50 protein-coding genes and 1 riboswitch (2 of these 51 running past the window's edge) are annotated in these 56,645 nt (G+C 75.6%); of the genes, 17 read left to right on the top strand and 33 right to left on the bottom strand.

Annotated elements, in window-relative coordinates; translation table 11 throughout:
- From IE287_RS02375 to IE287_RS02350, 6 genes are all read right to left on the bottom strand, one after another.
- On the bottom strand, positions 1-228 hold the start of the coding sequence (locus tag IE287_RS02375; RefSeq protein ID WP_189847146.1) for a phosphomannomutase/phosphoglucomutase. The gene continues 1,173 nt to the left of window position 1, outside the view; 228 of the gene's 1,401 nt are visible here — the first part of the coding sequence; the start codon lies at positions 226-228; the stop codon falls past the left edge of the window.
- 41 nt (positions 229-269) lie between these two features.
- Positions 270-1,760, bottom strand: coding sequence for a maltokinase N-terminal cap-like domain-containing protein (locus IE287_RS02370; RefSeq protein WP_189847145.1), 1,491 nt, complete (start codon positions 1,758-1,760; stop codon positions 270-272).
- Complete coding sequence (locus tag IE287_RS02365) at positions 1,757-2,965, bottom strand: IS701 family transposase (protein WP_189847144.1); 1,209 nt, start codon at positions 2,963-2,965, stop codon at positions 1,757-1,759. The genes IE287_RS02370 and IE287_RS02365 overlap by 4 nt, the downstream gene beginning before the upstream one ends.
- A 390-nt stretch (positions 2,966-3,355) precedes the next feature.
- Positions 3,356-4,051, bottom strand: a complete 696-nt coding sequence (locus tag IE287_RS02360; RefSeq protein WP_189847143.1) for an SDR family oxidoreductase — start codon at positions 4,049-4,051, stop codon at positions 3,356-3,358.
- Positions 4,052-4,102: 51 nt separating this feature from the next.
- Positions 4,103-5,443 (bottom strand): sugar phosphate nucleotidyltransferase, encoded by a 1,341-nt coding sequence (locus tag IE287_RS02355; RefSeq protein ID WP_229883229.1) that lies wholly within the window; start codon positions 5,441-5,443, stop codon positions 4,103-4,105.
- A gap of 62 nt (positions 5,444-5,505) precedes the next feature.
- A complete protein-coding gene (locus IE287_RS02350) occupies positions 5,506-5,646 on the bottom strand; it encodes a hypothetical protein (protein WP_189847141.1) in 141 nt (46 codons plus the stop codon).
- A gap of 313 nt (positions 5,647-5,959) precedes the next feature.
- On the opposite strand from IE287_RS02350, the gene IE287_RS02345 reads away from it, so the two are divergent.
- On the top strand, positions 5,960-6,835 hold the full coding sequence (locus IE287_RS02345; protein ID WP_189847140.1) for a LuxR C-terminal-related transcriptional regulator: 876 nt from the start codon (positions 5,960-5,962) through the stop codon (positions 6,833-6,835).
- A 77-nt stretch (positions 6,836-6,912) separates the two neighbouring features.
- On the opposite strand, the gene IE287_RS02340 is transcribed toward IE287_RS02345, so the two are convergent.
- Positions 6,913-8,043 carry a transketolase family protein gene (locus tag IE287_RS02340; RefSeq protein ID WP_189847139.1) on the bottom strand — a complete coding sequence of 377 codons (1,131 nt, stop codon included), beginning with the start codon at positions 8,041-8,043 and terminating at the stop codon, positions 6,913-6,915.
- Positions 8,044-9,072: 1,029 nt separating this feature from the next.
- Here IE287_RS02340 and IE287_RS02335 point away from each other — a divergent pair.
- Both IE287_RS02335 and dprE2 read left to right on the top strand, forming a co-directional pair.
- Positions 9,073-10,524: an FAD-binding oxidoreductase gene (locus IE287_RS02335; RefSeq protein WP_189847138.1), complete on the top strand. Its 1,452-nt coding sequence runs from the start codon at positions 9,073-9,075 to the stop codon at positions 10,522-10,524.
- Positions 10,525-10,528: 4 nt separating this feature from the next.
- On the top strand, positions 10,529-11,284 hold the full coding sequence (gene dprE2, locus IE287_RS02330; protein WP_189847137.1) for a decaprenylphospho-beta-D-erythro-pentofuranosid-2-ulose 2-reductase: 756 nt from the start codon (positions 10,529-10,531) through the stop codon (positions 11,282-11,284).
- Between the two features lie 16 nt (positions 11,285-11,300).
- Here dprE2 and IE287_RS02325 read toward each other — a convergent pair whose 3' ends face one another.
- Together IE287_RS02325 and trpS are read right to left on the bottom strand one after the other, a co-directional pair.
- Positions 11,301-11,891 carry a 2'-5' RNA ligase family protein gene (locus tag IE287_RS02325; protein WP_189847136.1) on the bottom strand — a complete coding sequence of 197 codons (591 nt, stop codon included), beginning with the start codon at positions 11,889-11,891 and terminating at the stop codon, positions 11,301-11,303.
- A 104-nt stretch (positions 11,892-11,995) separates the two neighbouring features.
- Complete coding sequence (trpS, locus tag IE287_RS02320; RefSeq protein ID WP_189847135.1) at positions 11,996-13,012, bottom strand: tryptophan--tRNA ligase; 1,017 nt, start codon at positions 13,010-13,012, stop codon at positions 11,996-11,998.
- A 56-nt stretch (positions 13,013-13,068) separates the two neighbouring features.
- On the opposite strand from trpS, the gene IE287_RS02315 reads away from it, so the two are divergent.
- Both IE287_RS02315 and IE287_RS02310 read left to right on the top strand, forming a co-directional pair.
- A complete protein-coding gene (locus IE287_RS02315; protein ID WP_189847134.1) occupies positions 13,069-13,671 on the top strand; it encodes an RNA polymerase sigma factor in 603 nt (200 codons plus the stop codon).
- Positions 13,664-14,452, top strand: coding sequence for a hypothetical protein (locus tag IE287_RS02310; protein ID WP_189847133.1), 789 nt, complete (start codon positions 13,664-13,666; stop codon positions 14,450-14,452). The genes IE287_RS02315 and IE287_RS02310 overlap by 8 nt, the downstream gene beginning before the upstream one ends.
- An 11-nt stretch (positions 14,453-14,463) precedes the next feature.
- On the opposite strand, the gene glyA is transcribed toward IE287_RS02310, so the two are convergent.
- A complete protein-coding gene (gene glyA / locus IE287_RS02305) occupies positions 14,464-15,741 on the bottom strand; it encodes a serine hydroxymethyltransferase (RefSeq protein WP_189847132.1) in 1,278 nt (425 codons plus the stop codon).
- A gap of 63 nt (positions 15,742-15,804) precedes the next feature.
- Positions 15,805-15,895, bottom strand: a riboswitch (ZMP/ZTP riboswitch).
- Between the two features lie 106 nt (positions 15,896-16,001).
- On the opposite strand from glyA, the gene rocD reads away from it, so the two are divergent.
- Entirely contained in the window at positions 16,002-17,207 is a 1,206-nt protein-coding gene (rocD, locus tag IE287_RS02300; protein WP_189847131.1) for an ornithine--oxo-acid transaminase, read from the top strand.
- A 91-nt stretch (positions 17,208-17,298) separates the two neighbouring features.
- Positions 17,299-17,994 carry a polysaccharide deacetylase family protein gene (locus IE287_RS39045; protein WP_189847130.1) on the top strand — a complete coding sequence of 232 codons (696 nt, stop codon included), beginning with the start codon at positions 17,299-17,301 and terminating at the stop codon, positions 17,992-17,994.
- 16 nt (positions 17,995-18,010) lie between these two features.
- Here IE287_RS39045 and IE287_RS02290 read toward each other — a convergent pair whose 3' ends face one another.
- Both IE287_RS02290 and IE287_RS02285 read right to left on the bottom strand, forming a co-directional pair.
- Complete coding sequence (locus IE287_RS02290; RefSeq protein WP_189847129.1) at positions 18,011-19,192, bottom strand: glutathionylspermidine synthase family protein; 1,182 nt, start codon at positions 19,190-19,192, stop codon at positions 18,011-18,013.
- Between the two features lie 18 nt (positions 19,193-19,210).
- Positions 19,211-19,522: a hypothetical protein gene (locus IE287_RS02285; RefSeq protein ID WP_189847128.1), complete on the bottom strand. Its 312-nt coding sequence runs from the start codon at positions 19,520-19,522 to the stop codon at positions 19,211-19,213.
- A 148-nt stretch (positions 19,523-19,670) separates the two neighbouring features.
- Here IE287_RS02285 and IE287_RS02280 point away from each other — a divergent pair, with 148 nt between their 5' ends.
- Positions 19,671-20,483 (top strand): hypothetical protein, encoded by an 813-nt coding sequence (locus tag IE287_RS02280; RefSeq protein WP_189847127.1) that lies wholly within the window; start codon positions 19,671-19,673, stop codon positions 20,481-20,483.
- 31 nt (positions 20,484-20,514) lie between these two features.
- Here the strand turns inward: IE287_RS02280 and IE287_RS02275 are convergent, their stop codons facing one another.
- From IE287_RS02275 to pdxR, 3 genes are all read right to left on the bottom strand, one after another.
- On the bottom strand, positions 20,515-21,261 hold the full coding sequence (locus IE287_RS02275) for an SDR family oxidoreductase (protein ID WP_189847126.1): 747 nt from the start codon (positions 21,259-21,261) through the stop codon (positions 20,515-20,517).
- A gap of 89 nt (positions 21,262-21,350) precedes the next feature.
- Complete coding sequence (gene sigJ, locus IE287_RS02270; RefSeq protein WP_189847125.1) at positions 21,351-22,331, bottom strand: RNA polymerase sigma factor SigJ; 981 nt, start codon at positions 22,329-22,331, stop codon at positions 21,351-21,353.
- A 177-nt stretch (positions 22,332-22,508) separates the two neighbouring features.
- On the bottom strand, positions 22,509-24,053 hold the full coding sequence (gene pdxR / locus IE287_RS02265; RefSeq protein WP_189847124.1) for a MocR-like pyridoxine biosynthesis transcription factor PdxR: 1,545 nt from the start codon (positions 24,051-24,053) through the stop codon (positions 22,509-22,511).
- 46 nt (positions 24,054-24,099) lie between these two features.
- Between pdxR and IE287_RS02260 the strand changes: the two genes are divergently transcribed.
- Positions 24,100-24,603 carry a carboxymuconolactone decarboxylase family protein gene (locus IE287_RS02260; protein ID WP_189847123.1) on the top strand — a complete coding sequence of 168 codons (504 nt, stop codon included), beginning with the start codon at positions 24,100-24,102 and terminating at the stop codon, positions 24,601-24,603.
- 202 nt (positions 24,604-24,805) lie between these two features.
- Here IE287_RS02260 and IE287_RS02255 read toward each other — a convergent pair whose 3' ends face one another.
- The 4 genes from IE287_RS02255 to IE287_RS02240 form a co-directional block, all read right to left on the bottom strand.
- Positions 24,806-25,795: a malate dehydrogenase gene (locus IE287_RS02255; RefSeq protein ID WP_189847122.1), complete on the bottom strand. Its 990-nt coding sequence runs from the start codon at positions 25,793-25,795 to the stop codon at positions 24,806-24,808.
- A 170-nt stretch (positions 25,796-25,965) separates the two neighbouring features.
- On the bottom strand, positions 25,966-27,051 hold the full coding sequence (locus IE287_RS39040) for a DUF2690 domain-containing protein (RefSeq protein ID WP_189847121.1): 1,086 nt from the start codon (positions 27,049-27,051) through the stop codon (positions 25,966-25,968).
- A gap of 225 nt (positions 27,052-27,276) precedes the next feature.
- Positions 27,277-27,762, bottom strand: coding sequence for a DUF3017 domain-containing protein (locus IE287_RS02245; RefSeq protein WP_229883228.1), 486 nt, complete (start codon positions 27,760-27,762; stop codon positions 27,277-27,279).
- 1 nt (position 27,763) lies between these two features.
- Complete coding sequence (locus IE287_RS02240) at positions 27,764-28,624, bottom strand: bifunctional methylenetetrahydrofolate dehydrogenase/methenyltetrahydrofolate cyclohydrolase (protein WP_189847120.1); 861 nt, start codon at positions 28,622-28,624, stop codon at positions 27,764-27,766.
- Positions 28,625-28,896: 272 nt separating this feature from the next.
- Here IE287_RS02240 and IE287_RS02235 point away from each other — a divergent pair, with 272 nt between their 5' ends.
- A complete protein-coding gene (locus IE287_RS02235) occupies positions 28,897-29,526 on the top strand; it encodes a hypothetical protein (protein WP_189847119.1) in 630 nt (209 codons plus the stop codon).
- 62 nt (positions 29,527-29,588) lie between these two features.
- Here IE287_RS02235 and IE287_RS02230 read toward each other — a convergent pair whose 3' ends face one another.
- The 3 genes from IE287_RS02230 to purN form a co-directional block, all read right to left on the bottom strand.
- Entirely contained in the window at positions 29,589-31,028 is a 1,440-nt protein-coding gene (locus IE287_RS02230) for a DUF2079 domain-containing protein (protein WP_189847118.1), read from the bottom strand.
- Positions 31,029-31,127: 99 nt separating this feature from the next.
- Positions 31,128-32,687 (bottom strand): bifunctional phosphoribosylaminoimidazolecarboxamide formyltransferase/IMP cyclohydrolase, encoded by a 1,560-nt coding sequence (gene purH, locus IE287_RS02225; RefSeq protein WP_189847117.1) that lies wholly within the window; start codon positions 32,685-32,687, stop codon positions 31,128-31,130.
- Entirely contained in the window at positions 32,668-33,297 is a 630-nt protein-coding gene (gene purN / locus IE287_RS02220) for a phosphoribosylglycinamide formyltransferase (protein WP_189847116.1), read from the bottom strand. The genes purH and purN overlap by 20 nt, the downstream gene beginning before the upstream one ends.
- A gap of 218 nt (positions 33,298-33,515) precedes the next feature.
- Between purN and IE287_RS02215 the strand changes: the two genes are divergently transcribed.
- A complete protein-coding gene (locus tag IE287_RS02215; protein ID WP_189847115.1) occupies positions 33,516-34,238 on the top strand; it encodes a hypothetical protein in 723 nt (240 codons plus the stop codon).
- Between the two features lie 23 nt (positions 34,239-34,261).
- Here IE287_RS02215 and IE287_RS39035 read toward each other — a convergent pair whose 3' ends face one another.
- A complete protein-coding gene (locus IE287_RS39035; protein WP_189847114.1) occupies positions 34,262-35,860 on the bottom strand; it encodes a cell division protein PerM in 1,599 nt (532 codons plus the stop codon).
- Between the two features lie 119 nt (positions 35,861-35,979).
- Here IE287_RS39035 and IE287_RS02205 point away from each other — a divergent pair, with 119 nt between their 5' ends.
- The gene (locus tag IE287_RS02205) at positions 35,980-37,431 is read left to right on the top strand and encodes a helix-turn-helix domain-containing protein (protein WP_189847113.1); all 1,452 of its coding nucleotides are present in this window, start codon (positions 35,980-35,982) and stop codon (positions 37,429-37,431) included.
- Between the two features lie 96 nt (positions 37,432-37,527).
- Here the strand turns inward: IE287_RS02205 and sucD are convergent, their stop codons facing one another.
- The 6 genes from sucD to IE287_RS02175 form a co-directional block, all read right to left on the bottom strand.
- Positions 37,528-38,412 carry a succinate--CoA ligase subunit alpha gene (sucD, locus tag IE287_RS02200; RefSeq protein ID WP_189847112.1) on the bottom strand — a complete coding sequence of 295 codons (885 nt, stop codon included), beginning with the start codon at positions 38,410-38,412 and terminating at the stop codon, positions 37,528-37,530.
- A gap of 21 nt (positions 38,413-38,433) precedes the next feature.
- Positions 38,434-39,612, bottom strand: coding sequence for an ADP-forming succinate--CoA ligase subunit beta (gene sucC, locus IE287_RS02195; protein WP_189847111.1), 1,179 nt, complete (start codon positions 39,610-39,612; stop codon positions 38,434-38,436).
- A 406-nt stretch (positions 39,613-40,018) separates the two neighbouring features.
- On the bottom strand, positions 40,019-41,275 hold the full coding sequence (locus IE287_RS02190) for a VWA domain-containing protein (protein ID WP_189847110.1): 1,257 nt from the start codon (positions 41,273-41,275) through the stop codon (positions 40,019-40,021).
- Entirely contained in the window at positions 41,272-43,677 is a 2,406-nt protein-coding gene (locus IE287_RS02185) for a DUF5682 family protein (protein ID WP_189847109.1), read from the bottom strand. The genes IE287_RS02190 and IE287_RS02185 overlap by 4 nt, the downstream gene beginning before the upstream one ends.
- The gene (locus IE287_RS02180) at positions 43,674-44,831 is read right to left on the bottom strand and encodes an ATP-binding protein (protein ID WP_189847108.1); all 1,158 of its coding nucleotides are present in this window, start codon (positions 44,829-44,831) and stop codon (positions 43,674-43,676) included. Before IE287_RS02180 ends, IE287_RS02185 begins: the two co-directional genes overlap by 4 nt.
- A gap of 118 nt (positions 44,832-44,949) precedes the next feature.
- Positions 44,950-45,363: a hypothetical protein gene (locus IE287_RS02175; RefSeq protein WP_189847107.1), complete on the bottom strand. Its 414-nt coding sequence runs from the start codon at positions 45,361-45,363 to the stop codon at positions 44,950-44,952.
- A 170-nt stretch (positions 45,364-45,533) separates the two neighbouring features.
- Between IE287_RS02175 and IE287_RS02170 the strand changes: the two genes are divergently transcribed.
- Together IE287_RS02170 and IE287_RS02165 are read left to right on the top strand one after the other, a co-directional pair.
- The gene (locus IE287_RS02170; protein WP_229883227.1) at positions 45,534-46,664 is read left to right on the top strand and encodes an SWIM zinc finger family protein; all 1,131 of its coding nucleotides are present in this window, start codon (positions 45,534-45,536) and stop codon (positions 46,662-46,664) included.
- Positions 46,665-46,771: 107 nt separating this feature from the next.
- Positions 46,772-48,445, top strand: coding sequence for a DUF5691 domain-containing protein (locus IE287_RS02165; protein ID WP_373307777.1), 1,674 nt, complete (start codon positions 46,772-46,774; stop codon positions 48,443-48,445).
- Between the two features lie 239 nt (positions 48,446-48,684).
- On the opposite strand, the gene icmB is transcribed toward IE287_RS02165, so the two are convergent.
- Positions 48,685-49,092: a coenzyme B12-dependent isobutyryl CoA mutase small subunit gene (icmB, locus tag IE287_RS02160; protein ID WP_189847105.1), complete on the bottom strand. Its 408-nt coding sequence runs from the start codon at positions 49,090-49,092 to the stop codon at positions 48,685-48,687.
- 303 nt (positions 49,093-49,395) lie between these two features.
- Here icmB and IE287_RS02155 point away from each other — a divergent pair, with 303 nt between their 5' ends.
- Positions 49,396-50,199, top strand: coding sequence for an esterase/lipase family protein (locus tag IE287_RS02155; protein ID WP_189847104.1), 804 nt, complete (start codon positions 49,396-49,398; stop codon positions 50,197-50,199).
- A gap of 243 nt (positions 50,200-50,442) precedes the next feature.
- Positions 50,443-52,068 carry a M23 family metallopeptidase gene (locus IE287_RS02150; RefSeq protein WP_189847103.1) on the top strand — a complete coding sequence of 542 codons (1,626 nt, stop codon included), beginning with the start codon at positions 50,443-50,445 and terminating at the stop codon, positions 52,066-52,068.
- Positions 52,069-52,138: 70 nt separating this feature from the next.
- Here the strand turns inward: IE287_RS02150 and pcrA are convergent, their stop codons facing one another.
- The gene (gene pcrA / locus IE287_RS02145; RefSeq protein WP_189847102.1) at positions 52,139-54,649 is read right to left on the bottom strand and encodes a DNA helicase PcrA; all 2,511 of its coding nucleotides are present in this window, start codon (positions 54,647-54,649) and stop codon (positions 52,139-52,141) included.
- Positions 54,650-54,784: 135 nt separating this feature from the next.
- The gene (locus tag IE287_RS02140) at positions 54,785-55,138 is read right to left on the bottom strand and encodes a hypothetical protein (protein WP_189847101.1); all 354 of its coding nucleotides are present in this window, start codon (positions 55,136-55,138) and stop codon (positions 54,785-54,787) included.
- 343 nt (positions 55,139-55,481) lie between these two features.
- Between IE287_RS02140 and IE287_RS02135 the strand changes: the two genes are divergently transcribed.
- Positions 55,482-56,606, top strand: coding sequence for a C40 family peptidase (locus tag IE287_RS02135; RefSeq protein WP_189847100.1), 1,125 nt, complete (start codon positions 55,482-55,484; stop codon positions 56,604-56,606).
- 23 nt (positions 56,607-56,629) lie between these two features.
- Here the strand turns inward: IE287_RS02135 and IE287_RS02130 are convergent, their stop codons facing one another.
- A protein-coding gene (locus tag IE287_RS02130) for a LuxR C-terminal-related transcriptional regulator (RefSeq protein ID WP_189847099.1) crosses the window boundary here: on the bottom strand, positions 56,630-56,645 show its end. The gene runs 716 nt beyond the window's last position; the window shows 16 of its 732 coding nt (coding positions 717-732); the start codon falls outside the window, past its right edge — the gene reads right to left on this strand; it ends in the stop codon at positions 56,630-56,632.

Here is a 56,645-nt window from a genome sequence, read left to right as displayed (position 1 = left end):
GGCGCCCCGGTCGCGGACGCCCTCGGTGAAGGCGGCGGCCAGCGCGGGCGAGGTCTCGCGCATGTCGCGGGCGACGGCGATCCGGGGCGCCCCGGTCAGCGCCACGAAGGCCGCGCCGATCCGGCGGGCGGCCTCCTCGTCGAGCCGGTCGGGGACGACGCCCCGGATGTCGTAGGCCTTGACCAGGCCTTCGTAGCGGTCCGGCAGCGTGCCGGGAGTCGTGCGCATCGCTCCTGCTTCCGTTCGTCGTCGGGTGGTCGGGCGGGCGGTCAGCCGGCCGGGACCCGTTCGTGGGCGATCCGGCGGACGGCCGCGAGCGGGATGGGCAGCCACTCGGGCCGGTTCCGGGCCTCGTAGACCGCCTCGTACACCGCCTTGTCGGCCTCGAAGGCGCGCAGCAGGACGGGGGCGCGCCGCGGGTCCGTGCCGCCCGCCTCGGCGTAGCCGGCGCAGAAGGCGCGCCGGTTGTGCACGGCCCAGGCGGAGGCGCGGCGGGCCAGCCGGGTGCCGCGCAGGTCCTGCGGGGACTGTTCGCCGGGCGGCGCGCCGAGCAGTCCGGCGAGGGCGTGGTGGGCGGCGTAGTCGAAGGACCGCAGCATGGCGGCGACGTCGCGGAGGGCGGGCTGCGGGCGGCGGCGTTCGGCCACCGAGTGCCCGGGTTCGCCCTCGAAGTCGATGAGGACCCAGTCGTCCTCGGCGCGCAGGGCCTGGCCGAGGTGCAGGTCGCCGTGGACGCGCTGGAGGTGCGGGGCGTCGCCGCGCCGCACGGCCTCGCCGAGGCTCCGCTGCACCGACCGCAGCGCCCGTTCGAGCGGAGCCAGTTGCGGCAGCTCGCGCAGGGCCTCGGTGAGCCGGCCGTCGAGCGCGCCGACGAGCGCGGCGGCCTCGGCGGTGCTCGGGGCGCGGCTGCCGAGCTGCGCGGCGAGCGCGGCGTGGACGCGGGCGGTCGCCCGTCCCAGGGCCCGCGCCTCCTCGGCGAAGCCGCCGAGCGGGGCGACCGTCTCGCACTCGCCCGCCACGCACGCGCGTGCCGCCTCGACGGCGAGCTGCCAGCCGTCGCCGCGCGAGGGGACGAACTCCTGGAGGATGGCGAGCGTGGTGCCGCCGTCCGGACCGCCCGGGGCGGACCGGATCCAGCCGAGCGGGGCGGCGGTGCGGACGCCGTCGGCGCGGTCGAGCGCGGCGAGCAGTTCGAGTTCGGGGCTGGGGCCCGGGGTGGGTCTGCGGACCACCTTGAGCAGGGCCCGGTCGCCGTAGAGAACGGAGCTGTTCGACTGTTCGGCGGTGCCGGCGCGGCCGGGCAGCCCGGTGGGCGGCGGGGCGCCGCCGTGCTCGAAGCGCAGGACGCCCGCCCGGCCGCCGAGGGCGATCCGGTCCAGCAGACGGCCCATCAGCACGGCGTCCCCGGTGGCCTCGTAGAGCACCGGGCGCCGTCCGTCGGCCAGTTCGGCGCGGCCGATCCGCACGTCGTGGCCGAGCTCCGCGGGCAGTTCGTCGCGGACGCCGACGAGCAGCTGGTACAGCTCGTCGTGCCCGGCCCGGACCACGGCGAGCAGCAGCGCCGCCGGGCCCTCGACGACCAGCTCGGCGAGGACCGGTTCGACGGGGGCGAGCGGGGTGTCCTTGCCGGCGAACCACCGCCGGGTCCGCAGCCATCCGGGCAGCCGGGCGCAGAGCGCGTCCCGCAGCGCGGGCACGTCGCGGGCGGTGCTCCCGGGGGCGCGGGCGGCGGCGGACGGTGCCGGTTCGGTCGTCGTCATGCGGCGGAGGCTCCCAGGGTGCGGTGGCCCGCCGGCCGGCGGGCCGCGACGGGCGGCAGCCGGAGGGCTGCGGGCGGGGCGGGTTCGGCGGCGGGCGCCGAGAGGACGGTCGCGGCCTGGGCGAGCGACACCATGGTCATGTGGTGGTGCCAGCCCCGGAAGGACCGCCCCTCGAAGTCGCGCAGCCCCAGCGGGTCCGCGATCTCGGCCATGTCCCGCTCGGCCTTCCGGGCGAGCGCGGCGGTGCGGTAGAGGGTGCCGACCCGGGTCCGGGTGAGGTTGGAGAGCCAGTACTCCCCCGGGGTCCGCCGGTTCGGGTGCGTCCAGGCGCCCAGGAGCACCAGGTCGGCCCGGTCGGCGCCGTCGCCGCCCGGCACCTGCGGCACCGGGAGGCGGACGGGCGTGGTGCCGACCGAGGTCGCGCGCAGGGCCTCCGCCGTGTGGTCGTACCACTCGACCGGCAGGCACCGCCGGCTCAGCGCCCGCAGCAGGTCGCCGGAGCCGCGCCGCAGCACGGCGGGGTCCACCCGGACGACGAAGGGCGTCCGGCGGCGCAGCAGTTCGCTGCAGACGCGGATGGCGTCGGACTCGCGCAGGTCCATCACGACGGGCCGGCCGGGCAGTTGCCACTCCTCGGCCATCCGGGCGACCGCGTCGATCGCGCACTGCTCCGGCGGGCAGGAACCGACGTCCTCCGGGATGGAGGCGCGGCGGCGGAGCCCGGGCTCGCCGGCCCAGGAGTCGGGGAGCGCCAGGCGCCAGTCGACGGGGCAGCTCGCCCGGTCGGAGGTGAGCCAGACGCCCATGGCGCGCTGGCAGTTGACGAACTTGCCGATCTGGGAGACCCACTGGCGCTCCACGCCGACCGAGTGGCGTCCGACCTTCTCGATGACGAGCGGCTGGACGACCCAGGCGCGGGGCGCGGTGCGCTGGAGCAGCCGCGCCAGTTCGCGGCGGACCGGCGCGGTGTGCCAGGGCGACTTGGTGATGAACTGGTAGAGGCTCTGCTCCACGCCGCCGCCGGCTCCGGCGGCCAGCGCGCGCATGGTCTTCTTCCCCTCGACGGAGAGGAGGCCGCGCATGTACATCTCGCCCCAGCGGCGCTGGTCGCTGCGGGGGATGGAGGTGAAGGTCCGGGAGACGATCTCGGCGACCGTCTCCTCGGCGACCGCCGCGGGCAGGTCCCGGTGACGCTCGTTGGACATGGCTCGGCCCTCTCCTGAGGTCGTACGGATGCAATCCGGGTGCGGTTCCGGGCGGTGTGCCGTGCCGGAACCGGCGGGCCGCGCGGGGGCGCGGGCACGCCGGACACCGGGGTCGGCGGGCCGCTGCCTGCGCCGATCCCCGGGTCCGGAGCCCGCCGGCCGCAACGGGGGGTACCTGCCGGCGGGCGTCGTGGACGGACCGGGCGGCTGAACCGTCCGGCCTCGTCGTGGGTGGAGGGCGTCCGTGGGGGGAGACGCCCCTGGTGGTCGGTCCGGGCCCGGGGCCCCGGGTCCCGGCCGTACGGCGCGGGGCGGGGCCGTCCGGGGGGCGGCGGGCGCCGCCCCCGGGACCACCGGGCTACCGGGCTACCGGGCTACCGGGCTACCGGGCTACCGGGTGATCAGCGCGCGGTCCGGTGCGAGGCGGCGGAAGAGCGGCGTCCAGTCCGCCGGCGCCGAGCCGGGCTCGTTGTAGATCTCGAAGGTCCGGCCCGCCGCCTCCGGCGTCCGCAGCGCCCGCACGCACGCCTCGGCGACGGCCGACCGGGAGACCCAGCCGCTGCCCCGGTCCTCCTGTTCGAGGCGGACCCGGCTGCCGGCGGCGGTGTCGTCCGTCAGCCAGCTGGGCCGTACGACGGTGTACGGGAGCGCCGAGTCCCGTACCGCCTCCTCACCGCGCAGCCGCCAGTCGAGCAGCCGCCCGTAGGCGTTCATCGGGTGGTCCCGACGGGTCACGAAGATCTGGCTGACCAGCACGAAGTGCGGACGCTCCCCGTGTCTGGTCGCCGCGGCGAGCACATTGCGCACACCGTCGTGCACCGTGCTCTCCGGGCAGTCGGGACCGCTCTCGGCGGTGCCCGGCTCGACGCTGAACACCACACCGGAGCAGCCGTCGAGCGCCCGCTCCAGGGTGTCGGCGTACCGGACGTCCGCCCGGTACGTCTCGACGCCCTCCGGCGGCGGCACGGAGCCGCGGTCGGGCTGCCGGCTGACCACCCTCACCGGGGTGCCGAGCCGGTGCAGGCGTCGGGTCACCAGGCCGCCGACGCGGCCGGCACCTCCGATCACTGCGATCGGACCGTCCATCGTTCTCCCCCTCCCCGGGGCGATACGCCGGTCTCCCGGCGGCACCGGGCCTCACGCCCAGCGCAGGATGTCCTCGGCGCTCCTCAGTTCCGTCTGCGCGGGCACGCCGGCCATGGCCGGGACGCGCAGCCGCGGGTAGACGGTGATCCCGAAGAACTGGGATCCGGGCCACAGCACGGCCCCGTCGCCGATCGCCGAGCGGCCTTCGAGCCGCAGCGGCCGTTCGCGCTCCGACCGCACCTCGGCCATGGGACCCACGTAGCTGTCGGCGACGTGGGCGTACGGGCCGATGACGGCGGAGTCGCCGACGGCGGAGTTGAGCAGCGTCGCGCCTTCCCGGACCTCGGCCCCGTCGCCGACGTCCGCGTGTTCCAGCCGCACCCCCGGGCCGATCTCGACCCCGCGGCCGATCCTGACGCCGGGTCCGACGACGACCGACCCCTCCTCGATCTTCTGCGCGAGGGTGGTCCCGGTGACGTCGTCCTTGGTCCGGAGGCTGGTCTCGTGGATCCAGTGCCGCGGACGGAGGCCGTCCGGGGCGTCCATGAGCCGGTTCATCTGCTCGTACGCGCCGTCGAGCACGAGCCGTACCGTGTCCAGGTAGTCCGGGACGTTGCCGAGGTCCCCGAGGCGGCCGATCGTGTGGGTCGCCACCGGCAGGCCGCGGTCGACGAGCCAGGGCAGCAGGTCGCCGCCCCAGTCGAGCCGCTGGTGGGACTGGCGGAAGAGCCCCGGGTCCCGGGCGAGGACGCGCAGCCGGTCGCAGTCGACCAGGTACATGCCCGCGTTGGTGGGCAGGGTCAGGGCCGGGTCGGCCCCGGTCCCCGGGAACAGTCCGGCGAGCTCGCCGGCTCCGGGCTTCTCCACGAAGCCCTGGACGAGTCCGAGTCCGTCGGTCCTCATGACGCCGTACTTGCCGGCGATCTCGGACGCCGTGCGGGCGACGGAGGCCACCGTGACGACCGCGCCGCGCCGGCGGTGCTCCTCCTCCATCGCCTTCAGGTCGAAGTCGAAGAGCGAGTCGACCGGCAGCACCAGCGCCCTGCCGCGCAGGTCCCACTGTTCGAGGTTGTGGAGGGTGGCGCCGGCGGATCCGACGTTGTAGCGGTCGAAGCGGGAGCGGGAGTACGTGACGTCCACGCCGTAGCGCTCGCCGTGTCCGAGCAGGAGCTTGATCTGGTTCCGGTTCTCCAGGCCGTGGGTCACCACGTAGAAGCGGCGGATCCCCTGGTCGCGGCAGGCGTCGACGACCCATTCGATGAGGCGTCTGCCCACCAGCGGGATGAGGGCCTTGCTCCGGATGTAGTCCGAGGACTTCAGGGTGATGGGCTTCGCCCGCTCCCCCCGGCCGCCGGCGAGGATGATGCCGACCGTCTCCGCGTCCGTGCTCACTGCGTCCCCTTCGAAGTCGACCATGGCGGGCATGACTGACGGTCCGGGTGCCGGAGGGCCGGTCAGCCCCAGCCGTCGTCGGCGGGCTTGGCGATCACGGAGCGGGGGCCGACGCCCCAGCCGTCGTCGGCGGAGACGACACCGGCCGAGTCGCCGGCGGAGGCCGAGGAGAGGCCCGCCTGGACACCCGCGGCGAGGGCCACGACGAGCAGGGCGGCACTGATAGCGCTTACATTTGCGGAATTCAAGAAACTCATTTCTTCCCCCTGTTGATTGGCCGAAATCATTCGCTGCCACCTGGGCGGTAGCGGCGCCTCTCGACATCCGAAATCATGCCGGAGAAAACCCGCCGGCCGAGGTTTCGGTAGCATCGTGATCACGCATTGCGAGAAGCAGAAGGGGGAGCCAATGTGTAGAAACACGGACATATCGAGCCAGACGAACGTAGCGAGGGTCTGCGACCTTGGTCTGGAGACGTATCGAAACGCGCTGCGGACCGGCCCCATTTCCGGAGAAATGCCCGAGTGTCTTCTCGAATTGGGCCTGCTCCGGCCGCTGGCCGAAAATCCGGCGATATTCGCGGCGGTCCCGCCCGACATCGCGGCAAGTGAGCTGTCCCGCCCCATCGAGCGGGCCGTTCTGGTACAGCAGCACACGATCGCCGCCCTGTACGACGCGGTGTCGGCCGCCGACGACGTGTACCGCGCCGAGCAGCGCAACTCCATCTCTCCGACCCGGGCGCTGCACGGCGGGGAGGTCATCGCGGCGGCGCTGCGCCGGGCCGCCGACGGCTGCCGGCACGAGATGCTCGCCGCCCAGCCGGGCGGCAGCCGCAGCCCCGACGTCCTCGCGTCGGTGCTGCCGCGGGACCTGGAGATGTGCGCGCGGGGCGTCAAGCAGCGGACCCTCTACCAGCACACGGTCCGCACCCACGGACCCACGCTCGCCTACATCGAGCGGGTCTCGGCGGCCGGCGCGGAGATCCGCACCCTCGACGAGATCTTCGACCGGCTCATCGTCTACGACCGGACCATCGCGTTCATCCCGGACCCCCGGCTGGAGCGGAACAGCCACGCGCTCGTGATCGAGCACCCCGGCATCGTCCACTACCTCGCCACGGTCTTCGACCACGCGTGGCAGCGCGCGGAGCCGGTGAGCATCACCCAGGAGCGGGTCCGTCCGCCGCTGATGACGAACGAGACCCGGCGAGCCGTACTGCGGCTCATGGTGGAGGGGTACACCGACACGACCATCGGCTCCCGCCTCGGCATCAGCACCCGCACGGTCTCGCACCACATCAAGAAGGCGGCCGACGAGTTCGGCAGCCGCAGCCGCGCGCAACTCGCCTACATGCTGGCGCAGTCGGAGGTCTTCACGGAGAACCAGGACTGAGGCGGGCCGGGTAGGGGCCCCGCGCCACGAACGCCCCGGGGGCCGGGTGCGGGCCCCCGCCCGCACCCGGCCCCCGGTCAGGCTCCGGCGGCACCGGCCTCCAGGCCGGCGAGGACCGCGCGCACCGCGCCGGCGCCCCCGTCGGGCGCACCGGTGTTCACCGGCACCCCGGCCACCGGTCGGCCGGGCAGCAGCCTGCCGAGTTCGGCGGCGAGGTCCGGGACGTCCGCCTCGCCGACGGCCCCGACCAGCACGAACTGACGGTGTCGGCGGTCCGTCAGTGCGGCCGCCGCGGCGGCGAGGTCCTCGTCGCCCAGATAGACGAGGTGGGCGTGCGACCGGCGCGGCCCGGGACTCCCGGCGAGTGAGGACGCCAGCGCCGTCCCCCGTTCGCCGATGGAGACCAGGCAGGTGCCCGTCCCCTCCCCGACACCGTCCGGTCCGCCCCCGCGCCCCGGTCCGTCCGCGCGCCCCGGTCCGCCCCCGCGGCCCGGCCCGTCCGCGCCGACCGCGGAACCGCCGCCGCCCGGGCGGCCCGTACCGCCCGTGCCGCCGATACCTCCTGTACCGCCCGCGTCGGACGGGGCGTCCGTTCCGGAGGAGGTGTCCGCACCGGACGTGCCGGACGTGCCGGACCCGGCGTCCGTGGCGTCCGCGCCCGCGGCGGCGGCGCCGTGCGGGTCCGTTCCCGGCGGGGCCTCGTGGACCAGCGGCGACGGGCGGACGTCGCCCGGCGGTTCCCCGGCCCAGCCGCTCTCCTCCGCACCGACCCGGATGTAGTGGGGGCGACCGGTGCGGGCCGCCTCCCGGATCACCGCCCGGGTCTCCGCCTCGCCGCACGGGACGGCGAAGGAGATGTCCGGCAGTCCGCGCAGGACCGTCTCGGCCTCCCCCCAGTCGGCCGAGGGCGAGACCACGGTGGCCCCGGCGGCCAGGAAGGCCCGGACGGCCCGGAGTTGCTCCATCGGCCGGAAGCCTCCCCCCTGGCTGAGACAGACGAACTGCCGGAAGCCGGCGACCGCCAGCCCCCTCGCCATGCTGGCCATGGCCGCCTCGACGCCGTTGAGGTCGAAGAAGCGGTCCGCGTGGGCCAGTTCGAAGGGGTGTCCGCGCCCGTCGGCCTTCCGGGCCAGGCACACCACCCGCCGGTCCTCCGCGGCGATCCTGGTCAGCTCGTCCATGTACGCCTCACAGCCCGAAAGGCTCATGAGGCGCTCACACGTCTTGGTTTCAGGGGATGGCAGACGCGGGGGCGGGGGACGGCGCCCCGCGCCGCGGACGTGCCCGCGGCGCCGCGGCCGGCGCGGGGGCGGCTCGGTTCTAACCTCACCCCGCCCCCTCCTCCGGCCGGAGCCGGGGCGTGGGCGGTGTTCATGGCGAAGCGGTGCATGTGAACCTCTTTCGTGGTTCGACTGGCGCCGGGATTCCGCCGGAGGGTCCCGACGGGCCATGACGCTGTGGAGTTCGGAGGACAGGGGGTACGGCGGACGCCGGCCACGACCGGAAGACCACCCGGAGACCACCCGGAGACCGCCGGAGGACCACCCGGAGACCGCCGGAAGACCACCCGGAGACCGCCGGAGGACCACCGGTGCCGACGGGCGGCACCGACGGGCCGCCCGGCGGGCGTCCGGGGAACCGCCGGAACCCCGGTCGGCCGGATGCCCGGAACCGGGTACGGGAACGGGCCCGCGGACTCTGTCAGGTCGCCCCGCCCGCACGTCCTCCCCGCGCCGGACGCGGGATCGGGAGAGCGCCCCGGAGCGGCGCCGTCCGCTGACGGGCGGGGGTGACGGGGTCCCGCCCGGCGGGCGGGTCATCGGGTCGGACGGGAGGAGCGGTGACGGACGGTGACGGCACGGGCGGTGTCCGTGCGGTCCGGTCAGGGCTCGGGGTTCCCGCAGGTGACGGGAGGAAGAGCGGCGGGGACGCCGGTGCGTCCCGGGCCGGCCCCGTCGGGGCGGGGACTCTCGTGACCGTTCGCTCGCGCCATGTGACTACCCCCGTGTCGGTTCCGCGGCAGATCAGTCCTGTGCCGCGGATGCCACCGTCCCGGACAAGTGCGGAGAAGCCGCCCGGACGGCTGCGCAGATCATAGCCAACCCGCCTCAGGTCGGGCCGATTTGTCACCATCGTGAGACGACCGGGGGCGGGCGGCGGCAGGGCTTCCGCGACGCACCGACACAACAGGCCCCATTAACGACATAAGCGACAGAACGGGCGCTACCGTCACTCCCATGGCTGTCGAGAGCTTCGTCCAGGACGACGACTGCGTTCCCCTCACCGGCGCGGGCGGCACCGCCCCCTCCCTGGCACTGCTCGTCCGCCCGCGCTCCGCGCCGGAGGCCGCCCGCGCGGTGCTCGGCCGGGGTGCGCGCGGCGTCGTCGCGCGCGGCCACGGCGGCACGTGCGGGGACGCGGCGCAGAACGCGGGCGGGACGGTCCTCGACCTCACCGGGCTCGACCGGATCCAGGGCCTCGACGCGACGGCGGGCGTGGTGGTGTGCGAGGCCGGCACCGGGCTCGACCGGCTGGCCCGGGCACTGCTGCCGCACGGCTGGCAGCCCCCGCTCGACCTCGCCGGCGGCCTCCGCCCGGCCGGACGCCGGGGCCCGGGCACCGTCGGCGGCGCGCTCGCCTCCGGAGGCCTCGCCGGGCGGCTCCGCTCGCTCGAACTCCTCACCGCCGACGGCTCCGTCCGCACCGTGCGACCCGGCGATCCGCTCTGCGACGCGACCACCGGCGGGCTCGGCCTCACCGGCGTGATCCTCTCCGCCACCCTCGCGCTGCGGCCCGTCGAGACCGCCTACCTCCGGGACCGCGCCACCGGCTTCCGCGACGCCGACGCGCTCCTCGCCCACTGGACCGGCGACGCCCCCGGGGAACGGCACGCGCGCGCGTGGGTCGAGCTGTCCGGACGGGGCCGCGCCGTCCTGACGACCGCCGAGCCCGTCCCGTACGACGGACTCCCCCGGGGCCACCGGGCCCGCCGCGACCCGCTCGCGCCGCCCCGCTCCGGCGGGGCGGGCGGACTGCGGCCGCTGCCGGGCCTCGCCCGCGCGCACGCGCTCCTCCCGTCCGGCCTCCGGGCCCTCTCCGCCCTCCCCGCACCCGCCGGAACGGCCACCGGTCCGGGATCAGGTCCGGGTCACGTGACCGGCACGTCCGCCGGCCGGTCCCGCCCCACCGGCCCCCTCGCCGCCCTCGGCGGCTTCGGACTCCCCCTCCCGGGCCTCCCCGGACTTCCCGGCGCGCCCGGTCCCGTCGGGCCGTTCGTGCGCTACCGGTGCGCGGTCCCCGAGGGGCGCGAGGAGGCGCTGCGCGGGATCCTCGCGCTCCTCGCCCACCGGCGCTCCCCCGCCCGCGCCGCCCGGCACGCGCGCGTGGAGCGGGTCCACGCGGACGGGACGGGCCCGCTGGCGTTCCCGGTGCGCGGCTGGTGCCTCGCGCTCGACGTGCCCGCCGGCGCGCGCGGGCTCGGCCCGTTCCTCGACCTCGTCGACGAGCGGGTGGCGGCGGCCGGCGGGCGGGTCTGCCTCGCCGAGGACGCCCGGCTGCGGCCCGCGCTGCTCCCCGTCATGTACCCGCGGCTCGACGCCTTCCGCGAGCTGCGGGCCGCACACGATCCCCGGTCCGTCTTCCGCTCGGACCTCGCCCGCCGCCTCGGCGTCTGGAAGTCATGGGAGTGATGTCGTGAAGGACGCCTTCGGTGCCCCTCAGTCCCTGCTGCTGCTCGGCGGCACGTCCGCCATCGGCCTCGCCACCGCGCGGCGGCTGATCGCCCGCCGCACCCGCACGGTCTGGCTGGCCGGCCGCCCCTCCCCCGAACTGGCCGCGGCCGCCGGGTCGCTGCGCGCGCTGGGGGCGGAGGTCCGCGTCGTGCCCTTCGACGCGCTCGACACCGACGCGCACGCGGAGCGGCTCGGGCGGGTCTTCGCGGAGGGCGACGTCGATCTGGTGCTGCTCGCCTTCGGGATCCCCGGCGACCAGACGCGCGACGAGGCCGATCCGGCGGCGGCGGTCCGGGTCGCGCAGACCAACTACACGGGCGCCGTCTCGGCGGCGCTGGTGTGCGCTGCGGCGCTCCAGGCGCAGGGGCACGGCTCGCTGGTGGTGCTCTCCTCGGTGGCGGGCGAGCGGGGGCGGCGGGCCGACTTCATCTACGGCTCGTCCAAGGCGGGGCTCGACGTCTTCGCGCAGGGACTGGGGGACGCGCTGTACGGCACGGGGGTGCACGTGATGGTGGTGCGGCCGGGTGCCGTGCGCCGGCCGGGGACGGCGGGGCGGCCCGGGGGGCCGACGGCGACGACCCCGGAGGCGGTGGCGGGCGCGATCGAGCTGGGGCTGCGGCGCCGCTCGGAGACGGTGTGGGTGCCGGGTCCGCTGCGGCTCGTGGCCTCGGCGCTGCGGCACGTGCCCCGGCCCCTGCACCGGCGGCTGCCGGTGTGAGCCGTACGGGCTCCGCTCAGGAGGCGGAGCCCACCGGGCTGCCGCCCTGGGCCGGGACGGCCGGGACGGCGGAGACGGGCCGGCCGCTGCCGAACTCGTAGTCGTACAGCTTCCGCCACACGCCGTCCGCGCCCTGCTCGTAGAGGGCGAAGGAGGAGCAGGTCCAGGCGGCCTCGTAGCCGGCGAGCTCGGCGAGGGCCCGGTCCATGGCCTCCTCGTCGATGCCGTGGGCGACGGTGACGTGCGGGTGGTAGGGGAACTGGAGCTCGCGGACCAGCGGCCCGGCCTCCTCGCGGAGGCGGGCCTGGAGGAGGTCGCACCCGGCGACGCCCTCGGCGAGGGTGACGAAGACCACCGGGGAGAGCGGCCGGAAGGTGCCGGTGCCGCTCAGCCGGATCGCGAAGGGGAGCCAGTCGGCGGCGACGGCGGCGAGGTGCGCCTGGATCTCCGGCAGCCGGTCCCGGTCGACCTCGGTCGGCGGGACGAGGGTGACGTGGGTGGGGATGGCGTGCGCGGCGGGGTCGCCGAAGCCCGCGCGCCGCTCCTGGAGCAGGCTGCCGTGAGGCTCCGGGACCGCGATCGAAACGCCGAGCGTTACGGTCCCCACGTCGTTCTCCTCCGTCGTCTCGGTCGGTCGGTGTGTGGTGGTGCAGCCGCCAGTGTGCGGCCTGCACCACCCTGATGGCCAGGGTCCTCGGACCCCGTGCCGGCTCAGTGCTTCGCGGGCAGGAAGCCGATCTTCTCGTAGGTCTGCGCCAGGGTCTCGGCGGCGACCGCGCGGGCCTTCTCCGCGCCCTTGGCCAGGACCGAGTCCAGCGTCTCCGGGTCGTCCAGGTATTCCTGGGTGCGGGTCCGGAAGGGGGTGACGAAGTCCACCATGACCTCGGCGAGGTCGGTCTTGAGGGCGCCGTACATCTTGCCCTCGTAGCTCTTCTCCAGCTCCGCGATGCCGGTGCCCGTGAGGGTGGACATGATCGTGAGCAGGTTGGAGACGCCGGCCTTGTTCTCCGGGTCGAAGCGGATCACCGTGTCGGTGTCGGTGACGGCGCTCTTGACCTTCTTGGCGGTGACCTTCGGGTCGTCCAGGAGGTTGATGAGGCCCTTCGGCGTGGACGCCGACTTGCTCATCTTGATCGTCGGGTCCTGGAGGTCGTAGATCTTCCCGGTCTCCTTGACGATGTACGGCGCCGGGACGGTGAAGGTGTCGCCGAAGCGGCCGTTGAAGCGCTCCGCGAGGTCGCGGGTCAGCTCGATGTGCTGGCGCTGGTCCTCGCCGACCGGGACGTGCGTGGCCTGGTAGAGCAGGATGTCCGCGACCTGGAGGATCGGGTAGGTGAAGAGGCCGACCGTGGCGCGGTCGGCGCCCTGCTTGGCGGACTTGTCCTTGAACTGGGTCATGCGGGAGGCCTCGCCGAAGCCGGTGAGGCAGTTCATGACCCAGCCGAGCTGCGCGTGCTCGGGGACGTGGCTCTGGATGAAGAGGGTGCAGCGCTCCGGGTCGAGGCCGGCGGCGAGGAGCTGCGCGGCGGCGAGACGGGTGTTGGCACGGAGCTCGGCCGGGTCCTGGGGGACCGTGATGGCGTGCAGGTCGACGACCATGTAGAAGGCGTCGTGGGTCTCCTGGAGCGCGACGTACTGCCGGATCGCACCGAGGTAGTTGCCGAGGTGGAACGAGCCCGCGGTGGGCTGGATTCCGGAGAGCGCGCGGGGACGTGCATCAGAGGCCATGCACATCATTCTCTCAGGTGTGGGAACCGATCCCCGACTGCCGGTGTACCAAGAGTGTGAGGACACGGGAGGGGGGCTCGGCCGTCGTCGACGAGAGCGCCGTGATCGCCCGGGTGCGCGCCGGAGAGCCGGAGGCGTACGCGGAGCTGGTCCGCGCGCACACGGCGGTGGCGCTGCGGGCGGCGGTGGCGTGCGGGGCGGGTGCGGAGGCCGAGGACGTGGTGCAGGCGGCGTTCTTCAAGGCGTACCGCTCGCTGGGGAGTTTCCGGGAGGGGGCGTCCTTCCGGCCGTGGCTGCTGAGCATCGTGGCCAATGAGACGAGGAACACACTGCGTTCGGCGGGCCGGCAGCGGGCGGTGGCGGGCCGGGAGGCGGAGCTGCTCGCGGGCGAGCCGCTGATACCGGAGTCGGCGGACCCGGCGGTGGCGGTGGTGGACGGCGAGCGGCGCCGGCGGCTGTGGGCGGCGCTGGACGGGCTGCCGGAGGAGCACCGGCGGGTGGTGGTGCACCGCTATCTGCTGGAGCTGGACGAGGCGGAGACGGCCGAGGCCCTGGGGTGGCCGCGGGGGACGGTGAAGTCGCGGCTGAGCCGGGCGCTGAGGAAGCTGGGGCTGGCGATGGGGGCGCGGGAGGCGAAGGGAGGTGGGGAGCGTGCGTGAGGACGAGGGGCCGGCGGGGTCCGGGGGGCTGCCGGAGGAGCTGCGGGAGCTGGGGCGGTCGCTGCGGGTGCCGGAGGTGGACGGCGAGTCGATGGCCGAGCGGGTGCTCGCCCGGATCCTGGCCGAGCACGTGCCGGCGCCGGTGGTCGAGGAGGAGCCGGAGCCGTGGGGGTGGCTGCGGCGGAGGTGGCGGGCCCTGCTCGCGGCGCTGTCGGGGGTGCTGGTGGTGGCGGTGCTGACGCCGCCGGTGCGGGCCGCGGTGGTGGAGTGGCTGGGCGTCGGCGGGGTCGTGGTGGAGTACGCGCCGGGGGCGCCGCCGGTGGCGGCGGCGGAGGTTCCGGGGTGCCCGGACGCGGTGCCGGTGGCGGAGGCGGCCCGGCGGGCGGGGTTCGCGCCGCCGCTGCCGGAGGGGGTGGCCGGGGCGGTCGCGTCGGTGACGGGGCGGGCGCCGACGGCGGTGGCCGGCGTCTGCTGGCGGTCGGCGGCCGGGGCGGCGGTCCGGCTGGACGTGTTCCCCGGCACGCTGGACCCGGGCTTCGTGAAGGAGGTCCGGGTGCAGCCGGAGCCGGTGGCGCTGGCGGACGGGACGGCGGCGTACTGGTTCGCCGAGCCCCACCGGCTGGCCTTCCCGCTCTCCTCGGTCGAGGGCCGGTGGCGGCAGGAGGTGCGGACGGCGGGGCCGACGCTGCTGTGGGTCCGCCCGTCGGCGGGGCTGACGCTCCGGCTGGAGGGGATACCGGACCGGGCGGAGGCGCTGCGGGTGGCGGCCTCCGTCCGGTAGCCGGCCGGGGGTCAGGCGGGCAGGCCCGGGGCCGGGTGGGCGGCCATCAGCTCGGCGACCTCGCCGCGGACCTTGGTGAGGGTGTCCTCGTCCGCGGACGCGGCGGCGGTGACGGCGAGGTCGATCCAGTCGGCGACCTGCTCCATGTGGGCGGGGGTGAGGCCGCGGGAGGTGAGGGAGGGGGTGCCGATGCGGATGCCCGAGGGGTCGAAGGGCTTCCGGGTGTCGTAGGGGACGGTGTTGTGGTTGACGACGATGCCGGCGCGGTCGAGGGCCTTGGCCGCGGTCTTGCCGGGGACCTGCTTGGGGGTGAGGTCCATGAGGATCAGGTGGTTGTCGGTGCCGCCGGAGACCAGGTCGAAGCCGCGGGCGAGGAGGGCTTCGGCGAGGGCCGCGGCGTTGGCGACGACGGTGTGGGCGTACTCCCGGAAGGAGGGCTGGGAGGCCTCGTGGAGGGCGACGGCGATGGCGGCGGTGGTCTGGTTGTGCGGGCCGCCCTGGAGGCCGGGGAAGACCGCCTTGTCGAGGGCCTTGGCGTGCTCCTCGGTGGACATGAGCATGGCGCCGCGCGGGCCGCGGAGGGTCTTGTGGGTGGTGGTCGAGACGACGTCCACGTGCCCCACCGGGGAGGGGTGGGCGCCGCCGGCGATCAGACCGGCGATGTGGGCGACGTCGGCGACGAGGACGGCGCCGGCCTCGCGGGCGATCTCCCCGAAGGCGGCGAAGTCGATGGTGCGGGGCAGCGCGGTGCCGCCGCAGAAGAGCACCTTGGGGCGTTCGGCGAGGGCGAGCTCGCGGACCTGGTCGTAGTCGATGAGGCCGGTGTCCCGGCGGACGCCGTACTGGACGCCGCGGAACCAGGTGCCGGTGGCGGAGACGCCCCAGCCGTGGGTGAGGTGGCCGCCCATGGGCAGCGCCATGCCCATCACGGTGTCGCCGGGCTGCGCGAAGGCGAGGTGGACGGCGAGGTTGGCCGGGGAGCCGGAGTAGGGCTGGACGTTGGCGTGGGCGACGCCGAAGAGGGCCTTGGCGCGCTCGACGGCGAGGGTCTCGACCTGGTCGACGACCTGCTGGCCCTCGTAGTAGCGGCGGCCGGGGTAGCCCTCGCTGTACTTGTTCTGGAGGACGGTGCCGGAGGCTTCGAGGACGGCGGCGGAGACGTAGTTCTCGCTCGGGATGAGGCGGAGGGTGTCGGCCTGGAGCCGTTCCTCGGCGGAGACGAGGGCGGCGAGGGCGGGGTCGGCGGCGGCGAGCGCGGGGTGGCCGGCGGTCTGCTGCGGGGTGGTCACGTGTTCCTCCGGGAGTACGTCGGAGCGTCCCGGGGCGGGTGCCGCACGGGACGCGGGGCGGTCCCGTGATGCCCAGGCGAGCGGCACCTCGTGTGGTGGAGCGCGCGCGGCTCCCCCGGGGTCGGTTCCCCGTACGCCAGTCGCCGTGCGTGGGGACAGGGTAACGGGCGCGTCGTCGCGCGAGGTTTCCCCGTCCGGGATGCGAGCGACGATAAGAAGGGGCCACCACACACCCCGGCCGCAGGACGATCGGAGATCCCGTGTCGAGAACGCAAGACGAGATCGCTGCCTCGGACGCGCACAGCGCCCACAACTACCACCCCCTGCCCGTCGTCGTCGCCTCCGCGGAGGGGGCCTGGATGACCGATGTCGAGGGGCGCCGCTTCCTCGACATGCTCGCCGGCTATTCGGCGCTGAACTTCGGGCACGGCAACCGCCGGCTGATCGAGGCGGCGAAGGCCCAGCTGGACCGGGTGACGCTCACCTCGCGGGCGTTCCACCACGACCGTTTCGCCGAGTTCTGCACCCGGCTGGCGGAGCTGTGCGGCAAGGAGGCGGTGCTGCCGATGAACACCGGGGCGGAGGCGGTCGAGACGGCCGTGAAGACCGCCCGGAAGTGGGGGTACGAGGTGAAGGGCGTGCCGGACGGGCACGCGAAGATCGTGGTCGCGGGGAACAACTTCCACGGGCGGACGACGACGATCGTCTCCTTCTCGACCGACCACGACGCCCGGGACCACTTCGGTCCGTACACCCCGGGCTTCGAGATCGTGCCGTACGGCGACCTGACGGCGCTGGAGGCGGCGGTCACCGAGAACACGGTGGCGGTGCTGCTGGAGCCGATCCAGGGCGAGGCGGGCGTGCTCGTGCCGCCTGCCGGTTATCTGCGCGGGGCCCGGGAGCTGACGTCCCGGCGGAACGTGCTGTTCATGGCGGACGAGATCCAGTCGGGCCTGGGCCGGACGGGCCGGACCTTCGCCTGCGAGCACGACGGCGTGGTCCCGGACGTGTACATCCTGGGCAAGGCGCTGGGCGGCGGGGTCGTGCCGGTGTCCGCGGTGGTCGCGGACACGGACGTGCTGGGCGTGTTCCGGCCGGGCGAGCACGGTTCGACCTTCGGCGGGAACCCGCTGGCCTGCGCGGTGGCGCTGGAGGTGATCGCGATGCTGCGGACCGGGGAGTACCAGCAGCGGGCGGCGGAGCTCGGCGAGCACCTGCACGCGGAGCTGGGGCTGCTCGTGGGCGGCGGCGCGGTGGAGGCGGTGCGGGGCCGCGGCCTGTGGGCGGGCGTGGACGTCGCGCCGGCGCGGGGCACGGGCCGGCGGATCTCGGAGCGGCTGATGGAGCGGGGGGTGCTGGTGAAGGACACCCACGGTTCGACGATCCGGATCGCGCCGCCGCTGGTGATCTCGAAGGAGGACCTGGACTGGGGCCTGGAGCAGCTGCGGGCGGTCCTCTCGGACTGACCGGGTCCGCTTCCGGGGCGGCGGCGGGTCCGCCGCCCCGGGGCAACTCCGGCCATTGACACCGGAGTTGGTCTAGGCCAATGATGCCGCCATGCCGAGACTCCGTCTGCGTCACGCCGTGCGGGGCGCGCTCGCCGCCCTCGTCCCGCTCACCCTCCTGGGGGCCGTCGGCGGTCCCGCGCACGCCGCCCCGCGGGCGGCCTGGCCCGAGCCCGCACCCGTGGTCTCCCGGGTCGAGACCACCGACCCGGTCGTCTTCCTCACCATCGACGACGGCTGGTTCCACGACCCGGCCGCGGCGCGGCTGCTGCTCGACCGCCGGGTGCCCGCCTCGCTCTTCCTGCTCCCGGGGGCGTACTCGTACGACTCCGGCTACTTCCACCGGCTGCTCGACCACGGGCGGGTGCGGATCGAGAACCACACGGTCGGCCATCCGGACCTCACCACGCTCGACGCGGCCGGCCAGAAGGCCGAGGTCTGCGGGGCCCGGGACGCGCACCTCGCGGAGTTCGGCGACGGGCCGCGGCTGCTGCGCCCGCCCTACGGGGCGTACGACGCCACCACCCGGACCGCCGCCCGCGCCTGCGGGGCGAAGGCCGTGGTGACGTGGACGCACGACCTGACCACCTGGGGCCAGTGGACCCCGCCGACGCCGTCCCTGAAGGCCGGCGACATCATCCTGCTGCACTTCAACGAGACGCTGGAGCAGGACCTGGAGCGGGCCCTGGCGCTCGCCGAGGCGGCCGGCCTGAGGCCGGCGCCGCTGCGGGAGTACGTCCCGGAGTAGGCGCCGGGACCGGAGGTCAGAGGATGACGTGCGGGAGGAAGCGGGCGTACTCGTCGGTGACGGGGCCCGCCGACTCACGGATCCCGAGCCCCGCCGCCTCGTCCTCGACCACCCAGGCGCCCAGCAGGGTGCGGTTGCCGTCGAAGTCGGGCAGCGGCGCCAGGCCCTGGTAGCAGCAGGGCTCGTCGCGGACGACGGGCTCGCCGCCGGGCTCGTGCAGGGTGACGCCGGCGCCCTCCCGGCCGAGCAGCGGCTTGGCCGCCCAGCCGGTGGTCGTCGCCAGCTCGCGCGGCCCGTCGAGGTAGGCGGGCAGCAGGTTGGGGTGGCCGGGGTAGAGCTCCCAGAGGATCGCGAGCAGCGCCTTGTTGGAGAGCAGCATCTTCCAGGCGGGCTCGATCCAGCAGGTGGTGCCGGAGCCGCCGCCGTTGTCCAGGGTGGACAGGACGTGCTTCCCGAAGCGGTCGGTGACCAGCCACTCCCACGGGTAGAGCTTGAAGCAGCTGCGGATGAAGCGCAGCTTCTCGTCGACGAAGCGGCGGGAGAGCCGGTCCCAGCCGATCCGCTCCACGGAGAGCGCCTCGGTGGCGAGCCCGGCCTGCTCGGCGGTCTCCCGGAGGTACGCGACCGTCATCAGGTCCTCGCCGAGCTCGTCCGTCTCGGAGTGGGCGAAGTGGACCGGGCCGGGCGGCAGCAGCGGCGCCTGCCGCCTCCAGGCGTCGACCAGGCGCTCGTGGAGCGAGTTCCACTGGTCGGCTCCGGGGAAGCGCTCCTCCATCCAGAACCACTGCGGGCTCGCCGCCTCCACCAGGGAGGTCGGGGTGTCCGCGTTGTACTCCAGCATCTTCGCCGGGCCGGTGCCGTCGTAGACGAGGTCGAAGCGGGCGTAGAGGGAGGGCAGTTCGGCACGCCGCCGCCAGGACTCGGCGACCCGTCCGGCGATCCTCGGATCGGTGATCCCGAGGTCGGCGAAACGATCCCGCTCGACGATGTGCGCGGCCGCCGCGAGGCACATGGCGTGCAGCTCCTCGACGACCTCCTCCAGCGCCTCGACCTCGGGCAGCGTGAAGGAGTAGTACGCGCTCTCGTCCCAGTACGGGCGCAGCGACCCGTCCGGGTAGCGGGTCAGCGGATAGACGAGCCCCTGCTCCTCGACCGTCTCCTGCCAGCCCGGACGGGGCTCGATGGTGTGCCGTTCCACGGTGCCGGTCCGCCCGCCTCAGCCGCCGCTCGACCCGGAGGACGAGCAGCCGAAGCCGCCGGTGTCGACGGCCTTCCGGTCGAAGCTGCCGCCGGACACCCGCGCGTTGCTGACGGAGCCGCCGTAGTAGTAGGCGCCGCGGGTGGTCGAGCCGTTGTCGTCATCGTCGTCGTCGCCCGAACCGCCGGTCTCGCACCGGTAGCCCGGCAGCTCCTCCAGCGTCACCGGGTCCGCGCACCGGCGGTCGGGTTCGGCGCCGCAGGCGGTGATCGTCGCCGCGAGCACGCCCATACCGCCGAGCACCACCGTGCTCGACCTGAGCCTCCGCATGTCTCGCCCTCCCCTTCGCGTGGCCGCGCACCCTCGTGTGCGACGGCGCCTGCGCGCGGCCGTTCGTATGACCGCGGGCCTCGCGACCGCACAGTGTAGGCCGCCGCTTTCCGGCCTCGGCGCCTAGAGTCCCTATGTGCTCTTCGGTATGGTTTGCGCGCTCGGATCGGCCCTCTGCTTCGGCGCGGCCACCGTCTTCCAGGCCGCCGCCGCCCGGGCGGCGGAACCCGGCACGGGCAGCGGGGTGGACGTCGGGCTGCTGTGGCGGGCGCTGCGGCAGTGGCGGTACGTCGTCGGCCTCGGGCTCGACGGCCTCGGCTTCGCCCTGGAGGTCGTCGCCCTGCGCACGCTCCCCCTGTACGCGGTCGGCGCCGCGCTCGCCGCGAGCCTCGCCGTCACGGCGGCGCTGGCCTCCCGGATGCTCGGGGCGCGGCTGAGCGGGATCGAGTGGGGCGCGGTCGCGGCGGTCTGCGCGGGGCTCGCCATGCTGGCCCTGGCGGCGGGCCGGGAGGGCCACCGGACCGGCCCCGACGCCCTGCCCTGGGCGCTGCTCGGGATCGCGGCGGGGGTGCTGCTGCTCGGCGCGGCGGCGGGCCGGCTGCCGGACCGGTCCCGCGCGCTGGTCCTGGGCCTCGGCTCCGGGATCGGCTTCGGGGTGGTCGAGGTGGCGGTGCGCCTCCTCGACGGCGTCGACCTCGCCGATCCCGCGCTGTGGGCCCTGCTGCTCGGCGGCGGGGCGGCCTTCCTGCTGCTCACCTCGGCCTTCCAGCGGGGCTCCGTGACGACGGCGACGGCGGGCATGGTCCTCGGCGAGACCCTCGGCCCCGCGGCGGCGGGCGTCGTCTGGCTCGGCGACCGCACCCGGGAGGGCCTCGACTGGCTGGCCCTCGCCGGCTTCGCGCTCGCCGTGGCCGCCTCCCTCGCCCTCGCCCGCTTCGGCGACCCCCCGGCGGCCCGGTAGCCGCGGCGGGGGGGGCGGGCGCGGGCCGGGGTCAGGGGCGGAGGCGGGCGGAGAAGGGACGGGTGGCGAGGGTGGCGCCGGCGGAGGTCAGGTGGCCGCCCGCGGCGAACGCGCGGAAGGTGCGGCCGGGGAGCCGGACCGGCAGGACGCGACGCCGGCGGCCCGTGGCCGCGAGGTAGGCGCGGGCCAGGTCCGCGAAGGGGACGGCCTCCGGCCCGCCGAGGTCGGGCACGCGTCCCGCCGGCTCCCCCTCGGCGAGCTCCGCGAGCCGGTCGGCGACCTCGCCCACGTCGACCGGCTGGTCCGGGACGCCCGCCGGCACCGGCATGACGAGCGGCACCCGGGCCGCGGCGGCGAGGACCTTCAGGACCAGGTCGTGGAACTGGGTGGCCCGCAGCACCGTCCAGCCGATCCCGGACTCCTCGACGAGCCGTTCCACCGCGAGCTTGGCGCGGTAGTAGGGCAGCGGGACCCGGTCGACGCCGACGATCGAGATCTGGACGAGGTGGCGGACCCCGGCCCGGCGGGCCGCCGCGATCAGCCGCCGGGCCGCCTCCTCGTCGCCGCCGCGCGGACTGGACGCGCAGTGCACCACGGTGTCGACCCCCGCCAGGGCGGCGTCGAGACCGGTGCCGCGCCGCAGGTCCACCGGATGGGTGGGGGAGCTCCGGCTCAGCTCGCGGACCTCGTGTCCGGCCGCGGCGAGGCGGGCGCACAGCGGCCTTCCGAGGGTGCCGGTGGCTCCCGTCACCAGGATCGTCTTCCTCGCCGTCGTCATCGCGCGGGGCTCCTTCCGGACGCGGGCGCTCCCCGTGGAGCGCCCGTCTCCCCCCTCGGACCCCGGGGAACCCCCCGGATGTGACGGTTTCAGGCGCCGGATTCCGGATACGTGGCGAACCGCCGGGTCGCGTGTACCAGTTTGTCGGGGTTCGACACGAACCACACCTCGTTGATCAGGCCGTCCGCGCCGACCGCCACCGAAGCGACGCCGACGATCCGCCCGCCGACGTGGACCACGATCCCGGGAGCGCCGTTGACCCCGGCGACCGTGCGCGAGGTGCCCTCCCCGGTGCGGCGGGCGACGCCGGCGAGGAAGCGGAGGACGTGGTCGCGGCCCCGGACGGGGCGGAGCGCCGCCCTGACCCTGCCGCCGCCGTCGCTCCACCAGACGACGTCGCGCGCGAGGATCCTCTCCAGGCCGGCGAGGTCGCCGTCCCTGGCGGCGGCGACGAAGGACTCGACGAGCTCCCGGCGCCGCTCGGGCGCGGGCGCGTCGAAGCGGGCGGCGACCCCGTCCCCGAGGGGCTCGGCGACGCGCCGGGCGGCCCGGCCGTACAGCTGGCGGCAGTGGGCCTCGCCGAGGTCGAGAACGCCGGCGATCTCCCGGTGCGGATAGCCGAAGGCCTCGCGGAGCACGTACACCGCGCGCTCGGCGGGGGTGAGCCGTTCCAGGAGCAGGAGCAGGGCCGTGGAGACGTCGTCGCGGGATTCGGCGGCCTCCGACGGGCCGGCGCCGGGCGCGCCGAGGAGGCCGGGCGCCGGCGAGAGGACCGGCTCGGGCAGCCAGGTCCCGGTGTACCGCTCGCGCGTGGCGCGGGCGGAGGTGAGCCGGCTGAGGCACAGGTGGGTGACGACCTTGGCGAGCCAGGCGCCGGGGTGGACGACGGCGTCCCGGTCGGTGCCGTTCCAGCGCAGGTAGGCGTCCTGGACGGCGTCCTCGGCCTCCGCGGCGGACCCCAGCATCCGGTAGGCGAGCCCGAAGAGCCGGGGCCGGTGGGCGGTGAACTCCCGCGCGGCGGCCTCCGCGTCGGGCCCGGGGCGCCCGTCGGGGGCGGGATGCGACCTCACGCCCCCACCCTGCCAGACGCGCCTCCGCCCGCCCCACCGGCCCTGCCGCCCCCACCGGCCGCCGCTCCTGCCCTCCGTGCCGCGCCTCGGCCGTCCCCGCCGCCTCCGCCCGCCGTGCCGCCCGCCCGGCCGCCGTCCGGCTCGCGGTCCTCCCCCGCCCTGCCCGCCCCGCCCGCCTTACCGGCCCCCGTCGGCCTCCCCCGCCTCGTCCGTGCCCTCTCCGAGGCCCTCCAGGACCCCGCAGAGGGCCTGGAGGGCGCCGTGCCAGCCGCTGTCCGGCGGGGTGCCGTAGCCGACGACGAGGCCGTCCTGGGCGGCGCCGACGGCCTCCGGGTGCCGGAACTGGCCGAGGCCCTGCACCGCGAGGCCGTGCCAGGCGGCGGAGCGCAGCGCCGCCTGTTCGGTGCCGGGCGGCAGCGAGAGGACCGCGTGCAGGCCCGCCGCGATGCCGCCGACCCGGACGCCGGGCGCGTGCGCGGCGAGCGCGGCGACGAGTTCGTCCCGGCGCCGCCGGTAGCGCAGCCTCATGGCCCGCACGTGCCGGTCGTGCGCCCCCGAGGCGAGCCACTCGGCGAGGGCGAGCTGGTCGGGGGTGCCGCACATCCAGTCCACGACCTCCCCCTTCGCCGCGGCCACCTCGTCGACGAGCTCCTCCGGGAGCACCATCCAGGCGAGCCGCAGCCCGGGCGCGAGGGACTTGCTGGCGGTGCCGATGTGGACCACCCGGTCGGGGGCCAGCCCCTGGAGCGCCCCGACGGGCTGCCGGTCGTAGCGGAACTCGCCGTCGTAGTCGTCCTCCAGGACGAATCCGCCGGCCGACCGCGCCCAGTCGACGACGGCCGTCCGCCGGTCCGGCGGCAGGGCCCCGCCGAGCGGGAACTGGTGGGCGGCGGTCAGCAGCACCGCGCCCGGCTCCGCGCCCGTCAACGCGTCGACCCGGGTGCCGCGTTCGTCGAACGGCAGCGCGGGGGCGGCGAGGCCCGCCTTCCGCAGCAGCCCCGCGTACAGCCCGAGTCCGTACGACTCCACCGCCACCGCCCGGGTGCCGCGCGCCCGCAGCACCTGGCCGAGGAGCATCAGGCCGTGTGCGAACCCCGCGCAGACCACGATCCGTTCGGGCCGCGCGTGGACTCCCCGGGCGCGGGCCAGGTATCCGGCGAGTTCGGCGCGCAGTTCGGCGCGGCCGCGCGGATCGCCGTACCCGAAGGCCTCGTTGGGGGCGGCGGTGAGCGCCCGCCGGTACGCCTTGAGCCAGGCGGCGCGCGGGAAGGAGGCGAGGTCGGGGGCGCCTGTCCTGAGGTCGTACGCGGGGACGGGTGCCCGCCGCCGGGAGGCGCGGGCGGGGGCGCCGCCCGGCGGACGCCACGGGGTGCCGCCCGGGGCGGGCGCCCCCGCGGCCGGCCGGGGGCGGGGGCTCCCGGCGGGGCCGCGGGCCGGCTCCGGGGCGGGCGGCGGGGCGGGGCGGCTGGCGACCCGGGTGCCGGAACCCTGGCGGGCGGTGAGCCACCCTTCGGCAATCAGTTCGGCGTAGGCGTCGGCGACGGTGTTCCGGGCCACCCCGAGGTCCGCCGCGAGCTGGCGCGAGGAGGGCAGCCGGGTGCCCGGCGCGAGCCGCCCGCCCCGCACGGCCTCGCGCAGGGCGTCCATGAGGCCGGCCCGCAGCCGGGGGCCGCGGGGCTCCAGGTGGAGGTCGGCGCCGAAAGTGGCCCAGTCGTTCCCCATGGGAATGGACCATAGCGGCATGCCATCCACTCCGTACGGTGGCTTCATGACCACCACCGTGAACCCCCCCGCCCCGGTCCTCGCCCACGAGCACGCGCCCCGCATGAACCTCGCCGAGCAGGCGCCCGAGTTCTACCGGGCGATGCTCCGGCTGGAGCAGGAGGCCGCCAAGGGCGTGGACCCGGCCCTCTACCACCTGATCAAGATCCGGGCCTCGCAGATCAACCACTGCGCGTTCTGCCTCGACATGCACACCAAGGACGCCCTGGCCGAGGGCGAGACCGTCGAGCGGGTCGTGCAGCTCGCCGCCTGGCAGGAGTCCCGGCACTTCTACACGGAGCGGGAGCTGGCGGCGATCGCCCTCACCGAGGCCGTCACCGTCCTCACCGACGGCTTCGTCCCCGACGAGGCGTACGCGGCGGCCGCCGAGCACTTCGAGGAGGCCGAGCTGGCCCGGGTGATCGCGGCGATCATCGTGATCAACTCCTGGAACCGCATCGCCGTCACCACCCGCATGGTGCCGGGGCACTACACCCCGCGCTCCCGCTGACCCGCGGAGGAACGGACGGAGCCCCCGGCCGGGAGGACCGGGGGCTCCGTCACGCGTGCGCCGGGTGCGCGGCCCGGGCGGGGCCGGGCTCGCGGACCGCGTCGCGCGGTGGTTCCCGACGCTCCCCTCGCACGGCTCGGCCCCGGAGGGCCTCACCGGCTTCGGAGAGCTGCGCCGGACTCCGTCCGGCGGGGTGCTCGGCTCAGATGAGGCCGAGCTCGCGGACCGCGTCGCGCTCCTCCGACAGCTCCTTGACGGAGGCGTCGATGCGGGCGCGGGAGAAGTCGTTGATCTCCAGGCCCTGGACGATCTCGTACGCGCCGTCCTTGCAGGTGACCGGGAAGGAGGAGATCAGGCCCTCCGGGACGCCGTAGGAGCCGTCCGACGGGACGCCCATGGAGGTCCAGTCGCCCTCGGCGGTGCCGTTGACCCACGTGTACACGTGGTCGATGGCGGCGTTCGCGGCCGAGGCGGCGGAGGAGGCGCCACGGGCGTCGATGATCGCGGCGCCGCGCTTGGCGACGGTCGGGATGAAGGTGTCGGCCAGCCACGCCTCGTCGTTCACGACGTCGGCGGCGTTCTTGCCGGCGATCTCCGCGTGGAAAATGTCCGGGTACTGGGTCGCGGAGTGGTTGCCCCAGATGGTGAGGCGCTTGATGTCCGTGACCGAGGAGCCGGTCTTCTGGGCCAGCTGCGTCAGGGCGCGGTTGTGGTCCAGGCGGGTCATCGCGGTGAAGCGCTCGGCCGGGACGCCCTTGGCGGCCGACTGGGCGATCAGGGCGTTGGTGTTGGCCGGGTTGCCGACGACGAGGATCTTGACGTCGTCGGCGGCGTGGGCGGCGATGGCCTCGCCCTGCGGCTTGAAGATGCCGCCGTTGGCGGCGAGCAGGTCGCCGCGCTCCATGCCCGGGCCGCGCGGGCGGGCGCCCACGAGCAGACCGATGTTGGCGCCCTCGAAGCCCTTGTTCGGGTCGTCGAAGATGTCGATGCCCTTGAGCAGCGGGAACGCGCAGTCGTCGAGCTCCATGGCGGTGCCCTCGGCGGCCTTGACGCCCTGCGGGATCTCGAGGAGGCGCAGCTTGACCGGCACGTCCGCGCCGAGCAGGTGGCCGGAGGCGATGCGGAAGAGCAGCGCGTAGCCGATCTGGCCGGCCGCGCCGGTCACGGTGACATTCACGGGAGTGCGGGTCATGGCGATCTCCGTAAGACAGCTGGCGGTGGGGTTCCCTGCCCCTGAGGCTGGATACCGCTCCATGATCGATCGATGTCTCGATGTGAAGAGATATCCGGCGGTCAGGCTATCGGACCCGGACCCGTCCGCACCCCCACCCCCTTGTGGTGCGGCTCACCTCCCGGCGCGTTTCACCCTCCCGTGCAGCCGTCGCCGCCGTCGGAGAGGCTCGCGCAGGCGCGGGCGGCGGCGGCCGAGGCGACCGGGATCATCGGCGTGTACGCGTCGGTGTCGGCGCCGCCCTCGACGTTCGCGATCTGGATGGCGGTCCCGGCCTGGACGCTGACCTCGTCCCCCTCGGCCCCGCCGGTGATCCGGGCCCAGGCGGCGGCGCAGACGGCGCTGTGCCGGACCTCGACGAGGGCGGAGCCCACGCGGGTGCGGGCCACGGTGGTGGCGAGCGGGCCGCCGCACCCCATGGACTCCGGGTCCCGGCCGCCGCAGTCGGCGCCGGTGCACGAGACGCCCTCGGGGAGGCTGGGGGCCGGGGCGGCGGTGGTGGCGGCCGGGGTCGTCGGGGCGGCGGCGGGCGGCGCGTCGGAGCCGCCGAGGTCGACGAGGAGGAGGGCCGCGGTGACGACGAGCGCGGCGCCGGCGATCCCGGCGGCGTAGAGCAGCGGGGTCGCGCGCCGGCGCCTCCCGGGGGCGGGGCCGGCCGGCGCGGGCGCGGGCCGGGGTGCGGGTCCCTGCGGCGGGACCTTCCGGATCCGCATGGTCCGGTCGGCGGGCGCCTCCTCCGGGGCCCCGCCCCCGGCGGGTTCCCCCTCCGGCGCGTGCGCCCGGTCCCGTACGCCGTCCGGGGCCGGGTCCGGCGACGGCCGGGGCGCGGGTGCGGCCCCGCTTCCCGGCGGGGAGGGCCACGGGGACGGCGCGGGCGCCCGGCCGGGCTCGGGCGCCGCCCGGGGCCCGGCCGCCGACGGCCCGGCCGGTACGGCGCGTTCGCGCAGCGTCCGCTTCCAGGCGCGGTCCGCGTGCTCCCAGTGGGCGGTGAGGGGGCCGAGATCGGCACCGGTGACGTCGGAGAGGGCGACGACGGCGCTCCTGGGGACGGGCCCGCGGGCGTGCAGGTAGGCGTCCCAGTCGGCCCGGTCGTGGCCCGTGCGTTCGGCGACGGCGACGACACCGAGGCCGCTGCGGTCGATGACCAGCCGCAGGCGCTCCGTGAACGTCCGCACGTCCGGATCGAGTTCGTCGGACAGCGACTTCCACGCCGACATGTGCGCCCCCTTCTCCCCTGCCGTCCCGGACACCCGGAAAGGATGGCAGCTCCGGGGGCCGGGCGGGAGTCGTACCGGGGCGGCCGGATGTACCGGAATGGTCACCTCCGTGCCACAGCGGGCGGCCCGAACTTGCCCTGGCGTTGGCGCGTACATGACCCTTGATCACGACGGCGCCCGCCCTCCCACGGGGGAGAGGGCGGGCGTCGTCGCGTCCCGGGGCGGTCAGGTCACCGTCAGGTGGAGGATGTCCTCCAGGAACGGGATCCTGAGCCAGGGCTTCGGCTGCACCATGAGCGCGAGCAGCACGATCAGCGAGCCCATCACCCCGTACGTGATCATGTCGGTGAACCGCGAGCGGACCGCGAGCATGCCCACCGAGGGCAGTGCCCGGCGCAGCACCGCGCCCATCAGGAGCGCGGCGCCGACCATCATGGTCCCGACCCGGAAGGACTGCGCGAAGGAGTCCGTCCCCACCACGAGCAGCCCCACCGCCGCCGTCCCGAGCACCAGGAGCAGCGGCCACTGACGGGCCGGCGCCGGGGCGTCGCCCGCCGCCGCCCGGCCGCCGCCCTCGGGCCGGGCGGTGTCGGTGGTGACGGTCGGCGGCCGGCGCGAGCCCCGCACCCGGCGGACCTTCGACACCCGGCCGCGCGGCAGCTCCCGCGGGCCGTCGGGGGTCCCGGGGGCGGCCGGGCTCCCCGGCGTCACCTCAGAGCGCCGCGGCCGCGCGCTCCGCGGCCTCGACGACGTTCACGAGCAGCTGCGCGCGGGTCATCGGGCCCACGCCGCCGGGGTTCGGGGAGATCCAGCCGGCCACCTCGGCGACGTCCGGGTGGACGTCGCCGAGGATCTTGCCCTCGGCGTTGCGCGAGACGCCGACGTCGAGGACGGCCGCGCCCGGCTTCACGTCCTCCGGCTTGATCAGGTGCGGCACGCCGGCGGCGGCCACGATGATGTCGGCGTTCCGCAGGTGCGCCGAGAGGTCGCGGGTGCCGGTGTGGCACTGCGTCACGGTGGCGTTCTCGGAGCGGCGGGTGAGGATGAGCGGCATCGGGCGCCCGATGGTGACGCCGCGGCCGACGACGACGACCTCGGCGCCGTTGATCTCCACGCCGTGGGCGCGGAGCAGCGTGATGACGCCGTTCGGCGTGCAGGGCAGCGGGGCGGGCTCGTTGAGGACGAGCCGGCCGAGGTTGGTCGGGTGCAGGCCGTCGGCGTCCTTCGCCGGGTCCATCAGCTCCAGGATGCGGTTCTCGTCGATGCCCTTCGGCAGCGGCAGCTGGACGATGTAACCGGTGCACTCCGGGTCCTCGTTGAGCTCGCGGACGACCGCCTCGATCTCCTCCTGCGTGGCGGTCGCGGGGAGCTCGCGCTGGATGGAGGCGATGCCGACCTGCGCGCAGTCGCGGTGCTTGCCCGCCACGTACTTCTGGCTGGCGGCGTCGTCGCCGACCAGGACGGTACCGAGACCGGGCGTGACGCCCTTCTCCTTGAGGGCCGCCACACGGACGGTCAGGTCGGACTTGATCGCGGCCGCGGTGGCCTTGCCATCGAGAATCTGGGCGCTCATGGAGGACATCCTCGCGGATGACCCCCGCCTTCTCCCAATTCGCGGGCCCCCGGCCCCCGCCCGGGGTTCCGGCGGCGGCGCGCGGGACGGAACGGAGGGTTGCACTTGCACAACTCCGGGGCGTATCGACTGGACAACACCTCGGAGCTACGACGACGATGACCAGCGCAGTGCCGCGGAAAGTGCCGGGGGGAATCCGCTCACGTGCCGTGAAAGTTCCTCCGCGCGGGCCGCGTCGTCCCCGCACGAGAACATTCACGGAGGAACCCCCGATGAGCTTCGGCGACCCGAACAACCCCTACGGCCAGCAGCAGGGCCAGCAGCCGGGCTACGGCTACCCGCAGGCCCCGCAGGGCGTCCCGCAGCAGGGCGGCTACGGCTACCCGGCCGCCCCGCCGGTCTCGCCGTACGGCGCCTACCCGGGCGGCCCGGGCCAGATCCCGCAGTCGATGCCGGGGCTGCTCATGACGGCGCGGGTGTTCCTGTACCTGATCTCGGCGGTGCAGATCATCGCCGGCCTCGGCTACATCTACGTGGCGAGCATCGCCAGCGACGCCTCGGAGATCGCCTCCGACTACGGCAGCGACAACCCCTTCGAGGACCTCGGCAACGCGGCCGCGGGCATCTCGATCGTCCTCGCCCTCGTCTTCCTGGGCCTCGCCGCGCTCTCGATCACGCTCGGCGTCAAGTTCGGCCGCGGTGGCCAGGGCGTCCGGATCACCACCGTCGTCTACGGCGCGCTCGGCACCATCGTGGGCGCCATCGGTCTCTTCATCGGGCTCGACTCGGGCCTGGCCACGGCCGTGATCTTCCCGCTGATCTGGGTCGTCTTCGGCGTGATCATCACCCTCGCCCCGGTCGTCCCCAGCGGCACCGCCTGGTTCTCCCGCCCGCGCTACTGACACCCGCGGCGGTACGCGAAGGGGCCCGGTTCCGTACGGAACCGGGCCCCTTCGCGTACCCGCTACCTCCGCTTGAGCACCGCGAAGCCCTCCGAGCGGTGGACGACCTCGTACGCCGCCTCCGGGTGCAACTGCGAAGCCGTCACGACCGGGTCCGAGACCTGGCCCGACCAGCCGCGCAGGTCGAGCGCGAGGTAGTCGGGGGTGGCGCCCTTCGCGGTGCCGACCCAGTAGACCCGGTGGTCCGCGGTGAGGTGGGCGAGGAGCGGCACGTCCGCCTCCACGCCGGCGCCCTCGGGGATCGCCGCGACCGCCGCGCGGGCCTGCTCGACGCGGGCGTCGGCGCGGTACGTGCCGGGCTTCAGCAGCTCGCGCAGCGGCAGGTTCGCGGCGAGGGCGAGCGCGACGGCCGTGGCGGCCGCGACGGCGACCTTCCCGTACGCGGCGAGCCAGGGGCGCGGCGAGGTGCGCACCGCGCGGACGCCGTCGACCAGGGCCAGGAAGACGATCGGCATCAGGACCGCGCTGTAGTGCCAGTGCATGCCCCAGTGGTTGGCGTCCTGGGAGACGAAGCGCCAGCCCAGGGTGGGCAGGACGAGCAGCACCAGCGGGGAGCGCAGCGCGAGGAAACCGGTGATCGCGAGGAGGTAGAGGACCATCTCCCAGCGCTCGCCGGAGGTGAGGGCGCCGCTGACGATCTGGCCGAGGGAGGTCTCGGCGCCGGTGCCGGTCTTCTCGATCTTGGCCCAGTAGTCGTACTGGCCGAGCTTGCTGGCGGCGGGGATGAGGACCAGGACGGTGAGGGCGAAGAAGGCGACGCCGAAGCCGGCGAGGGCCGCGCCGAGCTTCTTCTGCCCCTTGACCGCGAGGACGACGCCGACCATGGCGACGGTGAGCCCCATGTCCTCCTTGACCAGGACGAGCGGCGCCGCCCAGGCCGCGGCGGCGGTCCAGCGGCCGAGGAGCAGCGCGCGGCAGACCAGGGCGAGCAGCGGGACGGCGAAGGCGATCTCGTGGAAGTCGGACTTCACGGCCTCCTGGAGGCCCCAGGAGAGTCCGTAGGCGACCGTGAGGGCGATGCCGGTGGCCCGGCTGCCGAGGACCTGCTGGGCGGTGCGGCCGACGACGACGGCGGAGGCGGCGAAGAGCGCGGCCTGCGCGAAGAGCAGGGAGACCGGTGAGGGCCAGATCCAGTAGAGCGGCGCGAGGAGCGCCGTCACCGGGCTGAAGTGGTCGCCGAGTATCGGGAAGCCGGGGCCCTTGATGTCGACGACGGGGACCTTGAACTCGGCGTAGGAGCGGACGGCCTGTCCGAAGATGCCGAGGTCCCAGGAGGGGGTGCGGAAGTGGTCGTACTGCACCCAGGAGTAGAGGAAGTACAGGGCGGTGAGGGCGACCGCGATCAGCGCGTACGGGAGGTACGGGACGGGTGCGGGGTCGGTGCCCTCGGCGGGCCGCTCGTCGGCGGGGTCCGCCGCGGGCTTGTTCAGTACGTCCAACACCACGTCTCCACTACTGCCGGCCGGCCCGGGGCCAGACCATTAGACCAGAGACGCCCCGCGGGGCCCTCCCTTGCCGGGAAGGCCCCGCGGGGGCCCGTCTCAGTGGGCGAAGTGGCGGGTGCCGGTGAGGTACATCGTCACGCCGGCCTTCTTCGCGGCCTCGACGACGAGCTCGTCGCGCATCGAGCCGCCGGGCTGGACGACCGCCTTCACGCCGGCCGCGGTGAGGATCTCCAGGCCGTCGGGGAAGGGGAAGAAGGCGTCGGAGGCGGCGTACGAGCCGCGCGCCCGCTCCGCGCCGGCGCGCTCGACGGCGAGCTTGGCGGAGTCGACGCGGTTGACCTGGCCCATGCCGACGCCGACGGAGGCGCCGTCCTTGGCGAGGAGGATGGCGTTGGACTTGACCGCGCGGCACGCCTTCCAGGCGAAGGCGAGCTCGGCCAGCTCCTCGGCGGAGAGGGCCTCGCCGGTGGCGAGGGTCCAGTGCGCCGGGTCGTCGCCCTCGGCCTGGAGGCGGTCGGTGACCTGGAGGAGGACACCGCCGTCGACGGCCTTGACCTCGACCTCGGCGACCGGGCCGCGCTCCGCGCGCAGGACGCGGATGTTCTTCTTCCTGGCGAGGACCTCGACCGCGCCGTCCTCGTAACCGGGGGCGACGACGACCTCGGTGAAGATCTCGGCGACCTGCTCGGCCATCTCGACGGAGACCGGGCGGTTGACGGCGATGACGCCGCCGAAGGCGGAGGCCGTGTCGCAGGCGTGGGCCTTGCGGTGGGCCTCGGCGACGTCGGCGCCGACCGCGATGCCGCACGGGTTGGCGTGCTTGATGATCGCGACGCAAGGCTCGTCGTGGTCGTAGGCGGCGCGGAGGGCGGCGTCGGTGTCCGTGTAGTTGTTGTAGGACATCTCCTTGCCGTGCAGCTGCTCGGCCTCGGCGAGGCCGCCCGTGCCGTCGACGTACAGCGCGGCGCCCTGGTGGGGGTTCTCGCCGTAGCGCAGGACGTTCTTGCGCGCGTAGGTGGCGCCCAGGAAGTCGGGGAAGCCGCTGTCGTCGGCGGCGGCGTAGTCGTCGGCGAACCAGGAGGCGACGGCCACGTCGTACGCGGCGGTGTGCTGGAAGGCCTCGCCGGCGAGCCGCTTGCGGGCGGTCAGGTCGAAGCCGCCGGCCTGCACGGCCGCGAGGACGTCGGCGTACCGCTCCGGGCTGGTGACGATGGCGACCGACGGGTGGTTCTTGGCGGCGGCGCGGACCATCGACGGGCCGCCGATGTCGATCTGCTCGACGCACTCGTCCGGGGTGGCGCCGGAGGCGACGGTCTCGCGGAACGGGTAGAGGTTCACGACGACCAGGTCGAAGGGCTCCACGCCCAGCTCGGCGAGCTGCTCGCGGTGCGACTCCAGGCGCAGGTCGGCGAGGATGCCGGCGTGCACGCGCGGGTGGAGGGTCTTGACCCGCCCGTCGAGGCACTCGGGGAAGCCGGTCAGCTCCTCGACCTTGGTGACCGGGACGCCGGCGGCGGCGATCTTCCCGGCGGTGGAGCCGGTGGAGACGAGCTCGACACCGGCCTCGTGCAGACCGCGGGCCAGCTCCTCCAGGCCGGTCTTGTCGTAGACGCTGACCAGCGCGCGGCGGATGGGCTTAACGGTGTCCGTGTTCACCGATCTGAACCTTTCGTCCCTCAATGCGGTAGCCGTGCCGGGCGAGGCGCCCCACGACGTCGACGAGCAGCGAGCGCTCGACTTCCTTGATGCGCTCGTGCAGAGCGGCTTCATCGTCCGCCTCCCGCACCTCGACCGCGCCCTGGGCGATGATCGGGCCGGTGTCGACGCCGTCGTCGACGAAGTGGACGGTGCACCCGGTGACCTTCACGCCGTGCGCGAGCGCGTCACGCACCCCGTGGGCACCGGGAAAACTGGGGAGGAGCGCCGGGTGGGTGTTGACGACCCGGCCGCCGAAGCGGGCGAGGAACTCCTTGCCGAGGATCTTCATGAACCCGGCGGAGACCACGAGGTCCGGCTCGTGGGCGGCGGTGGCCTCGGCCAGCGCCCGGTCCCACTCCTCGCGGCTCGCGTGGTCCTTCACCCGGCAGACGAAGGTGGGGATCCCGGCGCGCTCGGCCCGCTCCAGGCCCGCGATGGCGTCGCGGTCGGCGCCGACGGCGACGATCTCCGCGCCGTAGCCCTCGGGGTCGCCGGCGATGCCGTCGAGGAGGGCCTGGAGGTTGGTACCGGACCCGGAGACCAGAACGACAAGGCGGGCGGCAGCCACTGGGTCACTCTTTCCGTGGTGTTTGTGCGGTCCTACGAACGAATCGTGCCCGTCGATACGGGGAACCCTACGAACGGCTCGACCGTCAGCAACGATACCGGCACACCGGACGGCCCCCACGGGACGGGGGCGGGGCAGGGCGGTAGCGTCAGGGTCCGACGCCGGTGTGCCACCCGGTGCGACGACGGTCACGACGACAGAGGGAAGACGTCCAGCAGATGCCGGATCGCCAGTCCACGAACGACAACAACCCGTTCGCCCCGCCGCCCGAGGGCAAGCCCGACGAGCCGTGGCAGCCGCGCCGGCCCGAGGGCTCGGACGGCCCGGACGGCGAGGGCTCCGAACCGTCGTCGCCCGTGACGGGCTCGGCCGACGGGCGCTGGAGCCCGCGCCAGCCGGGCCGCTCGTCGGACGGCTTCGGGCGCGGCCCGGAGCGCCAGGGCGGCCAGGGCGGCGGCCCCGGCGGCCAGGGGCCGGAGCGGCCGGGGCTGCGCTGGGACCCCACCGACCCGGTCCAGCGGCGGGCCCGGTACGCGATCCTCGGCGGCATGTGGGCCTTCTTCTTCGCGATCTTCGACATCCCGGAGCTGGCCCTGCTGCTCGGCGCCCTGTCGCTGTACTGGGCGATCAGCTCGCTGCGCGCGAAGCCGAAGCCGGCGGCCGAGGTGTCGCCGGAATCACAGGACGCGTCCCAGCCCTCGGGACGGCCGGCCGCCGCCCCGGGCGCCCCGAACCCGGCCCGCTCGATGCGGACCGCGGCGATCAGCGGCCTGGTGGCCTCGTCCGTGGCCCTGGTGATCGTGGGCTTCGGCTTCACGATGCAGCTGGTCTACAAGGACTTCTACGAGTGCCGGGACGACGCCCTCACCCACGCGGGCGCGCTCGCCTGCAACGACCTGCTGCCCAAGCCGCTGCGGGACGGCTTCGGGGTGCGCGAGTAGCGCCCTCGCTCCCGCGCGTCCCCTCACCCCCGCTCCTCCGCCTCCGCCCCGGCCGTCCCCGACGGCCGGGGCGGAGGCGCGTCCGGCCCCGGCGGGGGCGTGGACCCCGGCGGGGACTTCGGTACGGGATCCGGCTTCGGTGCGGGATCCGGGGCGGGGGCCGGGGTGGGGGCCGAGACCGGAGCGGGGGCCGGGGCCGGCCGTGGGGCCGGCGGGCCCGGCGGCGGTGCGGTCTCCCAGGACGCGGGGAGGTAGTCGTACGGCTCGTAGCCCCCGTCGTCCAGCGGGAAGCCGAGGTCCAGGGGGTCGCGGAGCGGCGCCGCCGGGACCCCGGACGGGGCCCCGGCCAGGGCCGGCTCCGGCGCCGCGGAGGCCTTCGGGGGCTTCGGCGCCTTCGGGGGCTTGGGGGGCTTCGGGAGCCGGGGCCGCTTCACGCGCGGCACCCGGCGCCCCCAGGCCCGTACCGCCAGCGCCGTCGGCAGGCCGACGGCCACCCCCCACAGCACCGCGGCCGCGCCCGCCTGCCACCCGACCGGGCCGAAGGCGAGCAGCCGGCCCGAGCCGAGGGGGCCGCCCGCCGCACCGGCCAGGAGGGCGACCGCCGTCCCGAGGACCCAGGACGCGCCCAGCGCCGCGAGCGCCGTCTCCCGGGCCCGGCCGGTGCCGGTCGACCGGCCCGCCGAACGGCCCAGCGCCACCGCCGCGACCAGCGGCACGACCGCCGCGGCCCACTGCGGCCAGCCGCCGCGGCCGTCCGGCGGCACCGCCGCGAGCAGCGGGAAGGGCGGCACGGCGGGGTCGCCGGACAGGCCGAGCGGGGTCGCGAGCGCGCCGGTGCCGAGGGCGAAGCCGGGGCCGAGCCCGTAGGCCGCCGCCCAGACCGCCGCGTTCGGCAGCAGCGCGAGGACGAGCAGCGCCAGCGTCACCCGTCCGGACCATTCCCCCGCGAGTCCGTCGTAGGAGGCCCGGGCCGCGTCCGCGTGCCAGGCCAGCGCGACCCCGGCCGCCACCGCTCCGCCCGCCGTCAGCACCACCAGGCCGGTCGCCGCCCCGCGCAGCGCGGCGGCGGCCTCCTCCCGGCCCGGCAGGGGGCGGCCCAGCGCGGCCCGGACGCCGGCCCCGGCCGCGCCGACGACCACGACCGGCAGCCACAGCCCGGCGGTGACGAGGTCGGCGGGGAGTGCGCCGCTCTCGCTGTAGACCACGATCACGGCCGCGACCAGCAGGTATCCGCCGGAGACGGCGCCGAGGGTGCCCGCGGGCGAGGGCCGGGGCCGGGTCTCGTCGGCGGGGTCGAGGGTGGAGCGGGCGGTCCGGTGGAGCAGCCAGACCGGCAGGGCGGTCAGCAGCAGGGGGGTGATCCCCAGCGGCGCGGGCAGCCCGCCGAGCGTGTCGGTGCGCACGAGGTCGACGCCGTGCGCGAGCAGCCAGAGCCCGGCGGCGAGGTGGAGGGCGCCGCCGGCGCCGCCGTCGGGGAAGGGGGAGCTGATCCAGGCGGCGATCACCAGGACCGCGAGCGCGCCGAAGCCGAGCCCGGCGGCGACCCCGCCGCGGACGCAGGCGGTGGCGAACGCGGCGGAACGCCCGCCCTGGACCAGGGAGTGCTCGGTCAGGTGGGTCACGGGGCCATGCTGCCAACGACACGCGCTTTCGCGGCGTAACAGGCAAACATCCGTTGTGTCGCTCAAGATACGTTTATGTACTTTTCCGCCCAGAGGTGCTCTGCGGGAGGTCGACGCCGATGAGCCAGACGAGCCGGGGCGGCGACACCGCGCCCCCCTCCACCACCGGCGCGCTGCCGACGCCGAAGGAGCGGCGCCGGCTGCGCGAGGCGCTCTGCCTGAGCGAGGAGCAGGTCGCCGAGGCCATGGGCGTCACGAAGGCCACGGTGAAGGCCTGGGAGACCGGACGCTCCGCCCCCCGCGGCCGCAAGCGCGAGGCGTACGTGAAGCTGCTCTCCGGCGCGCCCGCCGCCCCGGAGGCGGACGGCCCCGCCCCCGCCGCTTCCCCCTCCCCCTCTTCCGACGCGGCCGCCGGGACGGCCCCGGTCCCGGGTACGGCCTCCGGCACGGCCCCGGTCCCCGGGACGGCCGGCGGCACGGCCCCCGGTGCGGCCGGCGCCTCGGGCGCGGCCCAGACCCCCGCCGCGAAGGGCGCCGCCCCGACCCCCGCCCCCACCGCCAACGTACGGCCCAGGGCCGCCGCCAAGCGGGCCGCCAAGCCGCCGCGGGCGCCCTCCCCCGCACCCGCGATCACCGCCTCCTCCCCCGGCCGGCGCGGTCCGTCCCGGCCCGGCGAGCGGCGCAGGACCGGACCGCCGGAGGCACCGGCCCCCGAGCCGGGAGCCGAAGGCGGGACGGGGCCCGATCCGGGACCCGGACCGCATCCGTCCGGGCTCACCCCCGAGCAGGCCTTCGACGCGCTCTACGCGCACGCGGCACCCGGCCTCGTCCACCAGGCCTATCTGCTGAGCGGGCGCCGCGCACTCTCCCGGGAGGCCGTCGAGCACGCCTTCCGGCACGCCTGGGAGCACTGGCCCGAGGTGGCCGTGGACGCCGACCCGGTCGGCTGGGTGCGGGCGGCGGCGTACGAGTACGCCCTCTCGCCCTGGCACCGGCTGCGCCGCGCCCACCGGCACCCCGACGATCCCCCCGCCGACGCCGGGCGGCGGGCCCTGCTCGGCGCACTGCTCGACCTGCCGGCGCCGTACCGCCGGACCGTCCTGCTCTACGACGGCCTCGGACTGGACCTTCCCGAGACGGCCGCCGAGACGGAGGCGAGCACCCCCGCCGCCGCCAACCGGCTGCTGTACGCGCACACGGCGATCGGCAGGGCGGTGCCGGAGCTGGCCGACCCCGAGGCGCTCCGCCACCGGCTGGGCGCGCTGGTCGGGGAGGCGCCGGCGGCGACGCTGCCGGGGGCCCTCACGGTCCGCGGCGGCAGCGAGCGGCGGGCCCGGCGGCTCACCCGGACGGTGGCCGGGGTGACGGCGGTCCTGATCGGCGTCACGGCGCTGACGGCGGCGACGGCCCCGACCCGTTACATCCCGGAGGTCGCGCCCGGGCAGACCGTGAACGGCGTCCCGGTGCGCGGCGGGCCGCAGAAGCTCGGCGTGGAGGACGTGGAGCTCCGCGACAGGCTGCGGTCCGGGCCGAACCCGGGCCCGGAGCGGCTGGTCCCGACCGCCGGGTAGCCCCGCCGGCCGCGGACGTGCGAGTGGGCCCCGCCCCTCCGGTCTCCCGGAGGGGCGGGGCCCACTCGCTTACGGCCTGTCAGGCGGTGCCGTGCGTCAGCCCGCGAGGATCGCGCGCGCCAGCTTGGCGGTCTCGGTGGGGGTCTTGCCGACCTTCACACCGGCGGCCTCCAGGGCCTCCTTCTTCGCCTGGGCGGTGCCGGAGGAGCCGGAGACGATGGCGCCGGCGTGGCCCATGGTCTTGCCCTCGGGCGCGGTGAAGCCCGCGACGTAGCCGACGACCGGCTTGGTGACGTTGGCCTTGATGAAGTCGGCCGCACGCTCCTCGGCGTCGCCGCCGATCTCGCCGATCATGACGATCAGGTCGGTGTCCGGGTCGGCCTCGAAGGCCGCCAGGGCGTCGATGTGCGTGGTGCCGATGACCGGGTCGCCACCGATGCCGACGGCGGAGGAGAAGCCGAGGTCACGGAGCTCGTACATCATCTGGTACGTCAGCGTGCCGGACTTCGAGACCAGGCCGATGCGGCCCGGCTTCGTGATGTCGCCCGGGATGATGCCGGCGTTCGACTGGCCCGGGGTGATGAGACCGGGGCAGTTCGGGCCGATGAGGCGGGTCTTGCCGCCCTTCTCCACGGCGTACGCGTAGAACGCGGCGGAGTCGTGGACGGCGATGCCCTCGGTGATGACGACGGCGAGGGGGATCTCGGCGTCGATCGCCTCGACGACGGCGGCCTTGGCGAAGGCCGGCGGGACGAAGAGGACCGAGACGTTGGCGCCGGTCTCCTTCATCGCCTCGGCGACGGTGCCGAAGACCGGGACCTCGGTGCCGTCGAAGTCGACGACGGTGCCGGCCTTGCGCGGGTTCACGCCGCCGACGATGTTGGTGCCGTCACCCAGCATGAGCTTGGTGTGCTTCATGCCCGTGGCACCGGTCATGCCCTGGACGATGACCTTGCTGTCCTTGTTGAGGAAGATAGCCATGGCTGTTTAGTCCCTCTTCCCTTACTTCGCGGCCGCGAGCTCGGCGGCCTTGTCGGCCGCGCCGTCCATGGTGTCCACGCGCTGCACGAGCGGGTGGTTGGCGTCCGACAGGATCTTGCGACCCAGCTCCGCGTTGTTGCCGTCGAGGCGCACGACCAGCGGCTTGGTGACTTCCTCGCCCTTCGAGGCGAGGAGCTCCAGGGCCTGCACGATGCCGTTGGCGACCTCGTCACAGGCGGTGATGCCGCCGAAGACGTTGACGAAGACGGACTTGACGTCCGCGTCGCCGAGGATGATCTCCAGGCCGTTCGCCATGACCTCGGCGGAGGCGCCGCCGCCGATGTCGAGGAAGTTGGCCGGCTTCACGCCGCCGTGGTTCTCACCGGCGTACGCGACGACGTCCAGGGTCGACATGACCAGGCCGGCGCCGTTGCCGATGATGCCGACGGAGCCGTCGAGCTTGACGTAGTTGAGGCCCTTGGCCTTGGCGGCGGCCTCCAGCGGGTTGGCCGCGGCCTTGTCCTCCAGGGCCTCGTGCTCCGGCTGGCGGAAGTCGGCGTTCTCGTCGAGCGAGACCTTGCCGTCGAGGGCCAGGATGCGGCCGTCCTTGGTCTTCACCAGCGGGTTGACCTCGACGAGGAGGGCGTCCTCGGCGACGAAGGTGTCCCACAGGGTGACCAGGACCTCGGCGACGCCCTCGGCGACCTCGGCCGGGAACTTCGCCTGGGCGACGATCTCGCGGGCCTTCTCCAGGGTGACGCCGTCGTTGGCGTTGACCGGGACCTTCGCGAGGGCCTCGGGGGTCTTCTCCGCGACCTCCTCGATGTCCATGCCGCCCTGCACCGAGGCCATGGCCAGGAAGGTGCGGTTGGTGCGGTCGAGCAGGTACGAGACGTAGTACTCCGCCTCGATCTCCGGGGACAGCTCGGCGATCATCACCTTGTGGACCGTGTGGCCCTTGATGTCCATGCCCAGGATGTCCGTCGCGCGGGCGACGGCCTCGTCCGGGGTGGCCGCCAGCTTGACGCCGCCGGCCTTGCCGCGGCCGCCGACCTTCACCTGCGCCTTGACGACCGACTTGCCGCCCAGACGCTCGGTGGCCTCGCGCGCCGCCTCAGGCGTGTCGATGACTTCACCGGCCAGCACCGGTACACCGTGCTTGGCGAAGAGGTCCCTCGCCTGGTACTCGAACAGGTCCACGCGCGTCCCTTTTCTAGATGATCGCGGTTCGTTGTCTGCGTGGGCGTGCCGCGGAGGGCAACGTGACTGCGCTGTCACTAGGGAGGCGTACACGGTGTCCGTGGACGCGGCATGTCCGTCTCGCAGGTTATCCCCGTGGGACGTGGGTCCCTAAATCGCAGATCCCCGAGGAGCGGTGATACGGGTCACAGAACGTAGGGACGGATGGGCTGTCCGTGGGCGTCCGGCCGCCCTCCTCGCGGCCCCACGGGGCAGGCGGGGAGCGGGCTTTGCGCCCCTCACGCCACGCCGGTGCGCCGGGTGAGGGGCGCCTCGCGCCGGGTGTGATATGGACCTCAGTCCACACGCGGGCGGCCGTCCGGGTGGCCCGGCGACGACGGATTCCGCACGGCCGCCCGGACGGCGCTCAGGCGGTGGCGGGGACCGGCGGCGGCCGCTTCTCCAGGGCCGCGGCCATCACCTCCGGGAAGAGGTCGGGGGTGCAGGCGAAGGCGGGCACCCCGAGCGCGGCGAGCGCGGCGGCGTGCTCGCGGTCGTGGGCGGGGGCGCCCTCGTCGGAGAGGGCGAGCAGGGCGACGAACTCCACGCCGGACGCCTTCATCGCGGCGACCCGCTTCAGCATGCCGCCCCTGATCCCCCCCTCGTACAGGTCGCTGATCAGGACGACGACGGTGTCGGCGGGGCGGGTGATCCGCGACTGGCAGTAGCCGAGCGCCCGGTCGATGTCGGTGCCGCCGCCCAGCCGGGTGCCGAAGAGGACGTCGACGGGGTCGTCGAGCGCGTCCGTGAGGTCGACGACGGAGGTGTCGAAGACGACGAGCCGGGTCGCGACGGCCCGGAGGGAGGCGAGGACCGCGCCGAAGACGGAGGCGTACACGAGGGAGGCGGCCATCGAACCGGACTGGTCGACGCAGAGGACGACCTCCTTGCGGACTCCCCGGGAGGCGCGGCCGTGGCCGATCAGCCGCTCGGGGACCACCGTGCGGTGCTCGGGCAGGTAGTGCCGGAGGTTGGCCCTGAGGGTGCGGTCCCAGTCGATGTCCCGGTGGCGGGGGCGCGTGGTCCGGGCGGAGCGGTCGAGGGCGCCGGCGACGGTCGCCCGGGTACGGGACGCGAGCCGGGCCTCCAGGTCGGCGACCACCTTGCGGACGACGGCCCGGGCGGTCTCTCGGGTCGTCTCCGGCAGCGCCTTGTTCAGCGACAGCAGCGTGGCGGCCAGGTGCACGTCGGGCTCGACGGCCGCCAGCGTCTCGGGCTCCAGGAGCAGGGCGGCGAGATCGAGCCGGTCGATGGCGTCGCGCTGCATGACCCGCACGACGGAGGCGGGGAAGTAGGCGCGGATGTCGCCGAGCCAGCGGGCGACGGACGGCGCGGAGCCGCCGAGGCCGCCCCTGCGGTCGCCGCCGCCGTCCCGGCTGTCGTAGAGGGCGGCGAGGGCGGCGTCCATGGAGGCGTCGGTGCCGCTCAGGGCGCGGCCGGTGCCGTCCCCCGGGCCGCCGCCGAGGACGAGACGCCACCGCCGGAGCCGCTCGTCGGCGGAGGGACCGGGGGTGCCGGATTCGGCGGGGCCGGGGCCGGTGGAGCCCGGGCCGGCGGATTCGGCGGGGCCGGGGCCGGCGGAGCGGACGGGGCCGGAGGCGGCCGGGGCGTTCGGGGCGCTCATGCGGGGGCCTCCTGGCCGAGGACGAGGTGGAGCAGGGGGAGGACCGCGTCGGCCCGCGCCCCGTCGAGGGCGTCGGCGAAGCCGGGGACCGGGGCGGCGGAGCCGGGGGCGGCGGCCCCGGGCCCGCGGGCGACGAGCTCGCCGAGGGCGCGGCGGACCCCCGGCTCGTAGCCGCCGAAGGTGCGCCGCAGCAGCGGCAGGACGTCGGTGAAGGCCTCGGCGGGCACCCGGGCGAGCCAGTCGTCGAGGAGGGAGAGGAGCCGCTCGTCGTGGACGAGGAGCAGTCCGCCGCCGGTGCCGCCGACGAAGCCCTCGGTCCAGGCGGCCGCGTCGGCGGCCGGCGCCCCCGGCGACAGCGCGAGCCCCATGAGCCGCGCGGTCTCCTCCCCGCCGTTCCACCCCTCGTCCACGAGCAGGCGCGCCGCCCTGCCCCGCACCTCGCCGGCCACCCGCTCCCCGCCCGCGAGCCGCCGCAGCACACCGGCCCAGCGGTCGGGGAGTCCGACGGGACCCGGGAGCGGGTCCGCCTCCGGGGTCGGGTCCGGGGTCCGGGGGCCCAGGAGGCCGATCGCGGTGTGGACGGTCTCCAGGCGGGCGCGCATGCGGGCGGCGGCGTCGGGGTCGAGGTGGGCGCAGGCGGGCGGGAGGCCCACGCAGATCCGCTCGGCGAGGCCGGCGGCGACGTCCGCGAGGGCCCCGGTGTCGGTGCCCCGCACGTCCCCGTACCGCAGCGAGCGGGCCAGGGCGGGCAGCGCGTCGGCGAGGTGGGCGACGTCGGTGTCGAGCGCGGCCCGGTCGGCGAGGGCGCCCAGGACGGCGGGCAGGGCGTCGCCGAGGCCGCCGAGGAGGCAGCGCTCGGCGAGGGCGGTGATCTCGCCGAGGGAGTCCGCGGCGCGGGCGTGCGACGCGGCCCGGGCGGTGGCGGCGGCCTCGACGGTGGTGCCCCAGACGCCGGCCTCGGCGACCCGGACGTGGAGCTCGGGCTGCCAGCGCAGCCGCCAGGACTCGCGGAAGGTGCCGGTGCCGGCACGGCCCGCGGCGGGCTCGCCCCAGTCGACGCCGAGGAGCCGGAGCCGGTGCAGGAGGCGGCTGCGGGCGGCGTCGGTCTCCCCGCGCAGGTCGAGGTCGAGCTCGCGCTCCTCGGCGCAGGGCTTGAGCCGGAGGCTCCGCTGGAGGCGGTCGAGGTCGCGCTGGAGCGGGACGGCCGGCGCGGCGGCGGGGACCTCGCCGAGGACGTCGCCGACGACGAGCCGGTCCCGGACGAGGGCGAGCGGCACGTCGGAGCCGTCGCAGAGGACGGCCCGGACGGCATCGGTGGTCTCGTCCAGGCCGGGGCGGGGGCGGCCGCGCAGGGCGGCGAGTCCCTCCGCGAGGCGGACGGCCTCGATGACGTGGGCCGGGGAGACGGGGTGGCCGGCCCCGCGGAGCAGTCCGGCGACCTCGGTCATCCACCGCTCGACGGGCCGGTCGGGGGCGGAGTGGAGGTGCGCGTACCAGCCGGGCGACTCGATACCGGCGCCGTATCCGGAGCGGCGGGCGAGCCGCCGGTGGGTCCAGGGGACCCAGGTCAGTTCGGTCTTCACCCGGGGCAGGCCCCTGAGCAGGGCGCGGTCGGCGGTGACGGTGGTCCGCCGGGCGAGCGCGGGCACGTGCCAGGCGCCGCAGACGACGGCGACGGCGTCCCCGAACTCCTTGCGGGCCTCCCGCAGCCGCAGCCGCATGTGGGCCTCGCGGACCGCGTCGCGCGGGTGGCCGCCGTCGCCGTGGCGCTCGCGCAGGGCGGCCATGGCGTCGGCGAGCGCGTCGAAGACGGCGAGGGGGTCGAAGACGGCGAGGGGGTCGCGGGCGTCCGGCGGATCGGGGGGAGCGTGGGAACCGGGGGGCGCCGCGGCGCCGCGGAGTTCGACGACGTCCTCCCACCACCGCTCGGGGTCCTCGTGCCCGGCGGCCCGGGCGAGTTCGGCGAGGGGGTCGATCCGGGCGCCGCCGTCGAACTCGTCCTCGTCGCCGGCCTCGCCCCAGCTGGGGTCGGCCGCGGCGAGGGTGTGGGCGGCGGGCAGGTCGACGAAGCGGACCGGTACGCCCCGGTCGACGGCCCAGCGGAGGGCGGCCCACTCGGGCGAGAAGGCGGCGAAGGGCCAGAAGGCGGCCCGGCCGGGGTCGTCGACGGCGTGGGCGAGGAGGGCGACGGGCGGCCGCAGCCCCGGGTCGGCGGCGAGGGCGACCAGGCCGTCGGCCTCGGCGGGTCCCTCGATCAGCACCGCGTCGGGGCGGGTCGCCTCCAGCGCGGCGAGCACCCCGCGCGCGGAGCCGGGTCCGTGGTGGCGCACGCCGAGCAGCAGGGGACCGGGCCGGCGCCCCCGGTGGTCCGCGGGGGCGGGTGCCGTGGCGAGGGCCGTCATGCGCTCACCTCGCGGCAGGCGCGGTAGAGGTCCTTCCAGCCGTCCCGTTCCCTGACCACCGTCTCCAGGTACTCCTGCCAGACGACGCGGTCGGCGGCCGGGTCGCGGACGACGGCGCCGAGGATTCCGGCGGCGAGGTCCGAGGGGCGGAGCACGCCGTCCCCGAAGTGGGCGGCGAGCGCGAGGCCGCCGGTGACGACGGAGATGGCCTCGGCGGTGGAGAGCGTCCCCGAGGGGGACTTGAGCCGGGTGCGGCCGTCGGCGGTGACGCCGTCGCGCAGTTCCCGGAAGACGGTGACGACCCGTCGGATCTCCTCGACGCCCCCGGGGAGGGAGGGCAGTTCGAGGGAGCGGCCGAGCTGGTCGACCCGGCGGGCGACGATGTCGACCTCGTCCTCGGCGGTGGCGGGCAGCGGCAGCACCACCGTGTTGAAGCGGCGCCGGAGCGCGCTGGAGAGCTCGTTGACCCCCCGGTCGCGGTCGTTGGCGGTGGCGATCAGGTTGAAGCCGGGGACGGCCTGGACCTCCTCGCCGAGTTCGGGGACGGGCAGGGTCTTCTCGGACAGGATCGTGATGAGGGTGTCCTGCACGTCGGCGGGGATGCGGGTGAGCTCCTCGACGCGGGCGGTGGCGCCCCGGTCCATGGCGCGCATGACGGGGCTGGGGACGAGCGCGGCGCGGCTGGGGCCCTCGGCGAGCAGCCGGGCGTAGTTCCACCCGTACCGGACGGCTTCCTCGGGGGTGCCGGCGGTGCCCTGGACGAGGAGGGTGGAGTCGCCGCTGACGGCGGCGGCGAGGTGCTCGGAGACCCAGGTCTTGGCGGTGCCGGGGACGCCCAGGAGGAGCAGGGCCCGGTCGGTGGCGAGCGTGGTGACGGCGACCTCGACGATGCGGCGGGGCCCGACGTACTTGGGCGTGATCACGGTGCCGCCGGGGAGCGTGCCGCCGAGGAGGTAGGTGGCGACGGCCCGGGGCGAGAGGCGCCAGCGGGCCGGCCGGGGGTGGTCGTCGGCGGCGGCGAGCGCGGCGAGTTCGTGGGCGAAGGCGTGCTCGGCGTGGGGCCGGAGGGCCTCGGCGGCGGGCTCGGCCCGGCCCGGGCCGGTGTCCGTCACGGCACCGGCGCCGGGCTGCGGGATGGTTTCGGGCACGGTCATGGATCCCCCTCCAGATCGTTCGACCTGTTGTGCGATCCACGGTGCACCACGCCACTGACAATCGGCCGTCACCGCGTGCCGGGACGGTCGGGGTGCCCGAAGGGGCGTGCGGGGAGCGTCAGTTGAAGACCGGGGAGACGGCGACGCAGCCGCCGGCCATGGCCTGCTCGCCCTTGGCCTCCTTGATGACCTTGCCCTCGAAGACGACCTTGCAGACGAGGTCGGCGGGCTTGGTGGAGACCGGCATGACGGCGGGCGGCATGATGCCGTGCAGCTTCACGGTCCTGCTCCACGGCGCGGTGGGCTTCTTCTCGCTCTCGACCTGCGGCTGCATCGCGGTGCCGTCGCCCGCGTGGTAGTCGATGGACACCAGGTCGGTGCCGGTGACCTCGTAGGTCACCTCGTAGCTCTCGGCGACGGCCTTGTCGACCTGGTCGGCGGCCTTGTCGGCAGCCTCGGAACAGGCGCCGAGCCCGAACGCGAGGCCGGTGACGGCGAGGGCCGAGACGGCGGTGCGGACGGTGCGGTTCATGGTGGTACTCCCCCTGCACGGTGGTGCGGACGTAAGGTCGCGCGCTGGTTCGCGCGAGCTCGCACAGCACCGTAAAGGACCGGTAAAACCGAGACGTCGCCGGGGTCGGCCGAGGAGAGCGTACCCGCAGGTCAAGTGCGTTGTCAGTGGCGGAGAATACCGTCAGGTGCATGGATGCCATGGGGGTGCGCGGGACGGTCGGCCGGGGGCGGGCGCCGGAGCCCGGCGAGGCCTCGCGCGAAGCGGGGGGCGGACCCGGCGCGGCCGGGCCGCGGAGCGGCGCGGGCGGCTCCGGCGGAGCCGGGGGGACTCCGGGGCGCGCCGGAGGCGCGGGACCGGCCGCGCCGGCCGATCCGGTGGCCGCCCGCCGGCGGGCGGAGCGCCGCGCGGCCCGCGTGACGGCGGGCGCGGAGGAGCTGGAGCGGCGGCTCGCGGACCTGGTGCGCGGCGGGCTCGCCGCGGCCGGGCAGCGGGGATACGGCCTGTGGGAGGAGACCGCGGCCCGCATGGTCGACGCGCAGGCGCCGGGCCTCGCGGGCCGGGTGCGCGAGCTCGGCGCGATCCCGGGTTCGGGTCCCGGCTGGCCGGTGCGGCTCCTGGAGGAGTGCGCGCTCACCCATCTCCTGGACCGGGCCTGGCTGGCCGCCGACCGGCTGCCCGCCCCGCTGGCGGCGACGGTGCGGACCCGGATCGGTCTGCCCTCCTCCCCCGGCGGCACGCCGGTGCGGGACCGCTGGCTGGTCCTCGCCCGATACGACACGGGGGACGGCCGGCTGACGACCCGTCGCACCTGGCTGTACGGCGAGGAGAGCGGCCGCACCGCGCTGCTGCTCTCCTTCGGCGCGGCGGGCCGCGCGCCCGCCCTGGCGCTGCCGGTCGGCGCGGTGCTGGACGGCGAGCTGACCCCGCACGCGGGCTCCGGGCGGCTGCGCGCGGAGCCGGGCGAGCCGCTGGTCCCGGTCGCCGGCCGTGGCGCGCCGCCGCCGGGCGGCCCGGTGGGCGCGGCGCTGGACGCCTACGGGCGGGCGCTGCGGGAGGACCCGTGGCTGGAGTCCTGGCCGGTGACGCTCGCCCGCGTGGTGCCCGCGCGGGCGGAGTACGGCTGGCAGCTCGCCGACGCCGACGGGCGCGAGGCGCTGCCGCTGACCGGCGGGGACCGTTCCCGCCCCGGCCCGTGGCGGCTGCTCGCGCTCTCGGGCGGCGCCCCCCTCACCGTCTTCGGCGAGTGCGGCCACCGGGGCTTCACCCCCCTCGCCGCCTGGTCCCCCGACGCCCCGGGGGAGACGGTCCCGCTGCCGTGAGACCCCGCGGCGGGTCCCGGCGCGGGGCACCGCCGTGGCACCCCGCCGTCTTCCCTTCCCGTCCGACGACCCGCGCCCGCGGCCCGGAACGCGCCCGAGGAGTCCCCGTGCAGACGACAGAACCGCAGACCGAAGCCGCCCGTTCCACCGGGGCGGAGCCCGCGCCCGGAGCGGCCCCCGGCGCGCCCGGCTGGGAGGAGCTGGTGGCGTCGGCGCTGCTCGGGACCGACCGGCGGCCGCCCGCGGGGACGCCGCGGGGGCCCGCCGCCGCCGGGGCGCTCCTCGACGCCGCCGCGCGGCGGACGCTGCGGCGGCGCGCGGGGCTGCGGCCCGGGCCCGCCGCCGTACCGCCCGCGCCGGCGCCGGACGATCCGCGGCCCGCGCTGCCCGAGGCGGCCCGGCGGCGGCTCGGCCTGCTGCTGGCCGGACGGGCGGCGCCCGCGCCGCCGGGGGGCCGCCGGGGCGTCGTTCCGGACCTCGCCGAGCTGCTGCCCCAGTGGCTGGCGATGGCGGACGAGCGGGGCTACCGGGCGCCGCACGCGGCGCTGCCGGCGCTGCTCGACGCGGCCAGGGCCCGGACCGATCTGCGGCCGCGGGCGCTGGCCCTCGCCGGGCCGCGCGGGCTGTGGCTGGCCGGGTTCAACCCGGACTGGCGGTTCGCGCTGCGCGGCCGCGCGGGCGGGGCCCTGCCGGATCCCGGGGACGCCGCGGCGGTGCGGGAGCTGTGGGAGGAGGGCCTGTTCGCCGAGCGGGTCGCGCTGCTCGGGGCCGTACGGGCGTGGGATCCGGCGGCCGGACGGGCGCTGCTCGCGGGCGGCTGGGCCGGGGAGCGGGCCGAGGACCGGCTGATGTTCCTGGACTCGCTGCGGTCCGGCCTGTCGGCGGCGGACGAGGAGTTCCTGGAGGAGGCGCTCGCCGACCGCAGCCGCAATGTCCGCGCGACCGCCGCCGAACTGCTCTCCGCGCTGCCGGGCTCGGCGCTGGCGGGCCGGATGGCGGCCCGGGCGGTCAGCTGCGTGGGGCCGGACCGGACGGCGGCCGAGCCGACGATCGCCGTGGAGGCGCCGCACGAGTGCGACGAGGGGATGCGGCGGGACGGCATCGTGGCGGTGCCCCCGTCGGGGCGGGGCGAGCGGTCCTGGTGGCTGGGGCAGCTGGTGGAGTCGGCGTCGCTGTCCTGCTGGCCGGACCGGTTCGGCGGGCGGACGCCGGAGGAGATCGTGGCGCTGCCGGTCGCCGACGACTGGCGGACGGAGCTGCACGCGGCCTGGTGCCGGGCGGCGGTGCGGCAGCGGGACGCGGTCTGGTCGCGGGCGCTGCTCGGCGCCCCGTCGGTGCCTCCGGCGACCGGGCCCGGCACCTCCTCGCTGGCCGAGCGGGCGCAGCTGCTGTCGACGCTCGGCGTGCGGGAGCGGGCCGGGTGGGTGGCGGCCTTCGTGGCGGCGCACGGCCTGTCGGAGGCGTTCCAGCTGCTCGGGGTCTGCGCGGTGCCGTGGGCGGAACCGCTGGGCGAGGCGGTGATCGACGCCCTGGACACCGCCCGGGACGCGGGCAGCTATCCGTGGAGCTTCAGCGGGGTGATGGGGCTGGCGGAGCGGTGTCTCTCCCCTTCCGCCGCCCGGCGCCTGGAGGCGCTGGCGGCCGCGGCGCCGGAGGCGGAGGACGCCGCGCCGGGCGCGGGCGCGTACTGGTCCGAGGCGTTCCGGCGCCTGGTGGCCACGCTCGACCTGCGCGCCCTGATGCGCGCCGAGCTGGACGGCGCCCCGCCCGCGGCGGTGTGAGGGCGACCGCCGGGGCACGCGGGGCGGGCGCGCGGACCGGGTGTACGGGACCGGCGTACGGACCAGGCACACGAACCGGTGCACGGACCGGGTGTGCGCACCCGGGTATGCGGACCGGAGGCGCGGACCGGAGGCGCGGACCGGAGGTACGGACCGGAGGTACGGACCCGGTGTACGCCGACGGCCGGGAGCCCGTCGGAGGGGCTCCCGGCCGTCGGCGCGGGCGGGTGTCGGGGGTGTCAGGCGGCCACGCGGACGTTCGCGTTCACCCAGTCGACGATCGACGCGGTCGTGGCGCCCGGCGTGAAGATCGCCGCGACGCCCTTCTCCTTGAGCGGCGGGATGTCGGCGTCGGGGATGATGCCGCCGCCGAAGACCTTGATGTCCTCCGCGTCGCGCTCCTTGAGCAGCTCGATGACCTTGACGAAGAGCGTGTTGTGCGCGCCCGAGAGGATCGACAGGCCGATGGCGTCGGCGTCCTCCTGGATCGCGGTGTCGACGATCTGCTCCGGCGTCTGGTGGAGCCCGGTGTAGATCACCTCCATGCCGGCGTCGCGCAGGGCACGCGCGATCACCTTGGCCCCGCGATCGTGGCCGTCGAGACCCGGCTTGGCGACCACGACGCGAATCGGACCGGTCACACCCATCACTGCCTCCACATGCGACCCCCGCGCGTCTGTGCCGGGGAGGTGAACGAACGTTATCTACAGCATCCCGCAACGGGCCGTTTCGCGGTGCCCGGCGAGGGGGAAATCACACGTGGGACACGTTCGTTCCGTGGCCTGCCCCGCTCCGGGCCCTCCTCCTGGGCCCTCCCAGCCGCCCGCGGGGCCGGTCGCGAAAGGAGCCGCGACGCCGGTCGCCGGGGTCCCGTGCCGCCGTCCGTGCGGCGCGGGACCCCGGCGCCCCGGCGTTCCGCCCGGCCCCATGTGCCGCACGGGAGGTCGGCGATGGAGCTTGCCAAGGTGACCGCCCTGCTGAGGGCGACCACGCTGGAGGCCGCGATCCTCACCGGCCGCCTCGTCCTCTATCCGTCCGGGCTCGTCGCCGTCCGCGCGGGCGGGCCGGCCCCCGACGACGGCTCCCCCGGCGGGCCCGTCCCCGTCGTGGCCGGGGCGGGCCGCCCGGTCGTGCTGCTGCACGGCTTCGCCGACAACCACTCCGTCTTCCTCCTGCTGCGCCGCGCGCTCGCCCGGCACGGCCGGGCGCACGTCGAGGCGCTCGACTACTCCCCGCTCACCTGGGACCTGCGGACCGCGGCCGAGGCGCTGGGGCGGCGGATCGAGCGGATCGCGGACCGCACCGGCCGGGCAGAGGTGGACCTCGTGGGCCACAGCCTGGGCGGGCTGGTCGCCCGTTATTACGTGCAGCGGCTGGGCGGTGACGCACGGGTGCGGACGCTGGTCACGCTCGGCACGCCGCACGCGGGCACGACCGTCGCGCGTCTCGCCGACGCGCACCCGCTGGTGCGGCAGATGCGCCCCGGGTCGGAGGTGCTGCGGGAGCTGGCCGCTCCGGCACCGGGCTGCCGGACCCGTTTCGTGAGCTTCTGGAGCGACCTGGACCAGATCATGGTGCCGGTGGAGACGGCCCGCCTCGACCACCCCGACCTCCTGGTGCACGACGTGCGGGTGAGCGGCATCGGCCACCTCGCGCTGCCGGTCCACCCGACGGTGACCGCCGGGATCCTGGAGGCCCTCGATGGCGGCGGGGCGGAGGAGGCGACGGGCGAGGGGGCGGCCTCGGTGGCCTGATGTCACACCGGCGCGCCGACACCCCCGACGCCGTTCTTCGAACGTTCCTCGAACACAAGGCCAAGGCTCTGTGCGTGAGCTGCCGAAACACGGCCGATTGCCCGTTTCCTGCACCCGCCGGCCCCCCGGAAGATTGTCGGTCCCGCATACCGCCGGGTACAGTCGCGCCACTGCTTCCCCCCGGGACACCCCCTGTCGGGCCCGCCCCGGACTGGTCCTGCTGCCGAGGCGAGAGAGACGTTGGTGAACGACCAGCACCCCCACGCCGGGTACGCCGGAGACGGCGCCCACACCCTCGGCGGCTTCGCCACCGATCCGCTCTTCGGATCGTGGTCGGACGCCGGGCAGACCGGCCACAGCGGCCAGTGGGACCTCGGCCAGTACGCCGCCACCGGTACGTACGACACGACCGGCGCGTACGAGACGGGAGCCTGGACCACCGCCCCGGGAGGCCACGACACGACCGGCGGGTGGGACGCCACCGGCCAGTGGACGGCGGCGACCGCCACCGTCACGGAGGCCTCCCCGGCGGGCGTGGCGTACGGACAGCACGAGCAGCAGTACGACACGACCGGCCAGTGGGACGCCTCCGCCTGGACCGAGGCCCAGCACACCGGGCAGTACGAGACCCTCCACTCCGGCGGCTACGCGGCGCAGGGCGCCTACGGCCACGAGGCCTACGACGTGACCGGCCAGTGGGCGGCCCCCGTCTTCGCGACCGACACCGGCGCCTACGACGCCACCGCCTGGAACCAGGCCTCCGAGCCGGCCGAGCCGGTCCTCCCCCACCAGTACACCCCCCCGGCCGAACGCGTCGACGCGACCGCCGAGTTCGCCTACGCCTACGAGCCGGAGCCGGAAGCGGCCTACGGGACGGGCGGGTTCGACACCGGGGCGTACACGGCGGACGGGACGTACGGGACCGAGGAGTTCGGGACCGACACCGGGTCCCACGGGACCGAACCGGCCGCCCACGACACCGCCCCGGACGAGCTCGACCTCGGCCCCGACGCCGAGCTCGACCCCGACGGCGCCGAGGTCCCCGCGCCCGCCGCCGAGGTCCGTACCGACGCCGCCCCGGGCCGGTCCGCGCGCCGCTCCTCCGGCGGCAGCCGCGCCCGGCGCCGCACCCCCGCCAAGCGCTCCGCCCTGCTGACCGTCGCCGTCCCCTCCGCCTGCGTCATGGGCGTCGCGGGCATCGCGGCAGCCTCCGTCGGCGGGCTCACCGACGCCGGCACCGAGGCCCCGAAGCAGCGGGACACCACGGCGCTCGCCGCCGCGGACCCGGCCGCCGTGAAGCAGGTCCCCGCCAACACCGCGCTCGACACCCAGCTCAGCGCCCTGGACGCCGACGTCCGCGACTTCGGCGACCGCGCCAGCCGCACCCAGGAGCGCATCGACCTCAAGGCCCGCCAGGCCGCCGACAAGAAGAAGCGCGAGGAGGAGGCCGCCCGCCGCGAGGCGATGCGCCCCAAGTTCGCGCTCCCGGTGAAGCTGCACCAGCTCAGCGCCCGCTTCGGCCAGTCCGGCATCAACTGGATGTCGGTGCACACCGGCATCGACTTCCCCGTGATGACCGGCACGCCCGTGATGGCCGCGACCGACGGCACCGTGCGCACCCAGCTCAACTACGCCTACGGCAACATGGTCATCGTGACCGCCCCGGACGGCACCGAGACCTGGTACTGCCACCTGAGCAGCGCCAAGATCCGCTCCGGCAAGGTCAAGGCCGGCGAGGTCATCGCCTACTCCGGCGACTCCGGCAACTCCACCGGCCCGCACCTCCACTTCGAGGTCCGGCCGAACGGCGGCTCCGCCATCGACCCGGTCGCCTGGTTCCGCACCAAGGGCCTCGACCCCACGAGCTGAACCCGCCGCGGCGCACGCACGGAGAGGGGCCCTGTCCGACGGACCGGGCCCCTCGCCGTGTGCCGTGCCGCTACAGCTTCTCGACCGGCGCGTACCGCAGCAGCAGCCGCTTCGGCTTCTCGCCGCCGAAGTCGATCGTCGCCTGGGCGTCGGAGCCCGCGCCCGCCACCGCGAGGACCGTGCCGAGGCCGAACTGGTCGTGGGTGACCCGGTCGCCGACGGCCAGCGAGACCACCGGCTTCTCCGAACCGCCGGCCCGGCGCGTCGCGAAACCGGACGGGCCGGAGCGGGCCCGCGACGAGGAGAGCGAGGACGACAGCGAGGAGGCGATGCCGGAGGTCGGCCCCGCCGGCTTCGCCACCGGCCCGGTCCGCTTCCACTCCAGGTAGGCGGGCGGGATCTCCTCCAGGAAGCGGGAGGCCGGGTTGTACGAGGGCTGGCCCCAGGCGCTGCGCATCGACGAGCGGGTCAGGTAGAGCCGCTCGCGCGCGCGCGTGATGCCCACGTACGCCAGGCGCCGCTCCTCCTCCAGCTCCTTGGTCTGGCCGAGGGCCCGCATGTGCGGGAAGACGCCGTCCTCCATGCCGGTGAGGAAGACCACCGGGAACTCCAGGCCCTTCGCGGTGTGCAGGGTCATCAGCGTGACGACGCCGGCGCCCTCCTCGTCCTCGTCGGGGATCTGGTCGGAGTCGGCGACGAGCGCGACCCGCTCCAGGAACTCCGCGAGCGTCCCCGCGCCGGCCGCCGGCCCGGCGTCCGCCTCTCCGGCCGCGTCCTGCCCGGCGGCCTGCCCGCGCTCCTGCTCGAACTCCAGCGCCACGGCGGCGAGTTCCTGGAGGTTCTCGATCCGGGTCTCGTCCTGCGGGTCGGTGGAGGCCTGGAGCTCGGCGAGGTAGCCGGTCCGCTCCAGGACGGCCTCCAGGACCACGGCGGGGCCCGCGCCGGACTCGGCGATGGTGCGCAGCTCGTCCATGAGCGTGTTGAACCGCTTCACGGCGTTGGCCGAGCGGGCGGCCATGCCGTAGGCCTCGTCGACCCGCTTGAGGGCCTGCGGGAAGGTGATCCTCTCGCGCAGCGCCAGGGCGTCGACCATCGCCTCGGCGCGCTCGCCGATGCCGCGCTTGGGCACGTTGAGGATCCGGCGGAGCGGGACGTTGTCCTCGGGGTTGGCGAGGACGCGCAGGTAGGCCAGGACGTCCCGGACCTCCTTGCGCTCGTAGAAGCGCACTCCGCCGACGACCTTGTAGGGCAGGCCGACGCGGATGAGGATCTCCTCGAAGACGCGGGACTGCGCGTTGGTCCGGTAGAAGATCGCCACGTCGCCGACCTTCGCGTCGCCCGCGTCGGTGAGCCGGTCGATCTCGTCGGCGACGAACTGGGCCTCGTCGTGCTCGGTGTCCGCGACGTAGCCGGTGATCTGCGCGCCCGCTCCGGCGTTGGTCCACAGGTTCTTGGGGCGGCGGGACTCGTTGCGCTCGATGACCGCGTTGGCCGCGGAGAGGATCGTCTGGGTGGAGCGGTAGTTCTGCTCCAGCAGGATCGTCGTCGCGTCCGGGTAGTCCTCCTCGAACTGGAGGATGTTGCGGATGGTCGCGCCGCGGAAGGCGTAGATCGACTGGTCGGCGTCGCCGACCACGCACAGCTCGGCGGGGCCGAGGTCCTCGTAGCCGGTGCCGACCAGCTCGCGCACCAGCGTGTACTGGGCGTGGTTGGTGTCCTGGTACTCGTCGACCAGGACGTGGCGGAAGCGGCGGCGGTAGTGCTCGGCGACGTCCGGGAACGCCTGGAGCAGGTGGACCGTCGTCATGATGATGTCGTCGAAGTCCAGCGCGTTCGCCTCGCGCAGGCGCGCCTGGTACATCCGGTACGCCTCGGCGAGGGTCTTCTCGAAGCCGTCGGCGGCCTGGTCGGCGAAGGACTCCTCGTCGATCAGCTCGTTCTTCAGGTTGGAGATCTTGGCGCTGAAGGACTTCGGCGGGAACTTCTTCGGGTCGAGGTCCAGGTCGCGGCAGACCAGCGCCATCAGGCGCTTGGAGTCGGCGGCGTCGTAGATCGAGAAGGACGAGGTGAAGCCGAGGCGCTTCGACTCGCGGCGCAGGATGCGGACGCAGGCGCTGTGGAAGGTCATCACCCACATCGCGTTCGCCCGCGGTCCGACGAGCTGCTCGACGCGCTCCTTCATCTCGCCGGCGGCCTTGTTGGTGAAGGTGATCGCCAGCACCTGGCCGGGGTGCACGTACCGCGTGCCCAGGAGGTGGGCGATGCGGTGGGTGAGGACCCGGGTCTTGCCCGAGCCTGCGCCGGCCACGATGAGCAGCGGGGTGCCGGTGTGGACGACGGCGGCGCGCTGCTGCTCGTTCAGCCCGTCGAGGAGGGCGGCCGGGTCCACGACCGGACGGGGGGCGCCGTCGCGGTAGTACGGATCGCGGGGCGGGGGCGCGTCGAAGTGCTCCCCGAACAGGTCGTGCGGAACCTCCTCCGCCGGGGCGCCGTGCTCGTCGTCCTCGGGCGGGGGCGGGGCGTCCTCCGGGGAGTGGGACTGGAGGCCGGCCAGGAAGCTGTCGTCAAAGAGGCTGCTCATCGCCTCACGAGTCTAGGACGCCGCGCCGACAACCGGGTCCGCCTTCGGCTTCCTTCCGGTGTGAGGACGCGCACCGCGAGCGGCCGGGCCCGGCTCCCGAGGGGGGCCGGGCCGGGCGGGGCGGGCGTCCGGGGATCAGACCCAGAGGGTCGCGATGAAGATGTTCGCCGTGGTCAGGCCGCCGACGGCGCCGAAGAGGGCCTTGTCGGCGGTCTCGTCGTCGCGCTTGACGTAGACGATGCCGAGGATCACCACGAGGATCAGCAGCTTGATGCCGACCTTGAGGTTGTTGACCGTCTGGTCGTCGGCCTGGTTGAGGCCGACGAGCGCGACGCCGGTGACCAGCATGGTCAGCGCGCCGTGCAGCATGGCCGGGGTGAAGCGGGCCGTGCCCGCGCCGAGCGCCTTCATCTGGGTGAGGAATCCGCCCAGGAGGGAGGCGATGCCGATGATGTGGAGCGCGACGAAGACATTGATGAGGACGTCCATGGGGCGGAGCCTAACCGGGCCCCTAGCACCGCTCCCCGGCCGGGTCCACCCGCTCCCCCGCTTCGGTCGCCCGTCCCCCGCAAACCTCCGCCGACCGCCCCGGAGAGCGAAAGGGAACGGTCGCCGGGGGTCATCCGGAACCAATACCGGTCAACCCGGCGCCACGGCGTGACCCCCGGGGCTAGCGTCCTGCCCCAGGTGGTCGGCCCCCACCCCGCCGGCCCACCCGGCGGTGCCGGCCATCCCCGCCGGAGACCCCGGCGGCGGCCCGTCTCCCCTGTGCGGTCCGCCGCCGGCCCCGGCCGGCACCGTCCCCCACTGGCAGAGGATGTGACCCGCCCTCGTGGCAGCTCACCGAAAACCGCGGCCGTCGTCGCTCGGCCGCCCCGCGGCCCGCACGGCCGCCACGCTCGCCCTGGCCTCGGCCGCCACCGCCACCCTCTTCGAGGGTTCCGGACACGCCGACCCGGCCCGCCCCGACCGCACCCCCGCGCAGGTCAGGGCCGAGGTCGACCGGCTCTACCAGGAGGCCGAGGCCGCCACCGAGCGGTACAACGGCGCGAAGGAGCGGGCCGGCACCGCACGCGCCTCCTTCGAGCACCTCCGCGACGAGGCCGCCCGCCGCACCGAGCGGCTCAACACCGCCCGGCGGAGCCTCGGGGCCGTCGCCACCGCGCAGTACCGCTCCGGCGGACTCGACCCCGCCGTCCAGCTGGCCCTCACCTCCGACCCCGACCGGTACCTGGAGCGGGCCGCGCTCGCCGAGAAGGCGGGCGACCGCCAGGCCGCCGCCGTCACCGCCGTACGCCGGGAGCTCGCCGCCCTCGCCCAGCTCCGTGCCGAGTCCGCCGGCCGGCTCACCGCCCTGCGCGGCCACGAGAGCGAGCTGCGCCGCCAGAAGGCCGCCGTCGTCGACAGGCTCACCGCCGCCCGTCGGCTCCTCGCCCGGCTCACCGCCGAGGAGCGGGCCCGGTACGAGGCGGCCGCCGCCGCCCGCACGGCCGCACCGGCCACGGCCGCCGGCCCTGGCGCCCCGGCGGCCGGCGCCACCACCGCGGGCGCCACCACGGCCCGCGCGGACCGCGGCTCCGGCGACCGGGCCCCGGTGACCGCGGCGACCGGCCGTGCCGCGGCCGCCCTCTCCTTCGCCCGCGCCCAGATCGGCAAGCCCTACGTCTGGGGCGCCACCGGCCCCTCGGGGTACGACTGCTCCGGGCTGACCCAGGCCGCCTGGCGGGCCGCCGGAGTGTCGCTGCCGCGCACCACGTACACCCAGATCAACGCCGGCCGGCGGGTCTCCCGCTCCGAGCTGGCCCCGGGCGACCTGGTCTTCTTCTACTCCGGGATCAGCCACGTGGGGCTCTACATCGGCGGCGGCCGGATGATCCACGCGCCCCGGCCGGGCTCCCCGATCCGGGTCGCGCCGATCGACGAGATGCCCTTCGCCGGCGCCACCCGCGTCGCCTGAGCCCGGGGCGCCCGCGGGGGCCCTCAGACCAGACGGCGG

Source organism: Streptomyces omiyaensis (assembly GCF_014650895.1).
Classification (GTDB): Bacteria; Actinomycetota; Actinomycetes; order Streptomycetales; family Streptomycetaceae; genus Streptomyces; species Streptomyces omiyaensis.
Note: the sequence above shows the minus strand (reverse complement) of the source record. Positions and strands in the feature narration are given on the sequence as shown.

Excerpts from the sequence above, each read along its gene's own strand:
- IE287_RS02280 (WP_189847127.1), top strand. The coding sequence starts at position 19,671 with ATGGTTTGCGCGCTCGGATCGGCCCTCTGCTTCGGCGCGGCCACCGTC.
- IE287_RS02335 (WP_189847138.1), top strand. The coding sequence starts at position 9,073 with ATGGCTGTCGAGAGCTTCGTCCAGGACGACGACTGCGTTCCCCTCACC.
- IE287_RS02365 (WP_189847144.1), bottom strand. The coding sequence starts at position 2,965 with ATGTCCAACGAGCGTCACCGGGACCTGCCCGCGGCGGTCGCCGAGGAG.
- IE287_RS02215 (WP_189847115.1), top strand. The coding sequence starts at position 33,516 with ATGCCGGATCGCCAGTCCACGAACGACAACAACCCGTTCGCCCCGCCG.
- IE287_RS02175 (WP_189847107.1), bottom strand. The coding sequence starts at position 45,363 with ATGAACCGCACCGTCCGCACCGCCGTCTCGGCCCTCGCCGTCACCGGC.
- IE287_RS02255 (WP_189847122.1), bottom strand. The coding sequence starts at position 25,795 with ATGACCCGCACTCCCGTGAATGTCACCGTGACCGGCGCGGCCGGCCAG.
- IE287_RS39040 (WP_189847121.1), bottom strand. The coding sequence starts at position 27,051 with ATGTCGGCGTGGAAGTCGCTGTCCGACGAACTCGATCCGGACGTGCGG.
- IE287_RS39045 (WP_189847130.1), top strand. The coding sequence starts at position 17,299 with ATGCCGAGACTCCGTCTGCGTCACGCCGTGCGGGGCGCGCTCGCCGCC.
- IE287_RS02240 (WP_189847120.1), bottom strand. The coding sequence starts at position 28,624 with ATGAGCGCCCAGATTCTCGATGGCAAGGCCACCGCGGCCGCGATCAAG.
- IE287_RS02275 (WP_189847126.1), bottom strand. The coding sequence starts at position 21,261 with ATGACGACGGCGAGGAAGACGATCCTGGTGACGGGAGCCACCGGCACC.
- IE287_RS02370 (WP_189847145.1), bottom strand. The coding sequence starts at position 1,760 with ATGACGACGACCGAACCGGCACCGTCCGCCGCCGCCCGCGCCCCCGGG.
- pdxR (WP_189847124.1), bottom strand. The coding sequence starts at position 24,053 with ATGGGGAACGACTGGGCCACTTTCGGCGCCGACCTCCACCTGGAGCCC.
- IE287_RS02155 (WP_189847104.1), top strand. The coding sequence starts at position 49,396 with ATGGAGCTTGCCAAGGTGACCGCCCTGCTGAGGGCGACCACGCTGGAG.
- IE287_RS02140 (WP_189847101.1), bottom strand. The coding sequence starts at position 55,138 with ATGGACGTCCTCATCAATGTCTTCGTCGCGCTCCACATCATCGGCATC.
- sucD (WP_189847112.1), bottom strand. The coding sequence starts at position 38,412 with ATGGCTATCTTCCTCAACAAGGACAGCAAGGTCATCGTCCAGGGCATG.
- IE287_RS02205 (WP_189847113.1), top strand. The coding sequence starts at position 35,980 with ATGAGCCAGACGAGCCGGGGCGGCGACACCGCGCCCCCCTCCACCACC.
- pcrA (WP_189847102.1), bottom strand. The coding sequence starts at position 54,649 with ATGAGCAGCCTCTTTGACGACAGCTTCCTGGCCGGCCTCCAGTCCCAC.
- IE287_RS02185 (WP_189847109.1), bottom strand. The coding sequence starts at position 43,677 with ATGACGGCCCTCGCCACGGCACCCGCCCCCGCGGACCACCGGGGGCGC.
- IE287_RS02190 (WP_189847110.1), bottom strand. The coding sequence starts at position 41,275 with ATGAGCGCCCCGAACGCCCCGGCCGCCTCCGGCCCCGTCCGCTCCGCC.
- IE287_RS02360 (WP_189847143.1), bottom strand. The coding sequence starts at position 4,051 with ATGGACGGTCCGATCGCAGTGATCGGAGGTGCCGGCCGCGTCGGCGGC.
- IE287_RS02345 (WP_189847140.1), top strand. The coding sequence starts at position 5,960 with ATGCCCGAGTGTCTTCTCGAATTGGGCCTGCTCCGGCCGCTGGCCGAA.
- IE287_RS02180 (WP_189847108.1), bottom strand. The coding sequence starts at position 44,831 with ATGACCGTGCCCGAAACCATCCCGCAGCCCGGCGCCGGTGCCGTGACG.
- IE287_RS02235 (WP_189847119.1), top strand. The coding sequence starts at position 28,897 with ATGAGCTTCGGCGACCCGAACAACCCCTACGGCCAGCAGCAGGGCCAG.
- IE287_RS02340 (WP_189847139.1), bottom strand. The coding sequence starts at position 8,043 with ATGAGCCTTTCGGGCTGTGAGGCGTACATGGACGAGCTGACCAGGATC.
- IE287_RS02260 (WP_189847123.1), top strand. The coding sequence starts at position 24,100 with ATGACCACCACCGTGAACCCCCCCGCCCCGGTCCTCGCCCACGAGCAC.
- trpS (WP_189847135.1), bottom strand. The coding sequence starts at position 13,012 with ATGGCCTCTGATGCACGTCCCCGCGCGCTCTCCGGAATCCAGCCCACC.
- IE287_RS02170 (WP_229883227.1), top strand. The coding sequence starts at position 45,534 with ATGGATGCCATGGGGGTGCGCGGGACGGTCGGCCGGGGGCGGGCGCCG.
- IE287_RS02285 (WP_189847128.1), bottom strand. The coding sequence starts at position 19,522 with ATGCGGAGGCTCAGGTCGAGCACGGTGGTGCTCGGCGGTATGGGCGTG.
- icmB (WP_189847105.1), bottom strand. The coding sequence starts at position 49,092 with ATGGGTGTGACCGGTCCGATTCGCGTCGTGGTCGCCAAGCCGGGTCTC.